The sequence below is a fragment of the Porphyrobacter sp. HT-58-2 genome, assembly GCF_002952215.1.
Classification (GTDB): domain Bacteria; phylum Pseudomonadota; class Alphaproteobacteria; order Sphingomonadales; family Sphingomonadaceae; genus Erythrobacter.
On sequence record NZ_CP022600.1, the window covers coordinates 1,969,176 to 2,026,164 of the forward strand.

A 56,989-nucleotide genomic window follows, 5' to 3' on the forward strand; every position below is an offset into this window, starting at 1 on the left:
CATCGGCGGCCGCCCGAGATTCAGCAACAGGCGCAGGCTGAGAGGAGATGACACCCATAATCCAAATCTCGTCAATCGTTCCGGCGAGGATTACGGGATGAAGGTTAATTTCAGGTCTATCCGCCTATCGATGAACCCCGGCCGTGGATTTCGAACAGCACAGGCGCAACACGATAGCCTCGTTTCCGACCCTGCGGCGCAAAGAATGAAATCCTGAACCCTGATCCCGCTTCTGCGCGCACAAGCCGTGACATGATTGACCATAGGGGAGGGCCGCTGGCCGCTTCCTTGTGGCCGGCTTCTGGCGAGAATCCCGTCGAAGCGGCCGGCCAGTCTTCGGGACCGCATCGCCACGCCGCCAGTGACCAGACGTGAGCGGAAACGGCACGGCGATTTATCTGGCATGGCCGACAATATCAGAAGTCCCTTGCGGCCTTGTGCCAAGAAATTACAAGGCTTTCGGTATCTTGCCTGCTGTCGGCATCCCCGACGGCTTCATGGCGGCGACCGACCAGAGAAAGCCGAACCCTCCATCATGTCAGTCCTTGAAATCCACCATCTGGCCAAGCGCTTCGACACCGTGCTTGCGGTTGATGATCTGTCCTTTGCTGTTTCCGCCGGCGAGATCTTCGGCTTTCTCGGAGGCAACGGCGCCGGCAAGACCACGACCTTGCGCATGGTGCTCGACATCATCCGTCCGACGTCGGGCACAATCAAAGTCTTCGGGGCAGCGCCGGATCGCCGTGCGACGTCGGCGATTGGGTTTTTGCCCGAGGAACGCGGGCTTTATTCCGCGATGTCGGCAATTGATACGATCGTCTATTTCGGGCGGCTGAAGGGACTGCGCGAACCGCTTGCCCGCAGCCGCGGGATGGAACTGCTCGAACGCTTCGATTTGGCCGAACGGGCGAAAAGCCGGATCGGCGACATGTCGAAAGGAATGGCGCAGAAGGTGCAGTTGGCCACTGCGCTGATTAACGAGCCGGAACTGCTGATGCTCGACGAGCCGTTCTCCGGTCTCGATCCGGTCAATCAGGGGCTTCTCGAAACCGAGATCTTGCGGGCCGCCCGGCGCGGTGCGGCGGTGATCTTCTCGACCCACGTGATGCAGCACGCCGAGCGACTGTGCGACCGGCTGCTGCTGCTCAGGAGGGGGTGCAAGCGGTTTGAAGGTACGATCGCAGAAGCGCGCGCGCAGCTGCCGGCCACTCTCATCGCTATCACCAAGACTGATCTATCCGTCTTGCCCGGCGTCATGTCAGCAGTCGCCGTGTCCGGTGAAGGTGCAGGCGGCGAGGAATGGCGCGAATGGACGCTGACCCTAGCGCCCGGCATCGATCCAGGCACGGTGCTGGAGCACTGTTCTTCGCAGGGTATCGCCTTGCGGCGCTGGGACCACCGGCAGGCGAGCCTGCATGATGTCTTTGTCCAGCTTGTCGGCCCCGAGGAGGTCAAGCCATGAACACCGCCAATATCGGGCTCATTGCCCGGCGCGAAATGGCTCAGATCCTCAAGATGCGCAGCTTTTGGCTGACATTGCTGATCTTGCCCGTAGCGTTGGCAATGGGGCCACTGCTGGGAGAAACCCTTGCGGACACGGATTCCACGCGGGTTGCCGTCATCGACCGTTCGGGCACGGGCGCAGCCAAGGCGCTCGAGGCGCGTTTCACGGCTGACGAAACCCAATACCTGCTGCGTGAATTGTCGCGCTACGTCCAGCGCTATGATCTTGAGGCTGCCGACCGCAACGCTGTGTGGGCCAGGCAGAACCGCTGGTACACGACAAACGACCTCGTCGCGTTCGAGGCAAGCGGTGGGATCGATGCCGCGCTGGCCAAGATCGAGACGGTTCGGCCCGACGGTGTGCCCCGGTTCGAGATTCCGACCCACGATTACCAGTTTGTCCCACCGCCGCCCGCATTGTTGTCCTCCCAGGGCGATGCCTTCTCTGCCGCTGCACGCGGCCTGTTCGCTGATGACCCGGATGACACCAACCCTGAAATCATCGTGATGATTCCCGAAGCTTATCCGGCGGATCGCGCAATCGGAATCTATGCGGGAGATGATGTTCGCGGGAGCTTCATCTCTACGCTGCAGGAAGTGCTGACAGGCGACCTGCGCACCCGCCTCTTGGCTGAAGACGGGGTGACGGGGGAGCGCGCGACACTGGTCCAGACCATAGCGCCGACCATCACCATCGACTCCCCTCCGCCCGGAGGCGGTGCACGCGACGTTCTTCTGGTGCGCTCCACCGTGCCGATTGCCCTTTCCTATATTCTCATGATGAGCCTGATCCTGTCGGGCAGCTGGATGCTGCAGGGTTCCGTGGAGGAACGTTCGAACAAGCTGATAGAAAGCCTGCTGGCCTGCATCAGCCCCGAAGAACTGATGTATGGCAAGCTGTTAGGCGGTCTCGTCGTCGGGCTGATGATGCTGTCGGTGTGGGTGGGCTGCGCCGGTGTGGCCGCCTATGCAACCCAGGGCGTCATTGCCGACATGATCCGGCCTGCGCTGGAGCCGATCTCGTCGCCCGGCATCATTGCGGCGATCATCTTCTTTTTTCTGGCAGGCTACATCATGGTCTCGGCAATCTTCGTGGCCATCGGTTCGATGGCAGATTCGATGAGCGAGGCGCAGGGCTACATGATGCCAGTGCTCTTTGCGATCCTGCTGCCCATTACCTTCCTTTTGCAGGCGGTGGTTGCCGGGAATGACGGGATCATGGTCCAGATCTTCACATGGGTGCCGCTGTGGACGCCATTTGCAGTGCTGGCTCGGTTGGGATCGGGAATCGAGGCATGGGAACTGATCGGTTCAGCCGTGGTGCTTGCCTTGGCAATCATGGTTGAACTTGTGCTTGTGGGTCGATTGTTTCGCGCCAGCTTGCTGGCGACCGGGCAGAAACCGACGCTAGCCAAAGTGATGCACCGGTTAAGGCGCACCCCGGATGCTGGCTAGCCAACCATGCAGATGCGCGATGCCTAGAACTGAACCGCTTGACGCGGTTCCGTCATAGGACGGCTAATTTCTTGAGGCGGTGCAGCGCCTCACGCGCACACGCGTTGGCGCGGATCGGGTCCGGGCCGGTTTTGCCCTTAAGGCGGTTTTCAGTGCCGACGCGGGCGGCTGTCAAAGAGCGTTTTCAGATACCTGCGCGTATGGGCGCGGCGCTGCAAGCGGCTGAGAGAGGGGATTGCCTTCTAGGCGTCATTGACGTACAGACGGCGCGTGCAGTACCGCCCGATCACCGTTGCCGAGACGCAGGCCTTCGCCCGCGCGGCAGCGAAGATATGGAGCGAGGAGGAACTGGCCGCGCTGGTCGATCATGTCGCCCATAACCCGGAAGCGGGCGATGTCATCCCCGGCACGGGCAGGGTGCGCAAGATGCGCTGGGGCCGGCCTGGCAGCGGCAAGCGTGGCGGGGCGCGGGTGTTATCGCCCCGATTGTCCGCTCTACCTGCTGCTGGCCTATGACAAGGCGCAGGCAACGGACCTGACGCAGGACGAGAAGAAGACGGTGGCCGCCTTCGCAGCGACCAGCAAGGCCACAGTGGATTGAAGGAACACAGGCGATGACGGAGTTTGGCAAGGAGCTGATCGCGGCGATGGAAGAAGCCGCGGCCCATGCCCAGGGCAAGGGCACCGTCGCGCGCGTCCACACGATCGAGGTGCCCAACGTGAAGGCGATCCGTGAAGGGCTCGGCCTGTCGCAGCAGGCCTTCGCCAGCGCCTACCATATCCCGCTCGCTACCCTGAAGGGCTGGGAGCAGGGCCGCCGTCAGCCGGATGCCACCGCCAGCGCCTATCTGTCGGTCATCGCAAAGCTGCCCGATCAGGCCCGCGACGTGCTGCAGGCGGCCTGATCGCCCAGCCACATTCAGGCGCATTTTCCCAGACCGGCTGAAGGCTGCGATGCTACGCATCGAGCCGGTATTTGGAGGCCACACCTAATCAGCCGTTAGGCTCATGAGCGATTGTGGCAGCCAGAAGATGACGGTTGCAGCGATGCAGATGGCGGACAAGACCCGAAGGGCGGCGAAGCCGACGTGTTGGCGCAGCGGTGATATTGGGTGTGGATCCGTCGCCAGTCCTTGAGCTTGCCGAACATGTTCTCGACCTTGTGACGCTTGCGATAGAGGGCTGCATCGTGCGGGATGGGCACTTTGTGGTTTGTCTCTGATGGGATTCAGGTAGTGATGCCGCGCTCGGCCAGTGCATGCCGGAACCAGTCGGCACCATAACCCCTATCGGCGAGCAAGGCCTTGGCCCTGGGGAAGGCATCGATCATCAGCTGATCGGGCTTGCTGTCCTTGGCCGCCAGCTCGGCGAAGATCCGGTTGAACACGCCGAGGCGGCTCCAGCGAATGAACCGGTTGTGAATCGTCTTGTGCGGCCCGTAGCCGGCAGGTGCATCACGCCAGCGCAGCCCGTTCCTGATAACGAAGATGATGCCGCTCACGATCCGCCGATCATCGACCCGCGGGATGCCGGCGACAACGGGAAACAGGGCTCAATCCGGCGCGTCTGCGCCTCGCTCAACATCCAGACTTCAGACAACAGCAGCGCCTCCTCAGCGCCGCCATTGGAGCCGAAGGCGTGCAAGGCACATTCAACCGATTGTCTCCAGCACAAGCGATCTAATGGGGCCTGAGCCTAGGGTTTGGGCGCTTCGGGCTCCGCCCTTGCAATCCTCTCGGATTCGACAGCAGCGCGGGCAATGTCGTTGTAAATGCGGCGAGGCGCGGAATTGCGTGAGGCGTTGTAAAGTTCTGCCACCAATGCCCGGTCAAACGAGGTCATCTCTGCTGGCGGGTCCGGCTCGTCAAACAGGGTGAGGATAGTGCGGGCTGGAACGCCTGCTTCATTTGATGGCGCCCCGGTTCCGATCAGCGTTCGCATTGTGATGTAGTCGGCCAATTGGGCAAACGTGAAGCCCTCAGCCGCCTGGCGGGCAATCAGCACCGCTGCTCCCGTGATCTCGGTCGTGACGATCGGATCATTCCGGCCATAGGGCTCGATCCTGATCATCTGGCCGACCTCGATGCGCTGGCCATTGAAATCGCGGACGGCGACACGGTTCCATGCGCGAACAGGCCCGCTCTCGGCGAGCACTCGCTGGCGCTCATAAATCGCCAGATGCGCGAGCTGTTTGGATTCGGCAGACAGCCAGCTCTGTGATGGGCCTGCCGTTGGTGCCATGAAGGCAACCTTGAGAGTGGGTAAGCACGCCGGATCCGTGTTCGCACCGACACCCAATGCGCGGGCGTTCTCCCGGATACGTTCAGCGATGGCCTTAGCCTCATCGGCGGCGAGGCCGAGCACCTGCGGACAAATCGGATAGAAGAACTTTGCGACCGGGTGGCGCATGCGCGGCGGTTGAACGATCTCCTTCGTAAACTCCCGCAGCTCCTCTTTGCGCTCTTTTTCCGTAAGGGGCGGACTGACTATGATCGTCGTCCCCTCAGGCGCGGCGTCCTGTGCCGCTGCTGGGGCCATGCATAATCCCGCGAGGGCAATTGCTAGTCTGATGCCATGCGAACGCATTATCGGCAGGATAACCATCTGACGAACAATCGTAAACTGGGTTCAACGCAAAACATGACCACACTCGGTCCTATTCAGAGGGTCGGCCGCTGGCGAAATCCCCGGTGAACTGCGGGAAAGCTCTCGGGACCTCGCACCGGCCCGACCCATGGCAGTTCGTGCAGGGTCGGACGATGGTCTGCTTTGGTGAGGACCGGATGAGCGGCAGGCGCCGCAGTGCCAGCCTGATTTTCATCGCACGGGAACCCCTCAAAGTCCGCATCATTATGATTGTCGGAGATTTTCTGGAGGAGTTGTGATGGGTCGCGCCACTATCCGTTTTCATCGTGCCGTTTCCGGCCTTGCAGTGACAGCAGCTCTGGTTCTTGCTGCCCCCTCTGGTGTTCTTGCGCAGGAGGCAGCACCGCAGCCGGTGCCTGTCACCAATGGACAGGCGAGCGGTCTTCCGGCGTGGGGCATTGCGGAATCGGAGTTTCCGGCGGATCCCGACATCACCTTCGGCCGCCTGCCCAACGGTATGCGTTATGCGATCAAGCGCAACAGCAATCCCAAGGGCGAAGCCGCCATCCGTTTCACCGTGGCAGTGGGGGCGCGTGAGGAGGTCGATGCCGAAAACGGCGCTGCGCATTTTGTCGAGCACATGGCGTTCAACGGCTCGAAAGGCATTCCCGAGGGCCAATTGCTGCCCATGCTGGAAAAGCTCGGCCTTGCTTTCGGGGCCGATACCAACGCCGAAACCGGGCTGGATTACACCACCTACAAGCTGCAATTGCCGCGCACGGATGACGAAACGGTGAGCACCGCGCTCAAGGTCATCCGCGAGATGGCGGGAGAGCTGACCATCGATCCGGCAGCGGTCGATCGCGAGCGCGGCATCATCCTCAACGAAGCCCAGGTGCGCAACGATCCGAACCGTCGCCGCATTGCGCATTTCTTTCAGGCTGCGCTGCCCGGCTCCCGGATTGGTGAGAGGGTGCGCGCGGACGAAGAGCGGATCCGCAACATCACCCCGGCGCAGCTGCGCGCCTTCTACGACGCCTATTACCGCCCCGAACGCGCCACGCTGGCCATCGTGGGCGATTTCGATGTCGCGGCGATGGAAGCGCGCATCAAGGCGAGCTTTGCCGATTGGCAGGGCGAAGGCCCCGCGCGTGAGGCCTATCGCAGCCCGCTTCCCGGCGGCACCGGCGCGCCCGCCATTGCGGCTTTCGTTGACCCGGCGATCCCCGAGTTCGTCGAACTGCAACGCATCTCGGCGTGGGAGCCCTATGCCAACACCTATGCCGGAGCGCGCGAGGATTATCTGCGTGCCATGGCCGCATTCGCGCTGACCAATCGCCTGAATGCCCTGTCGCTTGCGCCGGATTCGCCGCTGCTTGGCGGCGGGGCCAGCGACGAGGACCTGTTCCGCAGCGCCGAAAGCTTTGGCGTGTCCGCGGTCGCCAAGGACGGTCAGTGGGCCGAGACGCTGGCCCTGCTGGAACGCGAGGTGCGCCGCGCTTCCCAGTTCGGCTTTACGGCGGCCGAGATCGCCGAGGCGAAGGCGAACCTCATCACCAGTGCGAACAACGCGGTTGCACAGGCTGCCGGACGATTCAGCGCCGACCTTGCCGAAGAACTGGTGGAGGCCAGCCTCGACAACGAGGTGCCCACGTCACCTGCATTCAATCTGACCCTGCTTGAGACGCTCAAGGATTCCTTCACCCCCGAAGCCGTCAGCGAAGCTTTCCGCGCGGCGTGGCAGGACGGGCCGACCGTGGTGCATGTCTCGACCAAGCAGCCCATCTCGGGTGAGAGCGAAACCATCGCCGCCGTGCTTGCACAGAGCGCCGCTGTGGCCGTGACCGCGCCGGTCGAGAAGGCAGAGGTGCAGTGGGCCTATGGCGAATGGGGCGCGCCGGGCACGGTGGTGGCAGACGAGACAATCGCCGATCTCGGGATTCGCACCGTGCGCTTTGCCAACGGGCTTCAGCTCAATCTCAAGGTAACGGATTTCGAGCCGGGCAAGGTCATGTACTCGATGCGCGTCGGCGGCGGGTTGGCGCGCTTTCCCAAGGACCGCGAGGGCCTGCGCGAATTGCTGCCGGTGGTCGCCAGCATCGACGGGCTGGAAAAGCACGATGTCGACGAGCTGCGCCGGGTGCTTGCCGGCAGGGTGGTCAGCAACCCGTTTGACGGGGAGATCAACGCGCTGGTTGCCGATGGCCAGACCACGCCTGCCGATCTGAGATTGCAGCTCGAACTGCTCGCCGCACGACTGACGGCGACAGGCTGGCGGTCGGAAACCGCAGCACAGCTTGCCGGAATCGGGCCGGTTTGGGCGGAGCAAATCAAAGCCGACCCGCTTGCTGTCATGTCGCTTGGCCTCGGATCAATCATGGCCGGTGGAGACGGGCGGCTCGGGCTCGAAAATCCCGCTGCGCTGGCGCAGGTCAGCCTGGATGATCTGCGCGCGGTGATCGCTCCGCAGCTGGCGGAAGGCGCCTTGGCAATTGGACTGGTCGGCGATTTCGATCCCGACGCAGCCATCGGCGCCGTTGCCGCGACGCTGGGCGCGCTGCCCCCGCGCCCGGTGCGCAGCGAGACTCTGGCGGGGACGGAGCCGGTGCAGTTCACCGCCGATCGCACCCCGCGTGTCATGACCCACAAGGGCGCAGCCGATCAGGGCGTCATGGTGCTGGGCTGGCCAACAACAGACGCCAGCGATCAGCGCGACCAGTATGCCCGCAATCTGCTGGCCGCCATGATGAGCCTGCGCCTGACCGAGAAGCTGCGCGAGGAACTGGGCGCAACCTATTCCCCCGAAGCCTTCAGCTACACGCAAGCCGACCTGAAGGAGTTCGGCTACTTCGCCGCCTATGCCACCGTCCCGCCCGAAGCGATGGACGAAACGGCCGCCGCCATCCGGGACATTGCCGCGGAACTGGCCGCCCAGCCACCGGCTGCCGATCTGTTCGAGCGTGCCCGCAATCCCGTTCGCGCCAATTTCGAGCGGGCCGAAACGCAGAACGGGGGCTGGCTTGCCATGGCTGCCGAAGCGCAGAGCAATCCGTCGCTGATGGATCGGTGGCGCAAGCGGCTCGCCATTCTCGACGCCATCACCCCGGCAGACGTTCAGGCCGCCGCCCAGCGCTACCTTGCTGGCGAGGTGCCAGTCGAGCTGCGGGTCGTGCCCGAGGCGCCCTGACAAGCTTGGGGTGTGGATCATCAAGCTGCACGCTCAGCGTTGACTTTTCAGTCTGGGAAACGCCGAGATCGTCGTTGAAAACGCTTTCAGCGGGTGGAGCTGAGCGCTCAGCGTTAGGCCGTGAGGTCCTGCTTGTTGGTCGAGCAACGGGCATATCCGATGAGCGTGTTGGTCATTTGTCACGAATGAGCGATCCCTTTCGGGCCATGTGAAAAGTGGCGCCGCAGCGCCTCATCGGCAAAGAAGGGTCATAACTGAGATTTATTGGCACTCGCGGGGCAATGTGCTAATGGGCAATTCATGGCATTAGGCCTTTGGAGTGACATTTATGGGGGTCGAGGTCAGAGTGATGGAAAATGGCCGAATGGTTCTGCCAGCTGCCATCCGGAAGCGGCTCGGCCTTGAAAAGGGCGGGACCGTGATCGTTGAGGTAGGCGACGAGGAGGTAACGCTTCGTTCCGTTGAACAGGTACTCGACAAAGTGAAGGCGACCTTTGCCAAATATGCCGATCTGCCGGGCACGTCGGTCGATGACTTTCTGGCGAACAGGCGCGCGGATAGCGGCGAATGAGCGAGGCTGTGCTCGACGCGTCCGCGCTCCTCGCATTTCTCAAAGATGAGCCCGGCAGCAGCGCTGTCAGGCAGGTGCTGCCGACTTCCGTAATGTCTGCCATCAATCTGGCGGAGGTTGCGACGACGTTCGTTCACGGCGGCATGCCCGCTGACGAGGTTGAGCAGGCATTACGCGAGCTGCCAATTCGCATTGTGCCTCTCGATGAAGATCAGGCTTACCAAGCGAGTGCGCTTCGGTCGCTTACCGCGGACAAGGGTTTGTCGCTCGGCGACAGGTGCTGCCTTGCACTGGCCCGCTGCCTTGGGCTGCCAGCATTGACATGCGATCGGGCATGGGGAGGGCTGCCGCCTGACATTGGGGTTGAAGTGAATCTCGTCAGGTGAGCATCCTTCTCCGGTAGAGCAATTGCGATGCCAGCAGCGTGATGTTTGCGCCTTGTTCTTGCTTAGCGTTGTTTAGCGTACCTTCCGCGCTCTGCCCTTCACCGGCATTGCTGACTCGTGAGAACGCGCCTTATGTAGGTTTTCCGTTCCGTTGCTACTCAACCCCGGCATACGGCTAGCTCAGAAACTGCTTGCCAAACAGCTCGCGATTAGACGACCCCATCACCCAGTTGCGGTCATGAGAGGGATCGAAGCGCGGTCCCGAAAGCTGCCCTGCAGCTTTGGCAGATTGGGCGCCAAATTCCGTGATCAATTTGCCGCAAAAATGCACGCCCATCAACATAGGGGGGCTGACCTCTGGTGCCTGCAAAGTGTCCGGTGAGCGATCCGCTTTGATCACGAGCACCTTTCTCTTCTTCGATGTATATAGCCTTCGCTTGATACAGGAGCCTGGGAAGTGTATCTGACAGAAGATTGTACAGGAAGGTGGCCCATGAACGTGCAACGCGGAAAACTTGTTTCAGGGGGACGGCTGCAATTGCCGGTCGAGATCCGGCGTGCGCTCTCTCTTTCCGATGGCGACACGGTATTACTCGAAGTGGTCGATGGCGAAATCCACGTGCGACCCTATCGGGAGGCTGTGGCCCGGGTTCAGGCAAAGTTGCGCACGTATGTCGAGCCAGGTCGCAGCTTGTCCGACGAATTGATAGCTGAGCGACGGGCTGCCGCAGACAATGAGTGATGCACGCTACATGCTCGATGCCTCCGCAGCGCTTGCGATGATGCTCGGCGAGGCTGGCGGCGATCAGGTTCGAGAGCGGCTTGGTTCCAGCCAGATCAGCACTGTGAATTTGTCGGAGGTTGTTGCCAAACTACAAGAAGCTGGCGTGCCCGACGAGGTCATTAGGTCCAGTCTTGCCGAGCTGAATTTCGATGTACTCGCGTTCGATCAGGGTCAGGCTCTGTGTGCCGGACTACTGCGTGCCTCGACGCGAAGCAACCGATTGTCGTTGGGGGATCGAGCCTGCCTTAGCGCAGCCAAGTCGTGCAATGCAGTTGCAGTGACCACCGATCGGTCATGGGGTCAACTCGAGCTTGATATCGTCGTCGAAGTGCTTCGCTAAGTTCCGCTGTCGACCCAAAATTGGCCGTTCTGGTCCATCGCTCGGTATGTCGGCTTGCGCCGAAATCTGCCGGTCAGCCCGAGCAAAACGGCGGGTCGGCAATGCATCCCTGCCGCAGTCGCTTGGCGGGCTGAAAGATGACGAAAAAACCTGCCGCTCATTCATCCTGCGCTAGGAGCTTGTAAACAACACGAACGCGTGTATCGCCCGACGCTGAGCCTACCCGTTTCGCGGACCGGCTTGCCCTGAGATCAGAACTGCGCTTGGGGCTCCCGCCAGCTCGTTCGCTCGAAACTCGGCCTGCGTCCGCCAATTTGGCCTGTATGCGGGGTCGTGTCCCCGGCCGTGGTGTAGGTTCTGAGGGTTAGCGCTGCTGGCTGGCTGCGCGCTTTCGATATAGCGCTGTAGCAGCCAGCCAGCAGCGCGGGTGGTCACCGCAGTTTTCGGATAGGTTTGGGTTGCGAAGCTCGAACCTGGAGAACCACGATGACCGATTCCTTGATGCACTTGCGCGCGCTGGTCGAGAAGGCCCCCGACGCGGATATTTTGCGCGACATGATCTCGTTTGCCGCCGGGCGGTTGATGGAGATGGAGGTTGGCGGGCTGACAGGCGCTGGCCACGGTGAGAAGTCCGCTGATCGGCTTGTCCAGCGCAACGGCTATCGCGAACGCGACTGGCAGACGCGCGCTGGCACGGTAGAGCTGCGCATCCCCAAGCTTCGCAAAGGCAGTTACTTCCCCGGCTTCCTCGAGCCACGCCGGATGGCCGAACGGGCGCTGACGGCGGTGATCCAGGAAGCCTATGTGCACGGTATCTCGACCCGCTCGGTCGATGATCTGGTCAAGGCGCTGGGCATGGATGGCATTTCGAAGAGCCAGGTCAGCCGCCTGTGCGAAGAGCTCGACGAGAAGGTGAACGCCTTCCTTGATCGCCCGATCGAGGGCGACTGGCCCTACCTTTGGATCGACGCCACCTATGTCAAAGTCCGTCAGAATGGCCGGATCGTATCGGTTGCGGTTATCATCGCGGTCGGCGTCAACAGCGATGGACGCCGCGAGGTGCTGGGCATGGATATCGGGCCGTCGGAGGCCGAACCCTTCTGGACTGCGTTCCTGCGCAAACTGACGCGCCGAGGGCTGCGCGGGGTGAAGCTGGTAATCTCCGATGCGCACGAAGGCATCAAGGCGGCTGTCTCCAAGCTGCTGTGTGCTACATGGCAACGCTGCCGTGTCCACTTCATGCGCAATGCGCTGGCCCATGCCGGAAAGAGCGGTCGGCGCGTCGTGTCCGCGTTCATCGGCACCGCCTTCGCACAGGAAACGCCCGAGGCGGCCAGTCAGCAATGGCGCTCCGTTGCCGACCAGATGCGCCCAAAACTGCCAAAGCTCGCCGCTTTGATGGACGATGCCGAGCCTGACGTGCTGGCCTACATGACGTTCCCAAAGGAGCATCGGGCCAAGTTACACAGCACGAATCCCATCGAACGTTTAAACGGCGAAATCAAACGCCGCACCGAAGTCGTCGGGATCTTCCCCAACGAGGGCGCGATCAACCGCCTGATCGGCGCGATCCTCATGGAACAATCCGACGAATGGGCTGTCCAGCGGGCACGCTACATGACACTTGAAACCATGGCGCCAGTCAGCGACAATCCCATCGTCATGCTGTCAGCTGTGCCTGGCGCATGACCGGCTCAAACCGATGCCGAAATCGGCGGTAGCCCAGATAAGCTACACCACGCCGTGGGACACGATCGTATGCGGTGTGGCGAGCCAGCGGTACGTAGCGTTGCGGCGCAGATACGGTGACAAGTACCACAGTGCACGCACGCATTAACGACGTGGCAAGCGTGTGATTGTATTCTCCTAGGATGCGCGTATATAACGAGCAGCGCGACCCATATGTGTGGACTGGATAGGCCTCGCGCCTATCTGGAAAGCCGTTCGAAGCTCGAGTTGGTTGCTTGCGATCAATGAGAGCGTGTTCGTTGCGGTTAGATTCTGGACTACGTCCGGCCGGGCGCCTCCAGAATGGCCGTGTGCGATCCGTAGGTATGCAGGATTGATCAAGAGCGAATGAATCATTCGTGAGAGACGGTCCAAGGTTGCCAAAGCAAGCGGAAATTCGCCGCCGGAGAGCCATTATGCGCTCCCGGCGGCACCAGTCTCTCTTCCGCTTTTTCAGATTATATAGTCGTTCGGACAGATGTTGACGTGGGTCGGCTTGGGTGGCGTCGGCGTTCCATGACAATTGGGATAATTGGCGGCCAGCTGGGTTACGGGCTGGCAGTCATAGTGGAGATCATGCGCAAAGCTCCCGCCGAACCGACTGCGCGCGGACAGCACGCAATGCGCAGCATGTCCCGGAGCATCGTGTCGAAAATAACCGTGGCGATCGCGCCCCGGACTGCAGAAATAGAGACGCTTGTCCGAGTAACAGCTGTGATCGCTCTCCGGCGGCCTCACACGCGGATGATGGCGTTCGAAATTATTGGCCGCCTTTCTCATGAACTTGGTCACGTCATTAACCGTGCCGAGATTGCGAAACAGGGCATTCAGCATCAAGCGGTGATGGCGAGATGCGAAGTTGCCAGCGGGGAGAAGAAATGGCGAAAGATTGCGGATGTTGGTGAATTCGGCGACTTTGCTCGCGCGAGCACGCAGTTCTTGGGCCTCACCTGCAAGATAGTCCTGATAACCGCGGACCTCGGCCGTTGTCGGTATTCTTTCAAAGTCGTCGGTTATCGGCATTATTGGGCGCACGAGCGCGAAGGGTTGAAACGCATCCACGAACGCCGCGGTGGTCTCGTCGCCATAATCTACGAACGCCAGGGTCAGCGACACCCGCTCAGGCTCGGGCAGCTTAATAATCCGGTCACGCATTGCCTGATGATAACCGCCAGCGTGCTGCTTGGAATAACCGCGACGCTTGACAGGCAAGGCGAATAGTTCGCCCGACGGCGCAAATTTGCGCGGGCCAATCGCTTTCAGGGCATCGAAACCGGGGACGCTAAGGCCAGCGATGACAATATCCGTCTTCATCGAAGCGGTCGGTCAGGAGAGCGGGGTGCGCAGCAAGGTCGCGACGACATCGAGCGAGAGGCTGGTCGACTGAAGCTGCTTGCGATCGAGTGTGGCGATCATCGCATCGAGCAGCGACGTCCCTCCCCGAGCTAACGGCGTTGTCGTCCGTGGCAGCCGCCGCTGTGCAAGGAACCGGTCCTCCGGCAAATCATGTCTTTCCAGCCAAACGCTGATATTGGCCTTGATCGCGGTATCGCGGTTGGGCGCATCGACCGGTGCGATCGCATCCGGCGAGATTGTCAAGGCGCCGTCGGGCACTGCGGCCTGAGCGACGTCGTCGAAGGTGAAAGTATCGGGATCGAGGACCCGCACTTCAGCCGTGAGCGGCACCGAAAACGCGGCCCAGAACCGATAATGAAAGCGCTTCTTAGGCTGCGTTACGGTCTCGAGCGCGGGTACCTCGCCAGGCTCAACGGCTCCAGGCAGTATGGCAGTCACATTGCGGTGGGTGCCGAAACGAACCAGTGTCACGCGTCCAGCTAGTTGCGACTGGATGAATTCATTGAGCCCCTTCCCGGTCAGCCGCTTCAGCGTCCGGAGGTCCTCGCCGAGATCGATCCCGAGCGCGCTCACCAGATAGGGTTGACGTTCGCCCTTACGCGCATCGGTGAGCGCGACGATCATATCTGCAATCCGGGCAAGTTCCTGATCCGCCCCCGAGACTTGCTCCGTTTCAGTCAATTTCACCTCCCTGTCGCGGGCGATCAACGAATCTGACCGCACCGACTACGCTTATACGCACGTCTGGCAGCGCCGCATCCCTAATCGCCCTCTGGACTGTTAACTGCATCGATGGGTGACGTCTCCTTCTGACAAAAGCTGCCGCTCGGCATATCGCGTGCTATGACGGGTTTGTCCCAGATCAAGCCATTCCGTGCCTTCATCCAAGTGCGCGGGGGTGCTCTGTTATGCAGACTGACTCCCCAGCATCAGGAACGCGTGCTTGAACTCGGGAAAGTGTCCGGTGAGCGATCCCTTGCGTATAAGCAACGGCACGGCGCCATCGCGTTTGCGAGAGGTGCACGAAATGGCAACAATATGTCATTGAGGCGCTTTTCGACCGCTGCGACATCTAAGTCTCTATGAGACATATTTATCAACTTGTGCCTGAGTCTGCATTTTGTTGAATTCTCGGAGCATCCTGGCTAGAGTAGGGCTGTCGACCACTTCAGCAGCCTTCGGGGTCCACATGACAGTTCAAGTCAATATAACGCCAAACGGGCGAATGAGCCTCCCGGCTGACATCCGTAAGCGGCTCGGGCTCGTCGGTGGCGGCGCGGTGTATCTGGATGAGACGCCTGATGGCCTTGTGCTGCGAACGGCCGCTCAGGCTGTTGCGCGCGCGCAGGCCTTGGCGAAGCAATACACTGAAGGAAACCCGGATGCGTCGGTCGACGCTTTCCTCGCCAAGCGCCGCGAGGAAAGCGGAGAGTGAGCGAGATCGTATTGGATGCCTCCGCACTCATCGCCATGCTGAAGGGGGAGAAGGGTGCAGACAAGGTCGCCGCGGCGATCGCAGACGCCCGGATATGCACCATCAATTACGCCGAGGTGGTCACCCACTTCATCCATCTCGGCATGCCCGAGCGCGAGGTTGACGCCATGCTCGATCCTCTACCAATGACGATTGTGCCGACCGACAAGGCCCTGGCGCAATTGGCGGGGCGGTTGCGGGCTGTCACTGCTGATCACGGGCTTTCGCTTGGCGATCGCTTCTGTCTTGCGCTGGCGCAGCGTGACGGTCTGCCAGCGTGGACCAGCGATCAGAGGTGGAAGGCAGTCGGCGCTGCCGCCAAAGCCAAGGTCGTTGCTATTCGATGATGTCCAGCGGGAAGGGCAGGGCTGTTGTCACTTGACCGGTGATGAGCTGCCATACTCCTGTCTGGCTGCTTCGGCGGGGTTCGTCCCCAAAAGCGGAAATTCGCAAACCGACCCCAATTCGGTCATTCGCCACACCCCGTCCCGGGCTTGACCCGGGACCCAGCTTTTTCCGGCTCCGACGCGAGAAAGCAGCGGGGCTCCGGGTCAAGTCCGGGGCGGGGTGAAATGGCCAAAATCACCCACTTCCGGTCATTGCACAGCCCTACCTCCGATCCCGAAAGCGGTATTGCGGCTTTGCCCTGATCCTGAAAAATTCCTGCCATTCTGAAAGCGACCCCGAAACCGACGAAACTAGCCACGGTTGATGCGCGCTCGGCGGGCGGGCGAAACTGGTGTCGGCCTTATCCGAATATCTTGGGAGAAGATTGACACCGGTAGCATAAAAGTGAAAACTTAGACCTCAAAATGAGGCACTGCCGCTGGACGGGGCCGATTGAGTAGAGGTTTGAGGGGTATGGCGTTCCGGGATTGGACACGGTTAAGTCGATCGGGCCTGACCACCATCGGTGCCATTGCGATTCTCCTGGTCGCGTCTGCGCCCGGCGTTGCAACATCGTCCCGTTCGCCACGCCTGTTGGAGGCTGCCCGGAGCGGACAACCGGACTTTAGCTATGCCGGTTACGGCTTTGGACTGACACCCTTGCCAACCGCGACGGGCACGATCATCGACGCAACCCAGCACGGGGTGGTTCCCGATGACGGGAAGGACGACGCCAAGGCGCTGCTGCGCGCGATTGCAGCTGCGGATGCGGTTGAGGGCAAGGTCACGTTGCAATTGCCGTCCGGCCGTATCCAGATCGGCGAGGTCATTCCGCTGGAACGCAGCAATTTCACTTTGCGCGGAGCAGGTTCGGGAGCAGACGGCACGGAACTCTATTTTCCCCGGCCGCTGAATATCGTCGACGATCCGATGCGCCAGGATGAGCTGCGCGATTATCTCAGGCGCGAGAACAAGTATGAGGTGAACGCCGATCAGAACATCAACTTCTTGTTCAGCGAATATAGCTGGTCCGGTGCATTTCTGCTTGTCGGGCCGAAAAAGGACCGGTCGGTGTCCTATGATCCGGCAAAGGATCGCCGTATGCCGGTCCTGGCCGATCCGGTGTTGGGCAAGCAATTCGACCGGAAGATCAAAGTCAAAGACACCTCTAAGCTAAAGGTCGGGCAGGTGGTGCAGGTCCAATGGTATTCGGTCGATGGCCCGGACAGCGGGATCTTGCGTTCGATGTATGGCGATCTGTCTGACTGGAACGAGAGCGAAGCGGGGACCGCGGCCCCGCTCACGATCGGATCGCATCACTGGACTTTCGCCAACCGGCCAGTCGTGGCGCAGCCGACCCGGGTCACAGCGATCAAGGGCAATGATGTGACCATCGGCGACCCTCTGCTGCATGGCATCTCACCAACGCAGCCTGCGGTGATCGCTTCATGGCACCATCTTGAAGCGGTCGGAATCGAGGCGATGAGGCTGACCTTCCCCGACAATCCCTGGTTCGGCCATCATCTGGAGGCGGGCTATAACGGGATTTACCTCACCGGACTGTTCGACGGCTGGGTACGTGATGTCGAAATCCGCAACGCCGACAGCGGCATCCTGACGGACAATGCAGGGTCGATAACCATCGACAAAGTGCGCACTACTGGTGAGCATAAGGCGCATTACACAGTCCATGTCGGTGCTGTGCATAATGTGCTGGTGCGCGATCTCGTGGTCGAAAACCCGTCGGTTCACCCGGTCAGTGTCAATACGCGGTCGACCCGCTCCGTGTTCCTGCGCGCAAAGGTGCGCCGCGATGCAATCATCGATCAGCATTCGGGATCGAACCATCAGAACCTGTTCGATCAACTCACGATGCATGTGGTACCGCGCCGCACCGCCTCGGGATGGAGCTACCGCCTGTGGGAAGGCGGGGGTGCGCCATACTGGAAGCCGGGCCATGGGCTGTTTAACACCCATTGGAACCTGAAACTGGTGTTTCCCGACAGCGTGCCGGATGACGCGGTCGTTGGTATCACCAGTGGGCTGGAGGGCCCGGGCGCGCGTATTGTTGGCCTTCACGGCAATCGCTCGGTCATGCTGGATTATCGGCCTGCGCCTTATGCCGAAATGCTGAACGAGGCGGTTGTTTCTGCCCCATCGTTATACGAGCACCAACTCGCCATGAGGCGTGCGCGGATGCGATAAGCAGTGACGCCTTGCGCAGCAGATCGCGCAGTTATGCGCCCGATAGCGGCGGCGCGATAGACGAGCGTTCGATCAGTTCGGATGGCAAGTGGACGGAATCGCCCGAGAAGCGCCGCTGCGGGAGAAAATCGCCCAACAGCTTTTCCGCCGCCAGCATGCCCATATCGCGGATCGGCCATCGGACCGTGGTCAGTGATGGCCATACATGTGTGGCGGTGGGCGAATCGTCGAAACCCACCAGCGAAAGGTCGCGCGGGATCTGGAGATTGCGTTCAAATGCGGCGTGCATGACGCCGGCAGCCATTTCGTCATTACTGGCAAAGATTGCCGTCGGGCGCGGATCAAGTCCCAGCAGCAGTCGCCCGGCCGAGCGTCCGGATTCAAAGCGATAATCGCCCTGCGCGCAATATTCTGGGGACACGGGTATGCCCGCCGCCGCCAGCGCCGCGTGAAAACCAAGCTCGCGTTCTGCCGCAGAACGAAATCCCTGCGGCCCGCGCACAAAACCGATCCGCCGGTGCCCCATCGCGATCAACAGCTGACAGGCCTCAGTCACGGCAATCCTGTCGGTGGAGGTGACGCTGTGACGATCATCATCAAGCGCTGCTGACCCGACGCGAACGAACCGCACACCCATTGATCGGAAAACGACCGCGATCTCGTCGCGTTCAGAGATGGGTGGCAGGACAATCACCCCAATAGGCCGCTGTTTCCGCAGGAACGCTTCAATGTCATCGAGCAGGGAAGGGGAGTTGCGGTCCACCGGACGGACCATCAAGCCAAGTTCGCTGTCCCGGATAGCATCGAGGATGCCGCGCTCGAAAATCTGCACTGTCTGGGCGTTGGGGTTATCGTGCAGCAGGACCACCGTAAAATTGCGGCCAAGCGCAAGCGCGCGGGCTTGCGGATTGGGGACATAGCCAAGTTCAACGATCGCCTGTTCTACCCGGTCTCGCGTCGCCACTTTCAGTCCGGGCAAGCCATTGATGAACCGACTTACAGTTTTCTTGGAGACGCCAGCCAGTGACGCCACGTCGTTGATTGTCGGGTCGCGGTTACTGCGGTCTTGAGCGCTCATGGTAGCCTTCGCTTGTTCCGGATGAACCCCCAAGGTCAAGCGAAATAGTCGCAGCGGTGCGATCAGCAGGAGCCTTTGCCCCACAATTGACACCGGTAGCAAAAACCGTCATGTTGCCTGCCAGTGAGGGGAGTCAGGGCAGCCAATGCACGACCACGGGATTATTGCGCGGTCATTTGTCGACGCGCGGGCGCGCGATGCCGTGCTGCGCGCCTATCCGGGGCCGCTGCCTGCATCCCTGTCGGAGGCCTATCAGATCCAGAATGAGGCAATCGCCTATGCCGGTCGGCGGATCGGCGGCTGGAAACTGGGAAGAATCCGCTGGCCGGAAGCTGGCCGGTATGGAGCAGAGCGGCTCGCCGGCCCGATCTTTGGCGACGCAATCTGCATCCCATCCGGTGCCCAACCGGTTCCGATGCGAGTGTTGAGCGGCTTTGCAGCTGTCGAGGCGGAAGTCATCCTGCGCCTTTCGGCATCGCCGCCACCTGACCTTTCCCTCGAGGACGCCCCTCAATTCGTCGATGAAGTCCGGTTCGGCCTTGAGATTGCCAGCTCTCCCTTCGTAGGCATCAATCAGAACGGGCCAGCGGTGACCGTATCGGACTTCGGCAACAATTTCGGGCTGGTGGTAGGCCCGGCTATTCCCGATGCCAAAACACCGGGAGCACTTGATTGCCTTGCGGCTTTGGCGATTGACGGCGTCACGATTGGCACCGGGCTGGTTGCAGATATGCTGGATGGGCCGTTCGGATCACTTGCTTTCCTTGCGCGCCTTATGGGAGAGCGCGGGCTGCCGCTTGAGGCGGGCCAATGGATTTCGAGCGGCGCGATTACAGGTGTGCATCCCGTCAGGCATGGCCAGCATGTGCGCGCGACTTTCGGCGATGACATCGCCATCGAATGCGTCACCATGCCGGCTCTCCTGCCCGAAGGTGCGCAATGACTGTCGCGGACTTAAGCCAGCCGATCGGCGCCGTGCAGGGCTTGCGGGCTGCGGCGGGCCGCTATCGCTGGATGATCGTGGCGCTGCTGTTTCTGGCGACAACCGTCAATTACATCGACCGTACCATGCTAGGCCTGCTCAAGCCCGAGCTTTCGCGCGAACTGGGCTGGAGCGAAGATGATTACGGCAACATCGTAACCGCCTTCCAGTTTGCCTATGCCTTCGGCTTTCTGTTCATGGGTTGGCTGATCGACAAGGTCGGCCCGCGCGTCGGCTATGCGATAGCTATCGGGGTATGGACCGTGGGCCATGCCGCGCACGGATTTGCCAGTTCGGTCATCGCCTTCATGTCGGCGCGCGTGGTGCTGGGAGTTGGCGAGGCCGGCCATTTCCCCTCAGTCGTCAGAGCGAGCAGCGAATGGTTTCCGCAGAAGGAGCGGGCCTACGCGATTGGATGGGTCAATTCGGCGACAACGATCGGCGTGATCCTGACTGCACCGACCCTGTGGTTGTGCATGGAAGTGTTGGGGTGGGGCTGGCGCGAAACCTTCATCTACACCGGCCTTTTCGGCGTGGCTCTGGCTGTCATCTGGTGGTGGGTCTATACCGCACCAAGACAAAGCAGCCGGGTTAGTCAGGCCGAACTTGCATGGATCGAACATGATCCGCCCGAAGGTATCCAGCAGATTGGCTGGGGTGCGCTCATCAGCAAGCGCGAGGCCTGGGCCTTCGCGGTCGGAAAGTTCCTGACCGACCCGGTCTGGTTCCTGATGCTGTTCTGGCTGCCAAGCTACTTCAGCTCGACCTACAATGTCGATCTCAAGATCGTGCTGCTGCCGATGATCGCGATGTACCTGCTGTCAGATGTCGGCAGCATCGCTGGAGGATGGCTGTCCTCGCGACTGATCCAACGTGGCCATTCGGTCAATTTTTCCCGCAAGATCACGATGATTTGCGCCGGTGCCTGCGTCATTCCGCTGCTTTTCGTATCTGGGCTTCAGAACATGTGGCTCGCGGTTTTTCTGATTGGCCTGGCATTGGCCGGGCATCAGGCCTTCTCGACAAATCTGCTGGCACTGCCGCCTGACATGTTTCCCAAGCGTGCGGTCGGCTCGGTCATCGGGCTTGGCGGCTTCATGGGCGGGATCGGCGGGATGATCATGGCCAAGTCAACCGGTCTGGTGCTCGATGCCACCGGGGGCGATTACTCCATCATCTTCGCGATTTGCACCACGGTCTACTTCATCGCCGTCATGGCAATCCACATTCTGTCACCTCAACTATCTCGCGCCACGGTTTAACAAGAGCATAAGTCCGAATTCAGGAATTCGAAGAAGCATTATACGCGGTGATGACACCGGTATCAAAAAACAGGGAGAGTGAAATGCGCAACACAATCGGTTTGATGACCTCGGTCGCCTGTCTGGCTGTCTTGCTGGCTGCACCGGCACACGCTCAGCAGGTGGAGGAATCTGGCTCCGGGGAGCAACCCGCCGTTGCCGACGATCAGGAAGAAGGCAGAGACATCATCGTTTCGGGCATCCGGGATTCGCTGCGCAAGGCAGCTCAGGTCAAGCGCGATGCCGATCAGGTCATTGATGTCATTACCGCTGAGGATGTCGGCAAGCTCCCTGACGACAACGTGGCCGAAGCATTGCAACGTGTGACGGGTGTGCAGATCACCCGTGTGTTCGGCGAAGGGCAGGCGGTCAATATCCGCGGCCTGCAACAGGTGCGCGTCGAAGTCGATGGGCGCACGTTGCTTGGCTTTTCGGGCCGGGTTTCGCCGCCGGAAAACGACAATCTCGGGCGTTCATCCGGTCTTGATTCCGTGCCGTCATCGCTGTTCGGTCGGCTCGAAGTCGCCAAGTCCTCGATCGCCAGCCAAGTTGAAGGTGGTCTTGGCGGGACAGTAAACCTCAAGACCCCGAAACCGTTCGACTTCAAGAAGCCGACCATCCGGCTTAGCGCGCGCGGCACCTATTCGGACGAATCCGAGCAGTTCGAACCGGCCTTCCAGGGCCTGTGGACAACCACCTTTGGCGCGGACGACCAGTTCGGAATCCTGCTTTCGGGTGAATATCAGAAGCGCACCTCGCGCCTGCAATTGTTCGAACGCAACAATTTCCTGAACCGCCGCAATGGCGATGCAACCGCGACCAACCGCCTCGCGCCATTGCAATTGCAATATGAAAACGTGCTGATCGATCGCACCCGCATCGGCGTGAGCGGGGCGTTCCAGTGGAAAGCGACCGACAATCTGACGCTGACCGCCGATGCGCTCTACTCGCGCGTTGCGAATGAGCGCTTCAATCAGGCGGTGACCTTCATTCTGCCGACCAACAACAACCTCAATTTCCGCAATCCTGTGTTCCAGGAATTTGACGGTTTGCAGTACATCGTCGCGGCCGAGGCCACCGGGCGTGTCCGCGTGCAGAACCAGCGGCGCACCGACCCGACCGATAACCTGCTAGTCGGTTTCAACGCGGCCTATGGCAGCGATGACGGTATCACCATCGATGTCGATGCCTATTATTCGCGCGGCACTTTGCGGCAGGAAATCGAAGTCACTGTGCTCGATACGCCCAACAACATCATAGGCACCTTCGATTTTCGCAATGGCACCGTGCCTAGCCTAAGCCTTGCGCGCCCGGCCGGCACGCCGTTCAGCCTCACCGACCCCAGCGTCTACAATTTTCCCACCACGGGCAACCTGACACTGCGCGCCAACCAGCTTCCCGGAAATCTTGAAGAATATGCCGCCCGGGTCGATTTCGGTTTCGAGGTGAGTGACGGTTTCAAGATCACGGCCGGGGCGCGTTATGTCGATCTGCGGGCCGACCAGACCTCGTTCCGGAGCCGCGGCCTTGCAACCCGTGATGAACTGACGCCGTTTCTCGTGCCGGGTGACCCCAATTTCCTCGACGGCATTCCGGGCAATTTCCCGCGTGAATTTGCGACATTCTTCCCCGATCGCGATTTCCTGCTTGACCGCGTGCTCTCGAGCGAACCGGGCGATGGTCCGATGGGCTTTGCGCGTAACGCCCCGCGCGATTTCGATCTGAGGGAGCAGACCTACACCGGCTATATCATGGGTAATGCCGAATTTGATCTGCTCGGCATGCCGGCCAAGTTCAATGCCGGGGTGCGGGTGAGCCTCACCGATTTCGAGGCCAACACCTTGACGATGCTTCCGGGCAATATGCTGGTGCCGACGCGCGACACCAACAGCTTCACCAATGTGCTGCCCAGCGCAAACCTGGTCGTGAACGTGACCGACGACTTTCTGGTTCGTATCGCGGCTTCGCAGACGATGCAGCGTGCAGGCTTGGCTGATCTTGCGCCCAGCACCTTTATCAACCCCACCAACCTCACCTCGGGCGGGGGCAATGCCCAGCTGACCCCGCCGATTTCGACCAACTTCGACATCTCTTTCGAATACTACACCGGCGGGTCGAACCTGATCTCGGCGGCGGTGTTCTACAAGGATGTCGAGGATGCTATCTCGGTTGGCACGATTCAGGAAGATATCATCTTCGAGGGCGCGCCGCTTACGGTGCAGACTTCGCGCCCGTTCAACATCGCCAGCGCCAAGGTGAAGGGCTTCGAGGCCGGGATCACGCAATTCCTCGACTTCCTGCCCTCTCCGCTGGACGGGCTGGGGGTGATTGCCAACTACACCTTTGCCGACAGCGAAGACAGCAACGGCTTCCCGCTCGTGGCGACATCACGTCACAGCTACAACCTCGTCGCGCTCTACGAGAAGGGCCCGGTTTCGGCCCGCGTCGCCTATAACTGGCGTGATGATGCTGTGTTCGAATTCACGCAGGGGCGGCCCGACGTGATTGCGGCCAACGCGCAGCTCGACGCCCAGATCGGTATTGACCTGACAAAGAACGTGACGCTGCAATTGCTCGGACAGAACCTTCTGCCGCGCGAATCAGCGACGGTCGAGATCAGCAACTTCAACCCGATCGCGCTCAACAGCTACGCTCTGTCCGAAAGGCGCCTGTCGATCGGGGTTCGCGCGAAGTTCTAGCACTGCAGGAACCAGCGGGCCGATGGGATGATACCTGCCGGCCCGCCAACCTTGGGCTGGCGCACTGGCTCCAAAGACAGCAACATCCCCCACCTCGCTCCAGAAGAAAAGACCTCCCATGAAAATCGCTCTGATTATCGAGAACAGCCAGGCAGCCAAAAACGCCGCCATTCACCAGGCACTCGCTTCCGTGGCCGAGCCGATGGGGCATCAGGTGTTCAACTACGGAATGTACACGCCTGAGGATAAGGCATCCCTGACCTACCCCATGAATGGCTTGCTTGCAGGCATTCTGCTCAACTCGGGCGCGACGGATTTCGTGGTCACGGGTTGCGGCACGGGAATGGGTTCGATGCTGGCCTGCAACGCCATGCCAGGGGTGTTTTGTGGCCTGTTGATCGACCCGACCGATGCCTTCCTGTTCAACCAGATCAATGCCGGTAACTGCATCTCCATGCCCTATGCCAAGGGCTTTGGCTGGGCGGCTGAGCTCAACCTTGCCGACTGCTATCGCAAGCTGTTCGAGAACGAGCCCGGGCTGGGTTACCCCCGCGAACGCGCCACCTTCATGGCGGCCAATCGCGGCGTATTGGCTAACCTCAAGGATGTGACGTGCCACGATATGCTCACGGTGCTGCACAAGGTCGATCAGGATCTGCTGCGCGCCGCGATTGCGGGGGAGAGGTTCGCCGAGATCTTCTATCCCAACTGTCAGGACGATGCGATCGCCGCCTATCTGAAGGCGCTGTAAGTGATGGCGATTTCCTTTGATCTGACGGGCAAGCGCGCGCTGGTGACCGGGGCCAATACCGGTATCGGGCAGGCGATTGCGGTTGCCCTGGCCGATGCGGGCGCGGATGTGGGGTTGGCCGGGAGAAGCGAACCTGCGCAAACGCTGGCGCTGATCGCGAAGACCGGACGCAAGGCGGTTGATCTGCGCGCTGACTTGTCGACCATCGCCCCGGTGCAAGGTTTGGTCGATGATGCCGTCGCGGCGCTGGGCGGGTTGGATATTCTGGTGAATAATGCCGGGATCATCCGCCGCAACGATCTGGCTGATTTCACCGAAGAAGATTGGGACGCGGTGGTCGACACCAACCTGAAGACCCTGTTCTTCCTCAGTCAGGCCGCCGCCCGCGTGATGATGGCGCAAGGCGCGGGCAAGATCATCAACATCGCCTCGCTGCTAAGCTTTCAGGGCGGCATTCGGGTGCCGAGCTACGCTGCGGCCAAATCGGGTGTGGCCGGGGTGACAAAGGCGCTGGCGAACGAACTCGCGCCTGCGGGCGTGCAGGTCAACGCCATCGCGCCGGGCTATATCGCCACCAACAATACCGCCGCGCTGCAAGCGGATGAGGTGCGCAACCGCCAGATCATGGAACGTATCCCGACCGGGCGCTGGGGCAAGCCGGAAGATATCGCCGGGGCGGCAGTATTCCTCGCCTCGGGCGCGGCCGATTACGTTACCGGCCACGTGCTGGCGGTCGACGGCGGCTGGCTGGCGCGGTAGCTTCAGCCCGTGACTGTCACCTGCTTTGGCGAAGTGCTGCTGCGCCTCTCGCCATCTGCCCGGCGCTTGCTTGTGCAGGCGGATGGGGTTGATCTGGCGATCGGCGGGGCAGAGGCCAATGTCGCCTCGGCGCTGGCATCGCTGGGGCACCCTGTGCGCTTCGCGGGCGTGGTGAGCGACAATCCGCTGGGTGACCGCGCGCTGGCGGCTTTGCGCGGCTGCGGGATCGACACTGGCCATGTTGCGCGCGCGCCGGGGCGGATGGGACTCTACTTCCTCGAAGCAGGCTCCGGCCCGCGCCCCTCGGCGATCACCTATGACCGGGCAGGCAGCGCCTTTGCCGAGGCCGCTCCCGAGAGCATCGACTTTGGAGGCGCGCTGGCGGGGGCACGGCTCTTCCATTGCGGCGGGATCACCCCGGCGCTTGGCCCCAAGGGTGTGGCTTTGGCGCGTGCGGCACAGGCGGCGGCGCGATCATTGGGTGTGCCGATCTGCTTTGATGGCAATTACCGCGCGCGATTGTGGGCAGCATGGGACAACGACCCCGCGGCGATCCTACGCGAACTGGTCGATGACGCGGCGATCCTCATCGGCAACCACCGCGATATCTCGCTGCTGCTAGGAAGCGACTTTTCCGGCGATGGCGAGGGCCGGCGGCGCGAGGCGGCTGAGGCAGCGTTCGCCGCTTTTCCTAACCTCCAGCTGATCGCTTCGACCGCGCGGCACCTTGTCACCAGCAACCATCACCGGATCAGCGCGCGGGTCGATGCCCGCACGGCCGACTACCAGACCGAGGAGATCGACGTTACCGGCATTGTCGACCGGATCGGCACCGGCGATGCCTTTGCTGCGGGCGTGCTCGATGGCTGGCTGAACGGAGGCGATCTTGCGACGATGGCCCAGCTTGGGCTGGCACTCGCGGCGCTGAAGCACACCATCCCCGGCGACATGTGCCCGGTCACCCGCGCGATGCTCGATGGGTTCGGCGCAGGCGCTAGCGATGTCAGACGATAAGGCCACGAGCTGCGAAGCCTGAGTCCCGCAGGCTGCTAACGCTCTGCTCGGCGCGTTCCTTGGATTGCTCGGCGGTGGCTGTCCGGGGAGCTAATCAGGCGTTGAATGCCGGTTGCTGGCAGCTTTTGTCAGAACCGGACGTTCGCCCTATCGTTCGTGAACGACCTGATCTGGGTCGGGAGCCGTCACGGCGCCGATCGAGCCACTAAGGGCGGCTTTGCCCTGATTCTGAAAAATTCCTGCCATGCAGCAATCGACCCCGTTCCTGCCGTAACTCCGGCTTGCCGGTAGGCGCTAGGCAAGCGGCGTCATGCGCTGGATCTGTGCAAGCAGCAGTTAACCGATTTTTTGCGGTATGGCGGTTATTGCATCTCTGAAAATTCAGGGGAAACCGCCGTGCAAGAGCCGATCTCAAGTACCACGAACAGCTTCTCAGAAGACACGCGCCTTTATGATCGTTCGGTCGAGTCGACCAATTTCCTGCTCGACTTCTGGTGGCTCTGGCTGATTGCGGTAGTGGCCGCCGTCGCTGTGGCATCGCTGTTGCGCATCCGGCGCAATTTGGTCGCGCTTGAAGCGCGCTGTGCCTCGGCCTTCGGCGATGTCGATGCTCTGCTGGCCGAACGTCATGCGCTCATCCCCAATCTCGTCGCGGTGACCAAGGAACATATTGGGCATGAGATCAAAGTGCTCGACCGGCTGCTGGAAGCGCAACAGAACGCGCTCGAAACGTTCGGGCGCAATCGCATGAACGCTGAAACCGAGGTCGGCAATGCCATCAACCAGCTTATCAATGTCGCCGGATCGATGCCGCAGCTGGCGAGTTCGAACCAGTTTCCGGAACTGCGGATCGAGCTGACCCGGATCGAGGAGCGGGTCACGGCATCGCGCCGTTACTACAATTCGACCGTCGCCGAATATGACGCGGCGCGCGGCGGATTTGTCTCGTCCAGGCTTGCCGCGTTGTCCGGAATGCCGCAGCACGCCCGCTTCGATCTTGGTGAACAGCGGGCCGAGATCGCCGCCCCGCAACGCGTCGCCTTCGGCTGAGGCGGGCCATGGCTGCGCGCGGCTTTGCCGCTCACGTTGCCCACAACTGGCAGCGCGGACTGATGTTTGTCGGGCTATACGCCCTCACCTTTGTCCCGATCTCGCTGCTCGTTCTGGGCCTTGTACCGCTGGTTCTGGGCAATGCGATGGGATCGGCCCTGATCGACCCGCTCGGCTTTGCGGCGACCTACCTGCCGCTGGCAATCGTGCTCACGCTGACCATCCTCGCCACCCGTTATTTCGGTTTCCGGCGCGAAGTGGCCGAGGCGCTGTCCATCCGCGAAGTCACAGCTGGGCAGGAACCGCGGCTTGTCCGGATCGGCGAAGAACAGGCGATCATGCAAGGCCTCGCCCGCCCGCAATTCGGCGTGATCGAAACAACCGCCCGAAATGCCCTTTCGGTGGGCGCGACCCCGTCCCAACGGATGATCGCGGTCACACGCGGGCTGATGGATGCCCTCGACGACGACGAGATAGCCGCGGTGATCGCGCACGAACTGGCGCATTTCCGCGCTGGCGATGCGGCCTTCCTGTCGCTCAATTACGCGCTATTCCAGACTGCGGCGTGGCTGCAGACCTACAATCCGCTCAAGATCGACAAGCAGGTGCATCACAAGGTGCAATGGCATCTGGTGGTGATGATTGCCTTGCCGATCTTCCTTGTGGCGCTCGGTCTGGGCGGCATCATGACATCGCTCGCGTGGCGGCTGACCCGGATGGCCGACGCCAGCGTTCGCGCGACCCGCGATTTCGTTGCCGATGCCGAGGCGCTGCGCATCACCCATTTTCCCGAGGCGCTGCAATCGGCGATCACCAAGTGCGAGGGTTTGGGTTACTTCAAGGGTGCAGAACGTTTCGAGGCGCTGCTGTTTTCGGGAAATCCGGCCGCACAGGGCGGCACGCACCCTACCGCGCGCGAGCGCATCGATGCGATGGCGGGTGTTGCAGCCGAGCTGTTCATGCCCGGCCGCACACGTCGGGACACGCGCACCGCGATGGCGCGGGCCTCGACCGCACCTCTGGCAGCTCAAGGCGGTTTCGGGCGTCGCGGGCTGCAACCGGGCATTGCCAGTGCCTCTGCGGCAGCAACCGTTCCCATTGGCGCTGGTGTCGTGACGAACGGCTTCACGCTTGCTGATCGACGCCCGCAGGACGTGCCGCGCGAGCCGGGGCTGTGGCTGCTTGTTGCGCAGGTGTTCGATCGCAAAGGCGCCCGGGCATGGGAGCGCGAGATGTATGAACAGTTGCGTTGGCGCGCCGATGACAACCGCAACTTCCTTGGCGCCACACCGGAGATGACGATGTGGTTCGTCGGTGCCCTGGCGATATCGGCTGCCTTATATGGCTCGATAAGCACCTCGCCTGCGGATTTCCTGCAGCGGATTTCGGGGCGCGCCTATTTCGAGATGTCAGACCGTGCTGTGTCAGGCGAGGCCTCCTGCGCCGGTAAGGTCAAGGGGTGCCGCCCCGATGGGACAATCGACATGACTTTTTCAAACTGACCAGCTGACGGCCTATCAAGGGCACCCGCACGGTTCATCGCAGCGGCAAAGCTGCCATTCAACTTCCCACCCATTCCCGGCCATGAGCCGGGCCGCGGCTCGATCCAGAAAGCTGTATGGCGGCTTCGCCCCGCTTCCGAAAACTGCTGCCATTCGGCTAGCGACCCGGAGTGGACGTCTGAGCTGCGGGCTTGATGTGGGGGCTTAGCCAGCTCAGAACCAGCGATTGCCCGAGCGCCAGTGCCAGCGGATAGCGCTCCAGAGCCAGCTGTTGAAAAAATCAAAGATGCTGTCGCCGGGATCGAAATTCGTGCCTTGATAGGAAATCACCGTGCCCGTGAGACCATCGCTATACCCGGATGGCCGAGAAGAAAGAACAGGAATCAAACATGTTTTTACCTTTAAGCGCGCCGAAGGATCGGGAGCATGTTCTTAGATAGCACGCCTGATGCAAGCTGAGAGGGTTCGCGCACACGCTCAATGCTGATGGTCTCTGTTCCGCTTTTGGCTCGCGCAAGATCATAGGTAGACTGCATCCGCAGAATAGTGGCCGCAGAAATACCGAACGCCTTCTCGAAGCGGATAGCCATCTCCGGCGTCAGCGCAGCCCTGCCATTGAGCAGACGGCTTAAGGCTGGCCGGGTTACCTTGAGATGGTCTGCCGTGCTCGACACGTTCATGTTGTAAGGCTTCACGATCTCTTCGAGCAGCCAAGGGCCCGGGTGGATCGCGAAGCTGTCATGGAGCTTGATCGCCATCAGTGATAGTCCTTCAGGTCGAGATCAGCGACGGTCAGTTCGTCGATCAGTGTGAATGTCAGCCGCCAGCTTCGGGTTACCGTCATTGTAAAATATCTCTCTCTGTCTCCGGTGAGGGGATGAAATCCGAAATTCGGTGGCACGGCCAATTCGTCCACACTCCCCGCCGACACAATGAACGCCAGCATGCGGCGAAGCCGGTCTGCCTCCATCAGCCCTGCTGGCTTCCCGGTTTCGGCAAACCTGCGAAGCGCCTTATGGCGAATGGTTCCGATTTCCATTGAGGTGTAATCCCATACTCAAAAGAAGTGTAACCCTTGGCGTTACGCTTGCAGGTGCGGATGTTGTAGCGCCTGATCCTGCGCCGTTCGCCACTGCCGAAGATGGCGGCGATCGGGCTCCCGAAAGCCGCAAGATATGCGCCATGGACGGGGCCGAAATCCGCGACATTCACATAGGACGGTGTGGTAGAACCGAGGTGAAAGCTATTCATCCCGTGGGCGAGCGCATTGCATTCGGTGATGTCGGCAAAGGCCTGATCGAAGCTGGTGTCTTCGCGGTGGAAGAAGAAATATTTTTCGAAATCCGCTTCGATCTCGGGATCGCGGTTTAGAGCGGTTTTCGACCGTTTTGAATCGACGAGGGATTCCGCTTTGTCGTGAATTCTGATTCACGATCTGTGCTGGTGAAGGAGGCCAGCATGGATGGGTCAGCCTCTCTCTTTGGATTTGCGTGTCCGTCTGCTGGCAGCGGTTGATGGTGGGATGAGTTGCCGAGCTGCGGCAGCCCGTTTTGGCGTTGCACCTTCGACGGCGATCCGTTGGCACGCCCTGCGGCGTGATGCGGGTGACTTTGCTGCCAAGCCCCAGGGTGGCGATATGCGGTCGCATCGGGTTGAGGAGCGGGCGTCGGACATCCTGGCCGTTTGGGAAGCGCAAAAGGACATCACGCTTGCAGAGCTGCGGTCGGCGCTGGCTGAAATAGGCCTGGCCGTCTCCGTCGCCGGGCTTCACCGCTTCTTTGCGCGCCGGGGCATGACGCGCAAAAAAAGACTGGCCATGCTATCGAGCAGGACCGGCCCGACATCCTGAGGCAGCGCCAGCGCTGGTTCGAGGGCCAGCTCGATCTCGATCCCGAGCGCCTCGTGTTCATCGACGAGACGTGGACCGCTACCAACATGACCCGCAGCCACGGCCGCTGCCCGAAGGGCGAGCGGCTGCGCATGGGCTTCCCGCACGGGCACCGCAAAACCACGACGCTGGTCGCCGGTCTGCGCATGACCGGCATGGTTGCGCCGATGGTGCTCGACGGCCCGATCAACGGTGACTGGTTCGAAGCCTATGTTGCGCAGGTCCTGGTGCCCGAGCTGCGTCCCGGCGACGTGGTCATCATGGACAACCTGTCGAGCCACAAACGGGCCGCGGTGAAGGAGAGGATCGAAGCGGTCGGCGCAACCCTGCGCTTCCTTCCGCCCTACAGCCCGGACTTCAACCCGATCGAGAAGGCCTTCTCCCGGCTCAAGGCCATGCTGCGGAAGGCGGGAGAGCGCACCGTTCGCGGCCTCTGGGACCTGATCGGAAGGCTTGTCGACATCTTCCAGCCCGACGAGTGCGCCAATTACTTCAGCTCTTGCGGATATGATCCAGACTGATCGAAAAACGCTCTAGCCCCGCTCATGGCTGATGACGGGCTGAATTGCGAAGAGCGGTTTCTGGAACTGATGATTGCAAGTCGCAGGATGAGGGCGAGGCAGTGAACGGCCTACCGGCCCTTCAATAGCCTGTCCAGCATCGCCGTGCAGCGTCCCGGTGCGGTGAAAACGTGTCTAAAAATGAGACTATAGAATTGAAATTTAGTCGATTTATCTGAGGTTCAGAAACGCCATCCTAATCGGCGTGGCAGCCGTAACATGGTTCAAGAGTGTCGAAACTTTCAGGGAAGCAGGTCGCTGCCGGATAGAATGACGCGTCATGAGCAGATATCACATACAGCATGGCGCACTGAGCTTGCGCCCGGGTTCCCGCAAGAACTCGACCAACTCGCGGGCAAAAATTCCTCGGGAGACACGTTTCTACGCGCTGCCTGGTATCGAGCTACCGCGGGTGCGCAAGCATGCACATCTCTGCTTCGCCATAATGGTGTAGCCGTGGCTGCCATCCCAACCTGTCAGGTCGGGCCTGCACTGGCTGGCGCGCGCAAGGTTCCCGGGAGCTACTGGCCCCACCGTGGCGTCGCGCTTTCGGCGGGTCTGGACCCGCGGCAGCTGGTGCCGCTGTTCAAGGGGCGCGGAGCCCGTGCTTTGGGCAGCGCCTGGCGACTTGGGCCTGTGCGTGGCGATGATCCGTCTGCTGCGCTGTTGGGCCAGGCTGCCAAGTTAGCCGGCTGGACCGTACTTGTGCGTCCTGCGGGATCGGTTTGGGTGATTGATCTCGCAGCCGCCGCGCAGGCGGGGTGGCCGCGCGCCTCAACGGCCAAGCGCCTGCGTCGCTATAGCCGAAATCTTGCAGCTTTGGGGAAGGTTTCCTGGCGTCATGTACGCGGGGCGGACTGGAATGAGCGAGTGCTGGAGCAGCTCGGTCAAATCGAGGCAGAAAGCTGGATCGCCCGTGAAACCGACGGCGGTGATGCCAAGTTTCTTCACCCGCAGCAGCGTCGCCAGTGGTTGCAGGCGCTGGCCGATCCCATTCTTGCCGAGATGCTGTGCGCCACAATTCTCATTCTCGATGATCGTCCGATTGCCTTCTGCTTCGATCTCGACAATGGGCCGCGGCGATATGGCATTGCTGGCAGCTATGTCGAAAGCTACTCGGACTATCACGTCGGCACGATGGTGAACTATCGCGTAATGGCCGACGCCATTGCAGCCGGACAAGCCTTTTTGGACTTGGGCGCAGGCGATAGCGGCTATAAGCGCGAAATGGGCGCGGCGAATGCCTATGAGCTACATGACCTGCTGTTTGTGCGAAACCCACTGATTGCCAAGGCTTTTAGCAGGGTTTGGGGAACGGAGCTTTCCGAACAGGGGCCTCGCGCACGGTCGGGAAGCGCTCATCATGCGAACCGCGCTTCGGTGTGGAGCCCACTTGTGAGGGTGGCGGGCGCCTTTGGGATCTCCGCAGCCCTCACAAACACGGTGATCGCCGTCCTCAATGGATGATGGGCACGAATGCCGACAACCCATCAGCCGAACGGAATCCTGGAAACACATGAAAACAAGGACAAGTTCCGATCCAGAGTATCGGGCCCTGTCAAAGAAAGTAGCTGAGGTTGCCGATCCGCTTTGGAGAGCAGCCCCATATGGTAAATGACGGGGGCAGGGCAGGCGGGCGCGTTAGAGCAGATCAAAAGATTATCTCAGAGGCATGTGCACCTGGGGACCCGCGATACATGTGATTTTGGTTGAGTTAAAACTCATTACCAAGTGTCCCCCGTCAGCACCAATGGCACAGATTTGAGGTTGTGATTTAAGGAGGGTTGGGGCTTCGTCGTAGTGACGAAGGAACGAAGATGAAGACCCAACCCTCCTTGAAAAAATCCCCTCCCACAAAGGCCCCTGCTGAGAAGGTCGTGAAGGACATCCGGCGTGCAACCCGTCGCCATTTCTCGGCCGAAGACAAGATCCGCATCGTGCTCGACGGGCTACGTGGCGAGGACAGCATTGCCGAGCTGTGCCGCAAGGAAGGCATCGCTCAGAGCCTGTATTACACCTGGTCGAAGGAGTTCATGGAAGCGGGCAAGCGCCGCCTGGCCGGTGACACTGCCCGTGCCGCGACCACTGGCGAAGTGCAGGATCTGCGACGCGAAGCCCGCGCTTTGAAGGAATGCGTCGCCGATCTGACGCTCGAGAACCGGCTGCTGAAAAAAAGCATGATTGCGGATGGGGAGGGCGACGAATGAGGTATCCCGCATCCGAGAAGCTCGAGATCATCAGGATCGTCGAGCAATCGCATCTGCCTGCCAAGCGCACGCTGGACCAGCTCGGCATCGCCCGCCGGACGTTCTACCGCTGGTATGACCGCTACCTTGAGGGCGGGCCGGAGGCGCTGGAAGACCGGCCATCGGCGCCGGGCCGGGTGTGGAACCGCATTGCACCCGAGGTGCAGGACCAGATCGTCGAGATGGCGCTGGAACAGTCCGAGCTGTCACCGCGCGAGCTGGCGGTGCGGTTTACCGACGAGAAGCGCTACTTTGTGTCGGAATCCACGGTTTACCGTCTGCTGAAGGCCCACGACCTGATCACCAGCCCGGCCTATGTGGTGATCAAGGCCGCCGATCAGTTCCACACCAAGACCACCCGGCCGAACGAGATGTGGCAGACCGATTTTACCTACTTCAAGATCATAGGGTGGGGCTGGATGTATCTCTCCACCGTGCTCGACGACTTCTCGCGCTACATCATCGCCTGGAAGCTTTGCACCAACATGCGGGCCGAAGACGTGACCGAGACGCTGGACCTCGCCCTGGCAGCTTCCGGCTGCGACAGCGCCACGGTGCTGCACAAACCCAGGCTGCTCAGCGACAATGGTCCCAGCTACATCGCGGGTGAACTGGCGGAATACATCGAGGCCAACGAGATGAGCCACGTGCGCGGAGCACCGTGCCACCCTCAGACCCAGGGCAAGATCGAGCGCTGGCACCAGACCCTGAAAAACCGCATCCTCTTGGAAAACTACTTCTTGCCCGGCGACCTCGAGGCCCAGATCGAGGCCTTCGTCGAGCACTACAACCACCAGCGTTACCACGAAAGCCTGGCCAACGTGACGCCCGCCGACGCCTACTTCGGTAGGGCTCCGGCGATCATCAAACAGCGTGAAAGGATCAAGCGACAGACCATCGAACATCGGCGCTTGCAGCACCGCAAGCTCGCCGCCTAACATCAACCCCCAGACGAGGCCCGCTCTCCGCTAATCTACGCCGCGAGTTGCGCCAAATGTTCTGACGACGGACAGGCTGGTCGAAGTATTCGGGGGGCGTGAGGGGATCCGCCGCATTGCTGAGCGCACGGTCGAGCTCAGCGAGGCCGATCCGCGCATCGCGGCGATCTTTGCCAGCCATGACATGGCGCGCCTTAAGCGCACGCTCGGCGAACAGTTCTGCTATTTGCTCGGCGCGGAATGCGATTACAGCGGGCGGGACATGCGCAGTTCCCACGCCGAAATGGGCGTGACCAAAGCCGATATGAACGCACTGGTCGAGAACCTGCAGGCCGCGATGCGCGAGGCCAACGTTCCCTTCGCCGCGCAGAACCGTCTGCTCGCGAAGCTCGCGCCGATGTCGCGCGAGGTGGTGACACGCTAAGGCCGATTTTGCCCGCTCCGGGTCGCTTCCCGACCGGCAGGATTTCTTTGGCCGGTGCAAGCCGGCCCTACCGCTCTCGTAATCGCGCATCAGCCCTGCATATGGCCGCAGTTGGGTGGATCGCGGATATCAAGCCGCCCCGCTTAAATGACGTTGAAGACTACCAAACAGCCTAGAAAGACAGCTACAAGCGCTGCGGCCAATCCGATGTTTTTCTTATCCACGCCGCATCCCCCCAGCATGTCATTACTACGTCCGAGGGCACCACTTTAGACCACGTTCGCATGACCGCAATGGGTCGTTTGGAGAATTTCAGCTTTCGGCGGCCAGACCGCTGAATGTGCCGGGCAGCTTTCAGGATCGCGCTGCGACCCGGCTCATGGCCGGTGGTGGGTGGGGAGTGGACTGGCGGCTTTCCAGCGTCACGAAAGCGGACGCGAAGCTCATTTGCTCCCACTAGGACGCAAGCGTCTCGAGATAGGCAAATCGATCCTTCAGCCGGGCCGTACGAGCCCTTTCCTGCAGGCGTCTGATCGTCGGTATTCCTACACCGTCAGGAATAGCTCTGAGCGTTCGCATGACAGCATCGGCGAGCTTGTCCTGGCCAAAGCCCTTTGGAGCGTAAGCGTAGTCATTGCGCTCGGGATCTAGCTCTGCCCCGAACACCTTGAGCGCGACTTTCTCCAGTCCCGGTCCCGCCCGTCCCGCCGACAGTCTGGCGAGCGAATGGATACAAGCACGCCAGGCTTCGAACTCATACTCGGTGAATGCAGGTTCCGTATCCTCGATGTAGGGGCCGCCCAGCAATTCGTAGTCGAACCCGTCCAGCCTTTCGAGCAGCGCCGAAGGAATTCCCCCCTGCGTGGCTTGATCGATGTTCCATTCAAAAATGCTTTGGTTTTCGTCCTTGATGTACCGCATCCTGGTTCGATCACAGACCAGTTGCTCGAATGTCGCGAGGTCGGAATGCCTTTTGCAGAGGTCGATGCGGGCGATAAGCTTGCTTAGCGCCGCGAGCGTTGCGTCCTCGCAAGCCAGGAGCGTCTTGGCATCCGGCTCACCGCGTATTCCAAAGAGTGACGGGCAGTCACCCTCACCGGCGGGACCTGGGGCACGTCCTTCTGGACGATCCGCATTCGGGCTTCTGACGTCGGCCGCAACCGCGTCAGCGAGGGCATCCCGGTTGGACTCGATTAGCGAGCACAACGCGCGCAAGTCGTCGAACCACCCGTCGATGCGGGCGCCAGAGGACTGTGCCAGCGCTATCCTCTTGGCATAGCCGACCACGTCCAGATCATAGGCTTGTCCTCGCATGATTTGCCAGTCGCCATAGTTCTTCTCCATGGTGCCTGAAACACCCAGGCTCGGACGCGTTTCCAGCTCATGAAGCAGCTCACGACGTTTATCCGCGATCCAATCTTCCCACATTTCCGGCAGGTCATGGGTTTTGAACAACCGTGGAAAGGCCCGGCGAAGCACACGTGCTGCGACGCTTCGCCGTTTGCCCCGAAGAGCATCGATCAGGACATCCTTGGTGGATTGATCGGTTTCATAATCCGTCAACTTCACCAGGCGTTCGAGGTCTGCGCGGCCCACAGGCAGAGCCTGTGCAAGAGCATTGGCAAGACGATATTCAAACGTCGCGCGGTTTGAAGCGTAACGGCTGCAATACTGTGCCATGTACTGCAGGATGGTGACGGCCTGTTCTGCCGTAAGTTCCATGGGCATGCGCAGCGGCGCGATCAGATCGTCAAGCCGGAGCTGAAAATCACGCATTTGGACGGATTCGACAGCGTACAGCCATGGATCGCCGTTGTCCGATGCCAATATAACCCGGCATGCATCGGCAACAAGTTCTCCACGTTCACCGGGCGATGCCGCGGCGACCCGGCTCTGAAATTCGGATCGCGCTGATTGCGGCAAGCTCAGCATGCGCGGAACGGCTTGGGCGGCGATTTGCCGGTAACTGGCACCAAGTCGAGAGTGGAGGCGGCGCGTGCGTTTCTCGATCAGATCGAGCATCTGTTGGCGCATCCGATAGAAATGCAATTGCATCAGGTCGTTGCCTAAGTGCGTCCACAGCCGCGCATGGCGCGCAATGAGCTCGGGCAGTTCGGATGAAGTCATCACGACATTTTCGAAGAAGCCTTCAAGAAACGTCTCCAGCGTATCCCGAAGCTCGGAGGGAACGTCGTTTGGGAAGGAATTGAAAAAGACGGTTTCAAATGTCCGCATGTCATCCCGATGCAGTGCCTCCGGAATCTCGTTCAGTAGCGCACAACAATTTCGTGCATCGATCCGTGCATGGGGAAGAGCAATCGCAAAATGGTGAAAATATGCGTCGAGCCCATGCATACTGCTGCCTGACTGCCAGTCGCTCCAACCGAGCGTATTATTTGGCATGACATAGGCGTTGATACACAAGGCAAGGCCGATGCTCTCACCGTCCTCGTGTTCGAATTGCGCGATCAAAGGAACGTGCGCAGCAATGGCAGCAGGATTGGACCCTGCCACTTCTTCAAGCGCGCGAACGCTCCCCTCCCATCGCAACGCGGCCGCAATGAAAGCGTCATAGGGCGCATGGCCCGTTTCATACGCGTCAGAAGAAAACCCACGCTCCACGAGATGCTTGAAAGCTATCGTTTGTCTGTCGTTCATGGGTAGCGCCCGTTACCAAAATCAGCGGCGCCACATAGCATGCAAGCATTAAGGCATTGCGTATGTTGCACTTTGATGGCCCGTTTCCCGCAAAAGCTACGTCCGCTTTTCGCCACTCGGGGGCACCCTTGAACGACCGCTATGGGGTCGGTTGCTGAAGGGCGGCAATTTCTCAGAACCGGGACAAAGCCGCCATGCCGCTGTTGGGATCGAGCCGGGTCACTGCTAATGACCGGGATTGGGTGGATAGGCGAAGGCTGCGTTCATGCATCTCGGAGCACCCTTGCAAAGGGCAGTTCGTGGGACCGACAGGAGCTCCATCACTGCCGCCGCAGGTCGTCTGAGCTTGAGGACCCTGGCATGCGTATTCTTCAATTCAGATAGGCCAGCGTGACACGTACCTTTCCCGGAGCACCGGCCAGTGGGCCGACAGTAACTTGAAATCCAGTGTCCTTGTTGGTGCGCCCTTCCATTCCAAGGATCTGGCTGGAGCCTTGCTGCTGTTCGACATGAACGATCAGATCGTGCTCCGCCCCGCGCTCACGGTAGAACGCGAGCACCTCGTCAATCGTCGCTGCGGCGGTGAAGATGACAATCCCGTCATTGGGATCAACACCCATCTTCTTTGTACTTGTCACCTCGGCTTGCGGGTAAAGCGGAGCAAATGGCGGCAAATTGCCGGAGGATGGGCCGAGCACGGCCTCGGCAGCGGTCCCGCTGGTCTCCGCATCAACGGCACTAGCATCGCAAGCAGTTACAGCCGAGGCGAAAGCGATAAGGCCGAGTAAGGATAGTGGCTTCATGGTCATGCGTCCTGCTTGGTGAATCTCTCGTGACGACGATGCTGGGCAATGGGATCAACGTGGCTCACCAACATAGCCAACGCTGATGTGCACCTTGGACGGATCGGTCATGGTCGGCATCACGTTGACCTGCAAGGTTACGGCGGGCCCGCTGGCCGGACGCCGCATCATTGCCAGCAACCGGCTTTCGCCCTGATCGATTTCCTGTTGCACCGTGAGACCTGCAGCCTCGCCCTTGGCCCGGTAAAAGGCAACCACTTCGGCCGATTTGGCGCTGGCGGTGTAGGTCACCACGCCCTGTTCCGGCTTGCTTGCGTTGAGTTGCTTGCCATCGACTGTGGCCCCGGGGAAGGGCGGTGCGAACTCGGGCAGGTTGGCGGGTAGGGACGTGCCCGAAGGTGCGCTCTGCCCTGAAGAAGCGTTCGCGCTGCCGGCGCCGTCTCCCGCAGCCTCGGCCCCGCCGCAAGCAGCGAGCAATAGCGCGAAGGCGGGCACGATTTGTCTTGTTGAATTGGACATGGCAGTTCTCCTTGCTAACTGGTTCAACGACGAATTCGCCTTATCAAGCCGTCGGCTACCGGGCGCTCGGACAACGTGACTTCCCTGTCTGCGGCCGCGTTCGCCCAGCTGTTGCCGTTGGGATTGAGCACGCGTTCCCGCGGCGCACGGTCGCGCAGTTTGCGGACCGCTTCGTAGTAGGCCTCGTTGTTGTGAAAACCGAACTGCACCGCATTGCCGCGCACATCCATGTCATCGTGCTGCACGAGCACCCCGTCGTCCTTTCCGATCACAAGCAGGCGTCCGGCGTGGCGGTACAGTCCGCCGATGTAAGGCACCGCCGGGACGGGATCGTGATTGACGACGATCCTCAAGTTATCGGGAACCGCGCGCTCGAGCGCATTGGCGAATGCAACATTGCCGACCCGTGGCGCGCCAGAGGTGATGAGGGTGATGCTGGCAAAGTCAGCCTTGCGATTGGTGGCCAAATCATAGGCCATCAACTGCGCGATCGCACCGCCAAGGCTATGGCCAGTCAGGAACAGGTGCACCCCCTTCTGACCGTTCAGGCCTGCCAGTACCTGTGTGCGCAGCGTCAGATAGCTGCGCTGGAAGCCTGCATGCACCTGAGCCTGGCCACGCAGCGCCGTGGGGATGAAGGACGGCTGGACTTGCTCAATGTCGCCATCCAGCATTATCGCTGCGGTGACAGTATCGCGAAAACTGTCCCCTTTGGTCCCTCGGAAGGCAACAACGATCGCATTGCCCTTCTTGGCCACGGCGGCGCGGAGGAGTGAGTCGCGCCGACCCCCGTCAGTGATGATGCCCTGCCCGAGCAGTTGCCAGCCCAGATCACGGTAGGCGTCTGCTGCGGCCGTCTCGCCGCTGATCCGGGCGGTGCCCCGCTGCGACACGGCGCGTACATGGCGCTGCATTTCAAATGCCGTGGCAAGCTTTGCCGGGGTCAGATCGGGGCGGAATTCGAGGCCATGACTGTTGTCAACCTTATTGGCGGGATTGCCAGAAGCACCGGACTGGGTTTGTGCGGGTCGGCTGAAGCCGGTGATCCACTGACGATACTTGGCCGGGGCTGCGTTGATGAAGCTGGAGCGATTGCCGGGGAGACGAAAATTGACGATTGGCGGGGGCGTCGGAGCCGTGCGCAAGCCTGTCCACCGGCGGTCGTCGGCTCCGGAATTATGGACCGGTAAAGCCGCAGCTTCCCACTGCCAGGCACCGGCGAACCGCCGTCGGTCGGAGTGCATCTGCAATTCGGCATAGCCCACACCGCCGTCAGGGTTGCGAAAGATCGCCCGGACCCGCCCCGTCGACTGGTCGACCAGACCTTCGATGGTACCATCGCGATAATCGCCGAAGATATGATCGCCGTCCTGGATCAGCCGCAGCTGGCCGTAGGTCGTATCCCATGCCCCCTGCCAGTCCTGCGCGCGGGCCGGTGCCGCGCCAAGGGCAAAGAGCAGCGTGAGGCCGATCAGGAAGAACGAACGGAAGCGAGACATGGTGTCAATCCTTGGAATGTTTTCCAGTCAGAGAGGGCACTGGGCGCTTCGGAAAACGTCGCAAAATCGAGCTCTTTGACGGTTGCTCTCATAATATCGGGTCGCAAGCTGAATGCATGGTCAGAACGAATTGGCCTGTAGAATTGCCGGCGAATATGTCTTTTGCAGTATTAATTTGTAAATATCATAGTGCCTTTGATATCGATCCATTCGCTTTTACTGGCTTGTGACCATGTGTAGGTATGCCCGAATCCTTGCGCGACGAATGCAGATTTGATGTAGTTGGATGATGATCCGTTTTCGAACGTTATCCGATAAGGCGTCCTTGGAGGCAATTGATCGAGATATATCTTCATGCTCTTAAAGCCGTAATCATTATCTCTGGATCGAATAGAATTGCGTTCCGTCAAGTTTGATTGCCACTGAACGGATATTTTTGAGTCATTGTCATTCAAGCAATTTTCATCGAGTATAAATTTTCGACGAGTTTTGTTTCGATCAATGGCGGTAGTGCTAGCAGCGACACTGGCAATTCTCTCCGCCCGATCACGAGGGAGATCAAGCACGCGGTTTGGTGCGTTGCCGAAAACTGCGAGCGCGCGGGTCCCCTGAGCGGTTTCGCAATAGGCGTAGAGACCGAGCGTCCCGTACAAAAACGCGGCGCGCGTGGGGACAGCGGAGCCTTCAAACAAGTTTCCAGAGAACATCCACCCTGTCAGATCGACTTCAAGGAATCGTGGTCGAAAACTGGCCGGGTAGTCTTTCAACGCCGGAAACCGCTCGGCGAGTGGCTTTGCGGCAGTCTGCGCTGCTGCCGTGCTCGACGCGGCGGCGGTGTTGGCGCCGATCCATTGGCGATATTTAGGCGGAGCGCTCGCGATGAAGGCGGCGCGGGTGCGGCCGCTGGCGACGCGGGTGCGCGCCGGGGCGGTGCTCGAGGTGCGGCGTCCAGCCCAGCGGCGGTCAGGCGCGCTGTCTTCATAGGTCGGCAGCGCTTCGTTTTCCCAGCGAAAGGCCCCCGCAAACATCACGTTGTCGGGCTGGATCAGCAGTTCGGCATAGCCGGTCGACCCATTGGGATTGACGAACCGCGCCCGCAGCCGACGGGTGCGCGGATCGATGATCCCCTCGATCGTGCCCTCGCCATAGTCGCCATAAACATAATCGCCGGCCTGGATCAGGCGGAACTCGCCGAACCGGGTGTTCCAGGTGCCGCTCCACTGCTGAGCGGAAACCGGCGCGGCGCTGACGGCGGCGGCGATAATGATCGCGGCCGGTGCGAACACATGAAGCGCGCTCATGGCAGGAACCTCACCCTTCCCGACAAAGTGATGCGCCGCATGACCCCGTCGTATTGGTATAGAAATACTCGCGTTTCACGCGGAGAATCGCGATAGGTTGTCAGAGTAGTGCTCTCGGTAGTGCTGTTCTGAACAAAAGCATTCGAATTTGAGTTCGGCATCTGGTCCAGATAAAACTTGAAGGCGCGATAACTGAACTTGTGATCGCGCGCCGGGATCAACTCTGCTTCGTTAAGATTGGTCTGCACCTGAATGGCAAAGCGGGCGCCGGGGGTGTTCATGCATTGCTGGTCTAGCGCAAAGCGTCGGATGCCTTGGTTGGCATCAACAACTGGCCCGTTACTCTGGCCTCCAACTCGTGCGGGGCTGGATCGAGGTCTGTCGAAGACCCGATTTTTTGCGCCTGCCATCGGCGGAAGGGGACGGCTGCTGCTAGCCGTTTCGCAGTAGGCATAGATGCCATAAGTGCCGTAGATCTCGGCAGCCGTGCCCTGTCCCTCTGTAAACATGTTCGGCACGTTGATCATGAAGTCTATCTGACGCAGATCGATCTCGACACTGCGCGGCACGAAATCGGCGGGGTAATCCCTGAGCTTCGGAAACTTGCGTACCAGCGGGTTCACGGCGGCGGATGCGCTTGGCGTTGGTGTCGGAGTTGGCGCCGGGGTGGGCGTTACCCTCACGGTGCCGGTCGCGGTGTTGGATGAGCCTTGCTGGTTCGATGTCCGCTGGCTGCCGGTCACCGTTGTCACGCTTGAGAAGCCATTGATCCACCCGCGATACTTGGCGCTTGCCCCGCTAACGAAGGCAGAGCGGTTGGCAGGCAGACGGAAATTGCGGATCGGAGGCGCTGCGGCGGCCGTGCGGTTCCCGGTCCATTTGCGCGCCGCCACACCTGCATCGAACCGCGGCAGCGCTTCGTTCTCCCAGCTGTAGGCCCCGGCGAAGGTGCCGTTGGCGCTCAGCTTCAACTCGGCATAGCCGCTGCGACCATCGGCGTTGCGGAACACTGCGCGCAGCCGACCCGTCGAACGATCAATGATGCCTTCGATGGTGCCGTCACCATAATCACCATAAACATGGTCATCATCCTCGATCAGCCGGACCTGACCGAACGTGGTGCTCCAGGCCCCCTGCCACTGCTGGGCCGCAACGGGCGCGGCGCTGACGGCAAAGGCCACGCAGACGATGCTTGCAGCTGACTGGAAATTGCTAGGCATGGGATTTCCTCTTGTGATGCTGGCGTGGCACTTCAGCCCCGAGGCGAGCGGGATTGCGGAGCGTCGGACTGCGGTGGCTGCGTGCTGCCCGGGGCTGGCGCAGGCGAGGTCAAGGGTTGGCCCCTGCGCGCATCCGGGTTGTCGATCCGGCCGACCTGACGACGAATAAAGCCCTGTCGCTCGCCCGGCTTGGCCGGTTGCGGAAGCGGCTTGGCATTATCCGGTGCCTTGTCGGGGTTGTCGATCCGGCCAACCTGACGGCGAATGAAGCCGCGCTTGGCCGCCGGGTCCTCAGGCTGACCCAGATCGGTCGTGCCGCTAGTGGCAGTTGCCTCGGCAGGATCGACCGGCGGCTGTGCGCGTTCCTGAGCAATCACGGGCACCGCAAGGGCGAGCGCCGTCACGCCGCCCACGCAGCGGATCAGGTGGATCACGCGGATCATCGGCGTGGCTCCTTCTTGCTGGGGGAAACCGTATCCTGTGGCACAGGTTGAACCGCGTCTGCTGCCTCGACTGCAGGCGGCTGACCCGGCATCATCGCGGCTTCTTCCGCTTGCCACGCCTCGGTCGTCTGCATGGCGCCAGTATCGCCTGGCATGTCGGCCTGATCGTCGCCATCGCCGTCAGCGCTAAACAGGGCGCCAGCCGTTTCCACCGTGCGGTCAATTCCGTCAGCAGCCTGCTTGACCTGCGTTACCGAGCGTTCGAGGGTAGCGGCGTTGTTCTCGATCTCTGTTGTCTTCTGCTCGATGCGCTCCAGCGCGCGACCGATCCGGCCCAGCAGTCCTTGCGCATTTGCTGGCGCCGAAAGCGCAAGAATGAGCGCGGCTAGCGTTGCGCTTATCAAGATTGCCGTTCGCCCGGATTTGATGAAAATGGCGGACATGTGCTTCCCCCTTGGTGGCAGAGTATCGCTCCAGGCAGTTCCAGAGCGTTTGCGTCTGACTTCACGTAGGGATGCGGAAAATCCGGCCAAAAAGTTTGCAGTCTTGCAGATTCATTCCATGCCTGCCGGCAAAGCGCATTGGCACGGGCCTGTTGTGTGCGATTGCTGAAAGGCCATGCACGGCGGCAGCGACGCACTTTCCGAAGGTTAGAGCGCGCGGAATAACTTGCCGACGAATGAGCTTGTCAGCGCCTTTCATCCCGGACTGATCAACATCGCGCGGACACGGCGACGGCGGGCGATGGGGCGCATGCCTCGCCCGTGCGAGGCCATTCGCGATTTCGCCCTAGTTCATGGCGATCTTCTTCAACATGGCGCTATATGCCGCGATGGCCTCAGGGTGGTTCTCGGCAGACCGCTCACTCCTAATGATGTCTTCGAGCATTTGGGCTGCCCGGCGTTTCTCGCCCTGTCCCGCCACAGCCATAGCAAGTTGCGCGTTGATTTCGCGCAGCTGAAAGTGATCTGGACCCCACAGCCGCTCGCCCAGCCTTACCGCAGCGCCTGCTGCCGCTTCAGCCTCGGCGAACTGTTCAAGGGCAATCAGCGTTTGCGCACTCTCGAGGCCTATCGCTACCTCGAGATATTCGATACCGGGCTCATCGCCGAGAGCCGTGCGGGCCGCGCCCAAATGCTTCAGGGAGCCCTGCCAGTCCTCCTCCAGCTGGGCGATTTCGGAAAGCTGCAACCAGAATACCGCCTCCGATGCGCTCGCAGGTCGTTGCTCGGAATCGTAGAAATCGAGGGCTTGTCCGACCAGCATCTTGCTCTTCGTAAAGTCCCTGAGTTCAAGCGCACTGTCGGCCGCATAGGCAATAAGGGTCAGATTGCCCGCGATCTCCCCATAATTCTCGCGGTCGATGGTCTGCAGGTGATCGTCAGCAAGATCGAGGCACAGACGCGAGTCATCCTTTGATCGGGTGATCTTTGCCCGAACGCATCTGTTCAATGCGCGGTCAAAGGTGCGCAACTCCGGATCCGACGAGAAAAAGCCATCAAGCCGATCCGACAAGGCGATTACCTCCGACGGTTCGACATAGCCGCTCGAAAGGTGCAGCAGGCTCAGGAGCGTGAAGGCAGAGGCATAGCTCAGTTCCGAGTTGAGCGCAGCAAGCTTCCGACCAATACGGCTTGCAGCTTCGTCCTGCCCGGCATCCCCATAGACCTCGGCGAGAAAAACGTAGATCTCGAGGGCCTTTTGAGGATCGCTCGCCTCAACCTCCTCCGCCGACTGCTCGAGCGCATGCATGGAGCCAAAGATTTGCTGGCCTACTGACGAGTTCGGATCAACCGAGGCAATAAATCTATTGAAGCCAGCGTTGAAGGTCTCATAGAGTTCAATGCTGTCTGCACCCTTCAGTTTGGCAATCCGGTTCGCCTCCGCCTCCTCGCTGGCCCGCAGCGCAAACACGCTCACCCCGACAAGACCCGCGACAAGCGCCGCCGCGGCAAGTGCGCCCATCGCCGAGGCAAGCCTGTTCCGCGCGATCAGCTTCCCAAGCCGCGCCAAAGGTGCAACGGGGCGGGCGGAAACGACGAAGCCGTCCAGAAAACGCGTAAAATCCTCCCCCAGTGCATCGACCGAGGCATAGCGGTTGGCTGGGTCAAAGGCTGTGGCCCGGGCGATGATTGCCGCAAGATCGGGATTGCCCAGCGCCTGTGCAGCAATCACCACCGATCCATCGGCCTGACGTTCAGGCAGTCGCCCGACCAGCAGCAGGTGCGCCAGCATACCAACCTGAAAAATGTCGGTCGCAACGCTCACAGCTTCGCCTTCGAGCTGTTCGGGCGCGGCTGTCACCAGGGTCAGCGCCCGCCCTTGCCGGTGCGTGTCTGCCATGGCCGCTTCCGGGATCAGTGCCGCTATCCCGAAGTCGATCAGCCGCAACTGGCCATCGCTGTTGACCAGCACATTGGCGCTCTTGATATCGAGGTGCAGCACCAGCCGGGCATGGGCATGGGCGAGCGCATCGCAAAGGTCGACGAGCAGCCTTACCCGCGTCCTGGGATCACACCCACGACCAGCGCACCAGTCTGCGATCGGAGCGCCTTCGACGAATTCGACGACCATGAAAGGCCGGCCCGCCGTGTCTTCGCCGCCATCGATGATGCGGGCAATGTTGGGGTGATCGAGCCGGGCCAGCCGCTGCCGCTCGTCCCTGAAGCGGTCCATCACCATCGCAGCCGGGCTGGCGACCAGCTTCATGGCCGCAATCTGGTCATAGACCCCGTCATCGCGCCGGACGAGCCAGACCTGCCCCATCCCGCCAGACCCGATGCGCTCAGCCAGCTTCCACGCCCCGACCCGCTCAGGCGGTGGCCCGCCCGGGCCTTCGCCGGGATCGGGATCGGCCTCGGGCGCACGGGTCGACATGAAGCCGGTCAGATCGCCGGTCACCGCAAGGTGCGCCGACAGCGCCATCGCTCCGGCAGGATCGGTATCGGCGAGAGAGGCCAGATCAGGCGAGGGATCACCCCGGCCGCTGCTGTCTTCCGCCGCGATTGCCCTGACAACAGCACCCCAGTCGACCTTCATGGCTCATACCCCCAAATGGCCATGTAAACCTGCACCACGCGCATGCCCAACGCAACGCCCAGAATCAGCAACTGATTGTTTTGACGAAATTGAGCGCCAGCCGGTTTGAAGGGCATCCTGGGTTCCCAGGCATACCTGATAAAGAAGCGAGCAGTTTCGTCACGGTGGACGGAGTTGGAACATCTTCCGCTATCGTCACCAATCGGATCGGCCACTGCTGAGGGCACGTGAACGTCCACGTCTGGGTCGGTTGCTGATGGGCAGAAATTTTTCAGGACCGGGGCAAAGCCGCCACGCCGCTTTTGGTATCGCGCGCGGGCCCGGCTTATGGCCGGTCGTGGGTGGAATCCAGAATGTCCGCGATGGTCAGGTTTCGCTCCAGTCATGCTCATCTTGCGCGGGGACGGACGCTCGTGTGTGGGCGAGGTTGCCTGTCACGCTTCAGGACTTGGGCGACGGCGCAGCTTGGCGCGGTGATGCCTTGGGGACAGCAGGCTTGCGGTCACGAGGCCCGGGCGCTGGCGCGTCGTCAAGGGCTAGCTTGCCTCCGCCGCCCACCCGGAACTGTGCGACCAACTCACCGAGGCACTGGGCTTCTTTGGACAGGCTGTGGGTTGCAGCGGTGGCCTGTTCGACCATTGCGGCGTTCTGTTGAGGCATGTGGTCGATTGTACCGACCGCGATATTGACCTGTTCAAGATTGCTCGCCTGCGCCGCGGCGGTTTCTGCTATGTCACTGACCTGGGTGGTGACCGCGCCGATCTGCATAACGATTTCAGCGAGCAGCGTGCCGGTCTCGCCAACCAAGCTCACGCCCTCGCCGACATGCGCGGTGGACTTGTCGATCAACACCTTGATGTCACGTGCGGCCTCGGCGCTGCGCTGGGCGAGCGCGCGCACCTCGCTGGCGACCACCGCAAAGCCCTTGCCGGCATCTTCCGCGCGTGCAGCTTCGACGCCTGCGTTGAGGGCGAGAAGGTTGGTCTGGAAAGCGATCCCGTCGATCACGTCGATGATCTGGGTGATTTCGCGCGCGGATTGCTCGATCGCGCCCATCGTTGCGACCGCCTTGCCGACCACTTCACCGCCATCGGTGGCGCGCTGGTGGGTATGAGCAATGGCGTGCTTGGCCCCGGGGGCGTTCTCGGCGGCCTAGCGGGTGAGACCGACCGTGGTGCCTACCGAAGCGGCGGTTTCTTCAAGGCTGGCCGCCTGCTGTTCGTTGCGCAGGGCGGGGTCTTCGCTGGCAGCGCGGATTTCTTCAGATGACGTCCGCACGCCGCTTGCCGTGGCGCGCACGGCGCCGATCATCCCTTCGAGCCGCGCCACCGAGGTGTTAAAGGCCTCGGCCAGCCGCTCACGCTCGCGGGCGGCCAAATGAGCGAGCTGCGACGCATCCGCGGACGGCCATTTCTCCGGCGGCCCCTGAGCAGGGGGATATGAACGCGACCAAGATCGTCGGCGTGCACTTCGGATCGTCATTTGCACCAATACCCAGTGCACGTGCGTTCGGCCGCATGCGTTCGGCTATCGCTTCAGCGTCGGTGGGTGCGAGACCGCGGACCTGCGAGCAAACCGGGAAAAGAATTTCGCTATCGGCTGGTGCATGCGCGGTGGCCGTACAATTTGCTTGGTGAATTCGCGCAACTCTCGCCGACGTTCGCTCTCACTCAAAGCTGGGCAACTTGAATGGCCCTCATGCGATCCTGGTTATGGCTCTCTGGGGCGCGGGAACCACGTCGAGCTCCAACAATCAGTTCTTTCGGGGCGTCAAGCGCGGCGCATTCGGCGGCGCCATCAACGCCCGCTACGGTGTCGACTTCGGGTTCAGCTTTTACATCCAAAACTCCGATCAGCGCGCATCATGTCAATGTGATCTCGACCGCGACGCACGAGGCACCTTGCTGCGGGGCGATCAATCACGCTTTTGCGCTGTGCGCCAGTCTCGGACTTTGCTTTTGTCCCGGTCGTGCGAGTTTCCTGATCGCAGGCCGATGCCTATCGCAGCGGCTTACCGCTGATCGTCACCAAGTCAGCATCCTTGAGCGTGATCCCGACGCGCTGGGTTTCCGCGGCCGCCTTGGCGCCATCGGGCGTCAGGTCGAAATCGAACCGCGTGCCGGGCTTGAGCTGCGCCAGCGCCGCCTTGTCGAAGGTGAAGGTGGTGCTGATCGCGGGGGTTGCCGCGCCGGTCACCGGCTTCAGGCCGGTCGCGGGCGAGAGCGTCGCCTGCACCGGCTTCAACGGCGCGGCCAGCTTGCTGAAGATGCGCGGTGTGACGCGGTAGCCGGGGCAGGAGCCTGCGCCGCTATTACTCATCGAGAGCCTTAACCCGCCCGGAACCGCTGTCACAGCGAACACCGGATCGCACGCGGGAGCGGCCGTTGCCGGAGCGGCGGCGATAGTGACCGGCACCGTCTGCGTGCGACCGGCAAAGCTGACGGTGACCGTGCCATTCGACGCTTGCGGCTGCACAGCGGCGACCAGTGCGGCCTCGGCCCGGAGCGGCGTGAACCTTGTGTCCCACCCGCCTGAAACTTCCGTTGGCCGGGCAGGGTTGGGAGACAGCCAGCGCCCGAGCGATTGCGACGACATGGCGAACGTTACCGGCATAGCCGCGGTGCCGGGCAAAAGCGCGACCGGATGATCCGCCCGGAAATTCGCTGTCGTCCCGGCGGCAACCGGCGCGGTTGGCGCGATGACGCTGAAGGCCGGAAGCGGCGCGACATTGACCGTCAGCGGCAAGCCGCCCGCATAATCCAGTGCCAGCACCAGTTTGAGCCCGTGGCTGGCGACCCTGCCCGATGAGGTTGCGCGGATTGGAATGCGGAAACTGGCCGTATCGGTTCCGCTGCCCGAAAACCTGATGGCGCCCGCAAGGTGCGGCATGGTCTGCGGGCGACCGGCGATTAGCTCGAACCCGTCGAGGATGTCGGCAAGCCGGTTGGATACCGCCAGATCGCCTGCACTTCCGCGGTCGGAGGCGACTGTCAGCAGCAGCGGCAGCGCGCAGTCGCGGGGAAGTGCGCTGTCGAACTGGACATCGATCCTCAGCCACCCGCGGGTTGCATCGCCGCCCGTCACCTCGGCCGCGCGGGTCTCGCGCAGGCCGCCCACCGGCGTCGGATCGGTGCCCGGCGCAACCGCATAGCGCAGGATGCGCGGCACCGGCCTCGTGTCGGATGTGTTGGCCGCCGTGAGCGTTCCCGTCACGCAGGAAAAGCGTGGTCCGGTTTGCGCCTGCACCGCAGCGGGATCGACCGCCCCCACGGCCAGGCCCGCCAGCAGCGTGGCAGCGAAAGCTTCGGGAAGGCGGTTTGCGGAAATGGTCATGGCAGGCTCCTGTGCGGCGTCACGCCGGCCCTGTGATTGTAACGCCACGGTCGCCGGCATAGCTATCGCCCAGACAGACTAGCCCGCCGTCTAGCCCGTCCGGGCGATGGCGTTCGGCGCCGGGACCGGCACACTGGCGGGGACACACCAGACGTGAGGAACCGACCATGACCAAGCTTCCCGCATCCCTGCGCGCCGGCAGTGCTCTGGCCATCGCGACCGCCGCGCTCGCCATGCCCGCCCCCGCGCTGGCGGGCTGGGACCGGATCGAAAAGGTCGGTTCGGGCAATGTCGTCGACCAGTGCGGCGCGCTGGCGCTGCGGGCCTCCGACAACCGGGCGCTTGTCGTGCCGACCGGATCGACCATCGAGATCGAGGTCCTGGGCCACGGCATTGACCTCGTGAAGAACGAGGAAATCGAGTTCAATGGCGGCGGCCACACCATTATCAGGCGCCACGGCGGGGCACAGAACGTAACGCGCAAATGCGGGCCGATCGGCTCGGTCAAGCTGCGGCTCACGGTCAACCGCGCCAATCCCGAGGTCGGCGCTCCGGCCGAGCGCAACTACACCTTGCGGATCGGCGGCGACCGCATCCGCGTCACTGCGGTCCTGCCCGGCACGTTCCAGAATTTCGGCTGGGACCGCCAGAGCTTCTCCGGCGGGAGTGGTGGCGGGGCTGGCGGCGGCGGCGCGGTGGGGGCGACCGGACCGGTGGTGGTGGGGAGCGGCCAGAGCTGTGCGGGTTCGCAGAGCTGTGGCGGGGGCGGCACCACCGGGGTCGTCGTCCCGCCGCAGGGGCCGGCCGGCAGCAGCTCGAGGAGCGAGTTCAGCACCAATCTCAGGGGCTGCATCGCCGGGCGGGGCGGGGACGTCCGGATGGTCGGCAACCGGCTGGTGATCACACTGCCCGATGATCGCAATGCGGTGCGCGACTGCATCACCAACGCGACCTTTGCCCGGGTCGCGCAAGTCTATGACCGGCTTGATATTACCTCAACCACGGCCCCGCAGATCCCGGCGATCCGCTACTCTGTGCGCGGCGGCGAGGGGGCACGCGCAAGGCCCGCCAGCGATCCGGCCGCGGCGCGGTTCTCGCTCGACAGCGACTTTGCGATGCGGATGGTGGGCGTGCAGGATTACCAGCTGGTGGCGACCAACTTTGCCTCGCGACAGCTGACGCTCGATGTGCGGGTGCAGTCGACGGTGCCCTATGGCGTGACCCGGATCGCGCCCGCCGCCTTGCGGCTGGCACCGCCGACATCGATCCGGCCCGCCGGCGGCCTCAGCCGTAATTCGTCCGCCATGCCGCCCCGCCCAACGGTCGCGTTCGACATTGATCTGGCCCCCTCCGATGTCACCTCCCGCCCGCTCGAATGGAGCGTCGCCGGGGCCGGCGGGGCGTGTTTCACCGCAGCATCGGGCATCCTCAATCCGCCCGCGGGCGCGCAGCGTGTCTCGCTGATTCTCGAACGGGTCTCTGCAACCGCCTGCGCCGGACAGAACGTGGCGGTTTCGGTTGCGCCTCAAGGCCGGGGCAACATCGGACTCTATGCGGAATCGACCGCGATAACGCTCAACTGATCCGCCCATCCTTGCCCTGATAGACCTAGAGGCATTGTCGTGATCCCAGCCCGTCATCTGCCGCGCCATGCCGCCCTGCTGACCGCACTCTGCGCCCTGTGGCTCGTGCTTGGCGAGAGCGGGCCGCAGGCCACGGCAGCAGCCCAGACCGATGCCGCCAGCGAGGCCCGGGCGCTACAGGCCCGGGTCGATCAGCTGACGACAAGACTCGCCGCGCTCGAAACGCTGGTGTCCCGGCAGGGGCGGACCATGACCTTCGGGGGAACCACTGCCGAAACCGAGCTGGTCCTGCGCGCACGGCCCGACACGCAAAATCTGGCGCGGATCGGCAAGGCTGACGCGGTGCTCCAGTTCGATCGTATCACGCTGATGGGCAAGGAAATCACCATCGATGCCCGACGCGCGATCCGGCTGGACGCCCCGGCGATCACCCTCAGGGGCCACGTCGAAGCCAAGGACATCGTCGACGTGCCGCTCAAGGGCATCAAGGCGAGGGACAACTGACCATGCCCCGCCATGCTGCCTGCGTGATGCTGGCCAGTGTCCTGATGGCCGCGCCGCCGCCGCTGGCCGCTGCGCCGGAGAAGGCCGCGCCCGGTCATGCCCCGGTTTGCCGGGTGGCCAGCCATGACCGGCTGGTGGTGCGGAGCGGGCGGGATATCTGCGCGCCGACCCTCAATCGCAGCGGCAAGCCCGCAGCGGCAGGCTTCATGCCGACCGAATGCCCGCGATCCAGCGAAACCTACACCATCGACGCAGCCGGCCCGGCAGACCGTTGCCACATTCCGGCCCGTAAGGAGAAATGACCATGTCCTTGCCGCTCCGCCCCGCCCTCGCGGCGGCCTTGATGCTATCGCTCGCCATGCCGCAAGCCGCCGAGGCTGGCCGCCAGCGCAAGTCCGAGGCGCCGGGCGATCTGTCGCTGGTCGCCGCCGATACCCTGCTGGAACGCGGCGTTGCGGCCCTGCGCGCCAATGATCCGGCGGCGGCGGCGCAATCGCTGTCGGAACTCGCCTCGCGCCAGCCGCGCAACGGCACAGTGCAGGCGCTGCTCGGCCTGTCCTACCAGCTCGCCGCCGACCGCGACCCGCAGGCGCTTGATCTGGCGCTGGCAGGATATGACATAGCCATGCGGAGCGAGCCGGGGCTGTACTGGCCTGCGGCGATGGCTGGCCGCGCGGCCTTCGATCAGGGCAAGTATGACGAGGCGCTGTCTTTCTTCTCGCGCGCGGCGTTGCTGCGCCCGCGTGACGGTCCAACCCTGTCGGCGGTCGCGGCGGCGGCCTACATGAGCGGCGACACTGCCCTCGCAAGCCTCGCCGCAGGCCGCGCGGCGGCGCTCGATCCCGGAGCGAATGGCGAGAACCTGCGGCTGGCGGCGCTGGCGGCGGCGGCCAATGGCGAAGGCGATACCGCCCGCGCCCACCTCGCCGCGCTGACCGATGCCTTCCCCGCCGTGGCCAGCGACACCGCCCCGCGCGTCGAGGAACTGCTCCAGACCGCCCCTCTCGATACCTATACCGCCACCGGAGACGAGCTGCCGGCAACCGAGCTGGCGCCTGACCAGATCTCGCTCGATGTCGCCATCATCCTGTCGCAGAACACCCGGCGCGAACGCAGCGGGTTCAACCTGCTTGACGGGCTGAGCCTGCAATATGGCGCGGGCCGCAACACCACCCGCACGATCTCGACCGACAACGGCATCCGCACCGGCAATAATTACCAGCGGGTGCTGACCGGCTCGATCACGGTTCCGCAGATCAACTACAACCTCAACCTGTTCAACCGTGGCGGGCAATTCTACTCGGTCGTCGCCCGCCCGCAGCTGACCGCCTATCGCGGCGAGCAGAGCGAGTTCTTCATCGGGCGCACGCTGAAGGTCGCGATTGGCGGGGTCAATGCGGCCATTCTCGAACAGATCGATGTCGGGGTAGATCTCAAGGTCACGCCGGTCGAGATCACCCCGACCGGCACGCGGGTGCGGATCGAGGCCGGGCGCAGCTTCCTCACCTCCGATCCGGCGGGCACTTTTGCCGAGGCGCTCACCACCTTCCGCCAGCGCGTGGTCGCCACCGCCGAAATCGGCTTCGGCGAGACGTTGCTGCTGTCGGGTCTCAACGAAGCGGTTGAGGACCGGACCTATTCCAAGACGCCGGGGCTGGGCGATATTCCGCTGATCGGCAACGCCTTCAACGAGCGCAACACCTTGCAGCGGCGCGATTCGGTGATGGTGCTGGTCACCCCGGCGCGGCCGATGGTCGCCCCGGGTCGTGCCTGGGCGCGCGGCGATGCGGCGGCCAGTCTTGCGCGGCTGTGGACCGAGGTTATCGATCCCGTCAGCAACGCCGATGCCACAACAGCGGCGCTCGGGCGGGTGCGGTTCTTCACCCGGATGCAGCGCGGGGATGTGTCCACCACCTTCCCGGCGGCCAAGCCCGCGGCGCAGCAGATGATCGACGATCTGGTCGTCCCGGGCAGAATCTAGTCTTTCGCCGCCGTGCGGGCCTGCGCCAGCGCTGCCAGCGCCGCCAGCACGGCCTGCTCCGGCAGCGGCTTGAGTAGCAGCGGACATCCGCTGGCGGCGACCTGCTTTTCGGTCGCCAGCGTTGCATCGCCGCTCATCACCAGCACTTGGGCTGCGGGGGCATGGCGGCGCACCAGCGCGACGACCTCGGCCCCGCTATCCTCGTGGTCAAGGTGCCAGTCGGTAATCACCGCCGCCGGACGCAGGCCCGTTTCCAGCGCGGCGGCGACCTCGCGCGAATTGGCGAAGCTGGCAACCTCGGCGCCGTGCTGGCGCAACAGCTGCGTCATCGCCTGCCGGGTATCGGCGCGGTCCTCGACCAGCAGCACGGCGAGCCCCGCCAGCGAGAGGCCTGTGGCGGTCTGCGATCCACGCGCCACCTCGGCTCCTCCAAGTTCCGCCGCCGGCAGATCGAGCACGAAGGCACTGCCCCCCGTCCAACGCGGTTCGAACGTCAGCCCGCCGTCCATCAGGTGCGCCATCTCGCGCGCAATCGCCAGCCCCAGCCCCGACCCATGCCCAAGCCGCCGCGAGCCCGCGCCCTGGGTATAGGGTAGAAACAGCGCCTCGGCCTCGTCCGCCGCGATGCCCACGCCGTCATCGGCGACCATTATTGCGAGACGCTCCCCCCGCCGCCGCACCAGCACCCGCACCCGGGTGCCGCGCGAATGGAGCAGGGCATTGGTGACGAGATTGCGTAGGATGCGGGTCAGCAGCGCGGGATCGGCGCGCACCGCCGCCGTGCTGCGCGCGGCGCGCAGATCGATTCCTGCCCGCCGCGCCGCAGGAGCCAGTTCGAGCGCCAGCGCGTCAAGCAGACCGGCCAGCGCGACCGGCTGGCAATCGGCGAGCAGCGTGCCGCTTTCCAGCCTCAGATGTTCGGCCATGCCTTCGAGCATCACCATCGCCTCGGCCAGCCCGCGCTCCACCCCGTCGGCGGCGCGCGCACGGCGCTGTTCGTCGCTGGTGCGCTGCAACTGGCTGAAGAACAGCACAGCCGCCTGCAGGGGCTGCCGCAGATCATGCGAGGCCGCCGCGATAAAGCGCGTGCGGACATCGCGCTCGGCCTCGGTCTCGGCCAGCGCTCGGGCGAGATCCTGCGAAATCGCCTCGGCGCGCAGGCCCTGCGTCACCGCCGAGCGGATCGCCTGCTTCAGCACGAACGCCGTCCCGATCATCAACCCGCCGAACGCCAGCAGGAAGATCGCCAGCGAAGTCGCATAGACTGTCTCGGAGTTGAAGAAGAACAGCGCCGCCGATCCGAACACCGCGATGACGCCGAAGATGATCGTGCCGATCGATTCTGCCGTGGCAATCACCTGTCCGCTGATCGCAGCCGAATAGAAGATCACCATCAGCAATTGCAGCGGCTCGGAGGCATAGGGCAGCAGCACCCACACGCTCGAAGCAACCGCCAGATCGAACAGCACCGCCACCACCTTGCCCAGCGGCGACCAGAACCGCGCAATCTCGGCGGCATCGGGTTTGCGGCGATAGAAGGCCAGCGGCACCACGATCATGATCGCGGTTACCAGTGCGGTCGATCCGGTCCAGAGCCACAGGTCGCGTGGCGGCATGAGCGGCGCGAACAGCGAATGGACATAGGCCAGCGTCCCGCCCACCAGCAGCGCAAGCAAGCCGGCAATGCCGAATTCGATGCGGGATTCGGTCGCCCGCACTTCCTCGTGGATCAGGTCGCGCTGGCCGCTCAAATCACGCCCTGACGCCGTGCGATATCGACAGCCTGGGTGCGATTGCTGGCGCCGAGGAGTTGAAGGACCTGCGCCACATGCGCCTTCACCGTGTAGGGCGAGATGCCGAGGGCGCGCGCGATCTGCTTGTTCTCCGCTCCGCCTGCGAGCATCCGCAGGACCTCGATCTGCCGTTCGGTCAAGTCGCGCGCGGGCCCCGGGTAGAGGCTTTCGCGCGGACGGAGTTCGCCCGCAGGCCCCGCCAGCGCCATCATGCGGACCGGGTCGGGCAGGTAGCGCCCGCCCGCCAGCACCAGTCGCAGCGCAGCTTCGATCACTTCCGGGTTGGAAGATTTTGGAATGAAGCCGCGCACATCCAGCTCCAGCGCAAGCCGCAGATGCGCCGCATCCTCGCTGCCGGAGAACACCACGATAAGCGTGTCCGGCAAGGCCGCGCGCGCGGCGCGCAGGTTGGCGAAGGGATCCTCGTCAGGAATGTGCAGATCGAGCAGCATCAAGTCGAACGGCCCCGCCTCGCGCGCCAGTTCGAGCGCCCGGGCGCAACAATCCGTAATCTCGACCGTCGCCCGGAACATCGTCTCGATCGTCATCCCCATCGCTGCCGCGACGATCGGATGATCATCACAAATAATTACCCGCATACAGCAGCAGACCGCCCCCAAACCCCTGTCTCACAGGGTATTTGCTGCACGCAGGAAAGGCAACTCGCGGATTTACGAAGACCTGTGCGATCATTGCTTCTGCAAACATCCGGCCTCGGGCGTGCGCCCAGCCCAGGTCGCGCGTCTGCATGCATGTGCGGGCGGGTTTCAATAAACCCCGGACCGCACGATCAATTGGTATCAGCATCCTTACAATTCGTACTTCGCTGTCACCGTGCTGATGACCGCTTGGGGGTCGATTCCGGAGCGGCAGCAGTTTTTCGGAAGAGGGGCGAAGCCGCCATACAGCTTTCGGGATCGAGCCGCGGCCCGGCTCATAGCCGGGAATGGGTGGAAAGGTGAACGGCGGGTTTGCTGTCGAGCTTCGTCATCCTCGGCGCGCTGACCGGTGCGGCCTTGCTGTGGCATGGCAGAGGGCATCTGCGCGTTTATCCAATTGAAACTGCTGATTGGTACTGCTCAATCCTCAGCTTGCGAGGGTTGCCATGTTTCTTGACGTGAACGACGAGTTTTGCGGGATCGCCTCCGACTTTGCGCGG

The 56,989-nt window shown here is 62.1% G+C and carries 53 protein-coding genes and 2 pseudogenes (2 of these 55 only partly in view); 32 read left to right on the forward strand and 23 right to left on the reverse strand.

Annotated elements, in window-relative coordinates:
- Positions 1-58, reverse strand: the 5' portion of a protein-coding gene (locus tag CHX26_RS09325) for a GGDEF domain-containing protein (protein WP_104942129.1). 1,193 nt of this gene lie to the left of the window's left edge; the window shows 58 of its 1,251 coding nt (coding positions 1-58); its start codon is at positions 56-58; the stop codon falls past the left edge of the window.
- Between the two features lie 345 nt (positions 59-403).
- Here CHX26_RS09325 and CHX26_RS09330 point away from each other — a divergent pair, with 345 nt between their 5' ends.
- The 4 genes from CHX26_RS09330 (at position 404) to CHX26_RS09345 (ending at position 3,863) form a co-directional block, all read left to right on the forward strand.
- Positions 404-1,462: an ABC transporter ATP-binding protein gene (locus CHX26_RS09330; RefSeq protein ID WP_199797824.1), complete on the forward strand. Its 1,059-nt coding sequence runs from the start codon at positions 404-406 to the stop codon at positions 1,460-1,462.
- Positions 1,459-2,958: an ABC transporter permease gene (locus CHX26_RS09335; RefSeq protein WP_104942131.1), complete on the forward strand. Its 1,500-nt coding sequence runs from the start codon at positions 1,459-1,461 to the stop codon at positions 2,956-2,958. The genes CHX26_RS09330 and CHX26_RS09335 overlap by 4 nt, the downstream gene beginning before the upstream one ends.
- A gap of 270 nt (positions 2,959-3,228) precedes the next feature.
- Positions 3,229-3,474, forward strand: a complete 246-nt coding sequence (locus tag CHX26_RS09340) for a hypothetical protein (RefSeq protein WP_199797825.1) — start codon at positions 3,229-3,231, stop codon at positions 3,472-3,474.
- 98 nt (positions 3,475-3,572) lie between these two features.
- Positions 3,573-3,863, forward strand: a complete 291-nt coding sequence (locus CHX26_RS09345; RefSeq protein WP_104942132.1) for a helix-turn-helix domain-containing protein — start codon at positions 3,573-3,575, stop codon at positions 3,861-3,863.
- An 84-nt stretch (positions 3,864-3,947) separates the two neighbouring features.
- On the opposite strand, the pseudogene CHX26_RS09350 reads toward CHX26_RS09345, so the two are convergent.
- Together CHX26_RS09350 and CHX26_RS09355 are read right to left on the reverse strand one after the other, a co-directional pair.
- Positions 3,948-4,557: pseudogene (locus CHX26_RS09350) on the reverse strand (transposase).
- 96 nt (positions 4,558-4,653) lie between these two features.
- Positions 4,654-5,496, reverse strand: coding sequence for a hypothetical protein (locus tag CHX26_RS09355; protein WP_104942133.1), 843 nt, complete (start codon positions 5,494-5,496; stop codon positions 4,654-4,656).
- A gap of 346 nt (positions 5,497-5,842) precedes the next feature.
- Here CHX26_RS09355 and CHX26_RS09365 point away from each other — a divergent pair, with 346 nt between their 5' ends.
- The 3 genes from CHX26_RS09365 to CHX26_RS09375 all read left to right on the forward strand — a co-directional run bounded on the left by CHX26_RS09365 (position 5,843) and on the right by CHX26_RS09375 (position 9,688).
- The gene (locus CHX26_RS09365) at positions 5,843-8,731 is read left to right on the forward strand and encodes a M16 family metallopeptidase (protein WP_104942135.1); all 2,889 of its coding nucleotides are present in this window, start codon (positions 5,843-5,845) and stop codon (positions 8,729-8,731) included.
- 328 nt (positions 8,732-9,059) lie between these two features.
- Positions 9,060-9,302: an AbrB/MazE/SpoVT family DNA-binding domain-containing protein gene (locus CHX26_RS09370; RefSeq protein ID WP_104942136.1), complete on the forward strand. Its 243-nt coding sequence runs from the start codon at positions 9,060-9,062 to the stop codon at positions 9,300-9,302.
- Entirely contained in the window at positions 9,299-9,688 is a 390-nt protein-coding gene (locus CHX26_RS09375; protein ID WP_104942137.1) for a PIN domain-containing protein, read from the forward strand. The genes CHX26_RS09370 and CHX26_RS09375 overlap by 4 nt, the downstream gene beginning before the upstream one ends.
- A gap of 175 nt (positions 9,689-9,863) precedes the next feature.
- Here the strand turns inward: CHX26_RS09375 and CHX26_RS15685 are convergent, their stop codons facing one another.
- Complete coding sequence (locus CHX26_RS15685; protein WP_146107701.1) at positions 9,864-10,094, reverse strand: hypothetical protein; 231 nt, start codon at positions 10,092-10,094, stop codon at positions 9,864-9,866.
- Between the two features lie 87 nt (positions 10,095-10,181).
- Between CHX26_RS15685 and CHX26_RS09380 the strand changes: the two genes are divergently transcribed.
- From CHX26_RS09380 to CHX26_RS09390, 3 genes are all read left to right on the forward strand, one after another.
- Positions 10,182-10,430 (forward strand): AbrB/MazE/SpoVT family DNA-binding domain-containing protein, encoded by a 249-nt coding sequence (locus CHX26_RS09380; protein WP_104942138.1) that lies wholly within the window; start codon positions 10,182-10,184, stop codon positions 10,428-10,430.
- Entirely contained in the window at positions 10,423-10,812 is a 390-nt protein-coding gene (locus CHX26_RS09385) for a type II toxin-antitoxin system VapC family toxin (protein ID WP_104942139.1), read from the forward strand. The genes CHX26_RS09380 and CHX26_RS09385 overlap by 8 nt, the downstream gene beginning before the upstream one ends.
- A 486-nt stretch (positions 10,813-11,298) precedes the next feature.
- Positions 11,299-12,501, forward strand: a complete 1,203-nt coding sequence (locus tag CHX26_RS09390) for an IS256 family transposase (RefSeq protein ID WP_104941947.1) — start codon at positions 11,299-11,301, stop codon at positions 12,499-12,501.
- Positions 12,502-12,993: 492 nt separating this feature from the next.
- On the opposite strand, the gene CHX26_RS09395 is transcribed toward CHX26_RS09390, so the two are convergent.
- On the reverse strand, positions 12,994-13,854 hold the full coding sequence (locus CHX26_RS09395) for a hypothetical protein (protein ID WP_104942140.1): 861 nt from the start codon (positions 13,852-13,854) through the stop codon (positions 12,994-12,996).
- A 12-nt stretch (positions 13,855-13,866) separates the two neighbouring features.
- Positions 13,867-14,577 carry a hypothetical protein gene (locus CHX26_RS09400; protein ID WP_146107702.1) on the reverse strand — a complete coding sequence of 237 codons (711 nt, stop codon included), beginning with the start codon at positions 14,575-14,577 and terminating at the stop codon, positions 13,867-13,869.
- A gap of 508 nt (positions 14,578-15,085) precedes the next feature.
- Between CHX26_RS09400 and CHX26_RS09405 the strand changes: the two genes are divergently transcribed.
- The 3 genes from CHX26_RS09405 to CHX26_RS09415 all read left to right on the forward strand — a co-directional run bounded on the left by CHX26_RS09405 (position 15,086) and on the right by CHX26_RS09415 (position 17,962).
- Entirely contained in the window at positions 15,086-15,331 is a 246-nt protein-coding gene (locus tag CHX26_RS09405) for an AbrB/MazE/SpoVT family DNA-binding domain-containing protein (protein ID WP_066525588.1), read from the forward strand.
- Entirely contained in the window at positions 15,328-15,717 is a 390-nt protein-coding gene (locus tag CHX26_RS09410; protein ID WP_104942142.1) for a type II toxin-antitoxin system VapC family toxin, read from the forward strand. Before CHX26_RS09405 ends, CHX26_RS09410 begins: the two co-directional genes overlap by 4 nt.
- 514 nt (positions 15,718-16,231) lie before the next feature.
- The gene (locus tag CHX26_RS09415; RefSeq protein WP_146107703.1) at positions 16,232-17,962 is read left to right on the forward strand and encodes a hypothetical protein; all 1,731 of its coding nucleotides are present in this window, start codon (positions 16,232-16,234) and stop codon (positions 17,960-17,962) included.
- Between the two features lie 31 nt (positions 17,963-17,993).
- Here CHX26_RS09415 and CHX26_RS09420 read toward each other — a convergent pair whose 3' ends face one another.
- Positions 17,994-19,040 (reverse strand): LacI family DNA-binding transcriptional regulator, encoded by a 1,047-nt coding sequence (locus CHX26_RS09420; protein WP_104942144.1) that lies wholly within the window; start codon positions 19,038-19,040, stop codon positions 17,994-17,996.
- Positions 19,041-19,185: 145 nt separating this feature from the next.
- Between CHX26_RS09420 and CHX26_RS09425 the strand changes: the two genes are divergently transcribed.
- From CHX26_RS09425 to CHX26_RS09460, 8 genes are all read left to right on the forward strand, one after another.
- Positions 19,186-19,983: a 2-keto-4-pentenoate hydratase gene (locus CHX26_RS09425; protein ID WP_104942145.1), complete on the forward strand. Its 798-nt coding sequence runs from the start codon at positions 19,186-19,188 to the stop codon at positions 19,981-19,983.
- Entirely contained in the window at positions 19,980-21,284 is a 1,305-nt protein-coding gene (locus CHX26_RS09430; RefSeq protein WP_104942146.1) for an MFS transporter, read from the forward strand. The genes CHX26_RS09425 and CHX26_RS09430 overlap by 4 nt, the downstream gene beginning before the upstream one ends.
- 83 nt (positions 21,285-21,367) lie before the next feature.
- Entirely contained in the window at positions 21,368-24,022 is a 2,655-nt protein-coding gene (locus tag CHX26_RS09435; protein ID WP_172449771.1) for a TonB-dependent receptor, read from the forward strand.
- A 118-nt stretch (positions 24,023-24,140) separates the two neighbouring features.
- Positions 24,141-24,773, forward strand: coding sequence for an RpiB/LacA/LacB family sugar-phosphate isomerase (locus tag CHX26_RS09440; protein ID WP_104942148.1), 633 nt, complete (start codon positions 24,141-24,143; stop codon positions 24,771-24,773).
- Positions 24,774-24,776: 3 nt separating this feature from the next.
- On the forward strand, positions 24,777-25,532 hold the full coding sequence (kduD, locus tag CHX26_RS09445; protein WP_104942149.1) for a 2-dehydro-3-deoxy-D-gluconate 5-dehydrogenase KduD: 756 nt from the start codon (positions 24,777-24,779) through the stop codon (positions 25,530-25,532).
- Between the two features lie 9 nt (positions 25,533-25,541).
- The gene (locus CHX26_RS09450; protein WP_104942150.1) at positions 25,542-26,546 is read left to right on the forward strand and encodes a sugar kinase; all 1,005 of its coding nucleotides are present in this window, start codon (positions 25,542-25,544) and stop codon (positions 26,544-26,546) included.
- A 396-nt stretch (positions 26,547-26,942) separates the two neighbouring features.
- A complete protein-coding gene (locus tag CHX26_RS09455; protein ID WP_172449772.1) occupies positions 26,943-27,596 on the forward strand; it encodes a LemA family protein in 654 nt (217 codons plus the stop codon).
- Between the two features lie 8 nt (positions 27,597-27,604).
- On the forward strand, positions 27,605-29,098 hold the full coding sequence (locus CHX26_RS09460; protein ID WP_104942152.1) for a M48 family metalloprotease: 1,494 nt from the start codon (positions 27,605-27,607) through the stop codon (positions 29,096-29,098).
- 401 nt (positions 29,099-29,499) lie between these two features.
- On the opposite strand, the gene CHX26_RS09465 is transcribed toward CHX26_RS09460, so the two are convergent.
- Both CHX26_RS09465 and CHX26_RS09470 read right to left on the reverse strand, forming a co-directional pair.
- On the reverse strand, positions 29,500-29,856 hold the full coding sequence (locus CHX26_RS09465; RefSeq protein ID WP_104942153.1) for a HigA family addiction module antitoxin: 357 nt from the start codon (positions 29,854-29,856) through the stop codon (positions 29,500-29,502).
- Positions 29,856-30,137 (reverse strand): type II toxin-antitoxin system RelE/ParE family toxin, encoded by a 282-nt coding sequence (locus CHX26_RS09470; RefSeq protein WP_104942154.1) that lies wholly within the window; start codon positions 30,135-30,137, stop codon positions 29,856-29,858. The genes CHX26_RS09465 and CHX26_RS09470 overlap by 1 nt, the downstream gene beginning before the upstream one ends.
- A 143-nt stretch (positions 30,138-30,280) precedes the next feature.
- On the opposite strand from CHX26_RS09470, the gene CHX26_RS15690 reads away from it, so the two are divergent.
- The 5 genes from CHX26_RS15690 to CHX26_RS09490 all read left to right on the forward strand — a co-directional run bounded on the left by CHX26_RS15690 (position 30,281) and on the right by CHX26_RS09490 (position 35,154).
- Entirely contained in the window at positions 30,281-30,469 is a 189-nt protein-coding gene (locus tag CHX26_RS15690; protein ID WP_146107704.1) for a hypothetical protein, read from the forward strand.
- A 91-nt stretch (positions 30,470-30,560) separates the two neighbouring features.
- Positions 30,561-31,507, forward strand: a protein-coding gene (locus tag CHX26_RS09475) for an IS630 family transposase (RefSeq protein WP_104942075.1) whose coding sequence is annotated in 2 segments (ribosomal slippage) — positions 30,561-30,897 and positions 30,897-31,507 — 948 coding nt in all. Because the reading frame shifts where the segments join, the coding sequence is not laid out codon by codon here.
- 768 nt (positions 31,508-32,275) lie between these two features.
- Complete coding sequence (locus CHX26_RS15895; protein ID WP_172449773.1) at positions 32,276-33,013, forward strand: GNAT family N-acetyltransferase; 738 nt, start codon at positions 32,276-32,278, stop codon at positions 33,011-33,013.
- A 350-nt stretch (positions 33,014-33,363) separates the two neighbouring features.
- Positions 33,364-34,730, forward strand: a protein-coding gene (locus CHX26_RS09485; RefSeq protein WP_104941652.1) for an IS3 family transposase whose coding sequence is annotated in 2 segments (ribosomal slippage) — positions 33,364-33,715 and positions 33,715-34,730 — 1,368 coding nt in all. Because the reading frame shifts where the segments join, the coding sequence is not laid out codon by codon here.
- Positions 34,731-34,806: 76 nt separating this feature from the next.
- Positions 34,807-35,154 carry a group I truncated hemoglobin gene (locus CHX26_RS09490; RefSeq protein ID WP_257790854.1) on the forward strand — a complete coding sequence of 116 codons (348 nt, stop codon included), beginning with the start codon at positions 34,807-34,809 and terminating at the stop codon, positions 35,152-35,154.
- Positions 35,155-35,610: 456 nt separating this feature from the next.
- Here the strand turns inward: CHX26_RS09490 and CHX26_RS09495 are convergent, their stop codons facing one another.
- From CHX26_RS09495 to CHX26_RS09545, 11 genes are all read right to left on the reverse strand, one after another.
- Positions 35,611-37,812, reverse strand: coding sequence for a hypothetical protein (locus CHX26_RS09495; protein WP_104942157.1), 2,202 nt, complete (start codon positions 37,810-37,812; stop codon positions 35,611-35,613).
- Positions 37,813-38,183: 371 nt separating this feature from the next.
- Positions 38,184-38,621 (reverse strand): hypothetical protein, encoded by a 438-nt coding sequence (locus tag CHX26_RS15700; RefSeq protein ID WP_146107706.1) that lies wholly within the window; start codon positions 38,619-38,621, stop codon positions 38,184-38,186.
- A gap of 48 nt (positions 38,622-38,669) precedes the next feature.
- Positions 38,670-39,134: a hypothetical protein gene (locus tag CHX26_RS09505; RefSeq protein WP_146107707.1), complete on the reverse strand. Its 465-nt coding sequence runs from the start codon at positions 39,132-39,134 to the stop codon at positions 38,670-38,672.
- A 23-nt stretch (positions 39,135-39,157) separates the two neighbouring features.
- Complete coding sequence (locus tag CHX26_RS09510) at positions 39,158-40,633, reverse strand: lipase family protein (protein WP_104942160.1); 1,476 nt, start codon at positions 40,631-40,633, stop codon at positions 39,158-39,160.
- Positions 40,634-40,803: 170 nt separating this feature from the next.
- Entirely contained in the window at positions 40,804-41,934 is a 1,131-nt protein-coding gene (locus CHX26_RS09515) for a hypothetical protein (protein WP_104942161.1), read from the reverse strand.
- Entirely contained in the window at positions 41,931-43,154 is a 1,224-nt protein-coding gene (locus CHX26_RS09520) for a hypothetical protein (RefSeq protein ID WP_146107708.1), read from the reverse strand. Before CHX26_RS09520 ends, CHX26_RS09515 begins: the two co-directional genes overlap by 4 nt.
- Before the next feature lie 32 nt (positions 43,155-43,186).
- Entirely contained in the window at positions 43,187-43,597 is a 411-nt protein-coding gene (locus CHX26_RS09525; RefSeq protein WP_104942163.1) for a hypothetical protein, read from the reverse strand.
- Positions 43,594-44,040, reverse strand: a complete 447-nt coding sequence (locus tag CHX26_RS09530; RefSeq protein WP_104942164.1) for a hypothetical protein — start codon at positions 44,038-44,040, stop codon at positions 43,594-43,596. The genes CHX26_RS09525 and CHX26_RS09530 overlap by 4 nt, the downstream gene beginning before the upstream one ends.
- A gap of 346 nt (positions 44,041-44,386) precedes the next feature.
- Entirely contained in the window at positions 44,387-46,636 is a 2,250-nt protein-coding gene (locus CHX26_RS09535) for a serine/threonine-protein kinase (RefSeq protein WP_104942165.1), read from the reverse strand.
- 441 nt (positions 46,637-47,077) lie between these two features.
- Positions 47,078-47,755, reverse strand: coding sequence for a methyl-accepting chemotaxis protein (locus CHX26_RS09540; RefSeq protein ID WP_104942166.1), 678 nt, complete (start codon positions 47,753-47,755; stop codon positions 47,078-47,080).
- Between the two features lie 33 nt (positions 47,756-47,788).
- Positions 47,789-48,013, reverse strand: a complete 225-nt coding sequence (locus tag CHX26_RS09545; RefSeq protein WP_104942167.1) for a hypothetical protein — start codon at positions 48,011-48,013, stop codon at positions 47,789-47,791.
- Between the two features lie 338 nt (positions 48,014-48,351).
- Between CHX26_RS09545 and CHX26_RS16305 the strand changes: the two are divergent.
- Positions 48,352-48,538: pseudogene (locus CHX26_RS16305) on the forward strand (Tn3 family transposase); the annotation flags it as partial.
- A 96-nt stretch (positions 48,539-48,634) separates the two neighbouring features.
- Here CHX26_RS16305 and CHX26_RS15705 read toward each other — a convergent pair.
- Entirely contained in the window at positions 48,635-49,969 is a 1,335-nt protein-coding gene (locus CHX26_RS15705) for a hypothetical protein (RefSeq protein WP_146107709.1), read from the reverse strand.
- A gap of 167 nt (positions 49,970-50,136) precedes the next feature.
- On the opposite strand from CHX26_RS15705, the gene CHX26_RS09555 reads away from it, so the two are divergent.
- Genes CHX26_RS09555 through CHX26_RS09570 form a run of 4 tightly spaced genes read left to right on the forward strand, consistent with a single transcriptional unit; the run spans position 50,137 to position 54,037 of the window.
- Entirely contained in the window at positions 50,137-51,552 is a 1,416-nt protein-coding gene (locus CHX26_RS09555; protein ID WP_104942168.1) for a hypothetical protein, read from the forward strand.
- 39 nt (positions 51,553-51,591) lie between these two features.
- Positions 51,592-52,056, forward strand: coding sequence for a hypothetical protein (locus tag CHX26_RS09560; RefSeq protein ID WP_104942169.1), 465 nt, complete (start codon positions 51,592-51,594; stop codon positions 52,054-52,056).
- Between the two features lie 2 nt (positions 52,057-52,058).
- Positions 52,059-52,358: a hypothetical protein gene (locus CHX26_RS09565; protein ID WP_104942170.1), complete on the forward strand. Its 300-nt coding sequence runs from the start codon at positions 52,059-52,061 to the stop codon at positions 52,356-52,358.
- Between the two features lie 2 nt (positions 52,359-52,360).
- Positions 52,361-54,037: a secretion protein gene (locus CHX26_RS09570; RefSeq protein ID WP_104942171.1), complete on the forward strand. Its 1,677-nt coding sequence runs from the start codon at positions 52,361-52,363 to the stop codon at positions 54,035-54,037.
- Here the strand turns inward: CHX26_RS09570 and CHX26_RS09575 are convergent.
- On the reverse strand, positions 54,034-55,788 hold the full coding sequence (locus tag CHX26_RS09575) for a hybrid sensor histidine kinase/response regulator (RefSeq protein ID WP_104942172.1): 1,755 nt from the start codon (positions 55,786-55,788) through the stop codon (positions 54,034-54,036). The two genes, CHX26_RS09570 and CHX26_RS09575, sit on opposite strands and share 4 nt — an antisense overlap.
- Entirely contained in the window at positions 55,785-56,429 is a 645-nt protein-coding gene (locus tag CHX26_RS09580) for a response regulator transcription factor (RefSeq protein ID WP_104942173.1), read from the reverse strand. The genes CHX26_RS09575 and CHX26_RS09580 overlap by 4 nt, the downstream gene beginning before the upstream one ends.
- A 518-nt stretch (positions 56,430-56,947) precedes the next feature.
- Here CHX26_RS09580 and CHX26_RS09585 point away from each other — a divergent pair.
- Positions 56,948-56,989, forward strand: partial view of a hypothetical protein gene (locus CHX26_RS09585; RefSeq protein ID WP_146107710.1) — the beginning only. 369 nt of this gene lie beyond the right edge of the window; only the first 42 of its 411 coding nucleotides appear in the window; it begins with the start codon at positions 56,948-56,950; its stop codon lies off the right edge, out of view.

What these genes read in the sequence shown, in the direction of transcription:
- CHX26_RS09330 (WP_199797824.1), top strand. Translation starts at nt 404, where the DNA reads ATGGCCGACAATATCAGAAGTCCCTTGCGGCCTTGTGCCAAGAAATTA.
- CHX26_RS09335 (WP_104942131.1), top strand. Translation starts at nt 1,459, where the DNA reads ATGAACACCGCCAATATCGGGCTCATTGCCCGGCGCGAAATGGCTCAG.
- CHX26_RS09345 (WP_104942132.1), top strand. Translation starts at nt 3,573, where the DNA reads ATGACGGAGTTTGGCAAGGAGCTGATCGCGGCGATGGAAGAAGCCGCG.
- CHX26_RS09355 (WP_104942133.1), bottom strand. Translation starts at nt 5,496, where the DNA reads ATGGCCCCAGCAGCGGCACAGGACGCCGCGCCTGAGGGGACGACGATC.
- CHX26_RS09365 (WP_104942135.1), top strand. Translation starts at nt 5,843, where the DNA reads ATGGGTCGCGCCACTATCCGTTTTCATCGTGCCGTTTCCGGCCTTGCA.
- CHX26_RS09370 (WP_104942136.1), top strand. Translation starts at nt 9,060, where the DNA reads ATGGGGGTCGAGGTCAGAGTGATGGAAAATGGCCGAATGGTTCTGCCA.
- CHX26_RS09375 (WP_104942137.1), top strand. Translation starts at nt 9,299, where the DNA reads ATGAGCGAGGCTGTGCTCGACGCGTCCGCGCTCCTCGCATTTCTCAAA.
- CHX26_RS09380 (WP_104942138.1), top strand. Translation starts at nt 10,182, where the DNA reads ATGAACGTGCAACGCGGAAAACTTGTTTCAGGGGGACGGCTGCAATTG.
- CHX26_RS09385 (WP_104942139.1), top strand. Translation starts at nt 10,423, where the DNA reads ATGAGTGATGCACGCTACATGCTCGATGCCTCCGCAGCGCTTGCGATG.
- CHX26_RS09390 (WP_104941947.1), top strand. Translation starts at nt 11,299, where the DNA reads ATGACCGATTCCTTGATGCACTTGCGCGCGCTGGTCGAGAAGGCCCCC.
- CHX26_RS09395 (WP_104942140.1), bottom strand. Translation starts at nt 13,854, where the DNA reads ATGAAGACGGATATTGTCATCGCTGGCCTTAGCGTCCCCGGTTTCGAT.
- CHX26_RS09405 (WP_066525588.1), top strand. Translation starts at nt 15,086, where the DNA reads ATGACAGTTCAAGTCAATATAACGCCAAACGGGCGAATGAGCCTCCCG.
- CHX26_RS09415 (WP_146107703.1), top strand. Translation starts at nt 16,232, where the DNA reads ATGGCGTTCCGGGATTGGACACGGTTAAGTCGATCGGGCCTGACCACC.
- CHX26_RS09420 (WP_104942144.1), bottom strand. Translation starts at nt 19,040, where the DNA reads ATGAGCGCTCAAGACCGCAGTAACCGCGACCCGACAATCAACGACGTG.
- CHX26_RS09425 (WP_104942145.1), top strand. Translation starts at nt 19,186, where the DNA reads ATGCACGACCACGGGATTATTGCGCGGTCATTTGTCGACGCGCGGGCG.
- CHX26_RS09430 (WP_104942146.1), top strand. Translation starts at nt 19,980, where the DNA reads ATGACTGTCGCGGACTTAAGCCAGCCGATCGGCGCCGTGCAGGGCTTG.
- CHX26_RS09435 (WP_172449771.1), top strand. Translation starts at nt 21,368, where the DNA reads ATGCGCAACACAATCGGTTTGATGACCTCGGTCGCCTGTCTGGCTGTC.
- CHX26_RS09440 (WP_104942148.1), top strand. Translation starts at nt 24,141, where the DNA reads ATGAAAATCGCTCTGATTATCGAGAACAGCCAGGCAGCCAAAAACGCC.
- kduD (WP_104942149.1), top strand. Translation starts at nt 24,777, where the DNA reads ATGGCGATTTCCTTTGATCTGACGGGCAAGCGCGCGCTGGTGACCGGG.
- CHX26_RS09460 (WP_104942152.1), top strand. Translation starts at nt 27,605, where the DNA reads ATGGCTGCGCGCGGCTTTGCCGCTCACGTTGCCCACAACTGGCAGCGC.
- CHX26_RS09465 (WP_104942153.1), bottom strand. Translation starts at nt 29,856, where the DNA reads ATGGCGATCAAGCTCCATGACAGCTTCGCGATCCACCCGGGCCCTTGG.
- CHX26_RS09470 (WP_104942154.1), bottom strand. Translation starts at nt 30,137, where the DNA reads ATGGAAATCGGAACCATTCGCCATAAGGCGCTTCGCAGGTTTGCCGAA.
- CHX26_RS15690 (WP_146107704.1), top strand. Translation starts at nt 30,281, where the DNA reads ATGGACGGGGCCGAAATCCGCGACATTCACATAGGACGGTGTGGTAGA.
- CHX26_RS09495 (WP_104942157.1), bottom strand. Translation starts at nt 37,812, where the DNA reads ATGAACGACAGACAAACGATAGCTTTCAAGCATCTCGTGGAGCGTGGG.
- CHX26_RS15700 (WP_146107706.1), bottom strand. Translation starts at nt 38,621, where the DNA reads ATGACCATGAAGCCACTATCCTTACTCGGCCTTATCGCTTTCGCCTCG.
- CHX26_RS09505 (WP_146107707.1), bottom strand. Translation starts at nt 39,134, where the DNA reads ATGTCCAATTCAACAAGACAAATCGTGCCCGCCTTCGCGCTATTGCTC.
- CHX26_RS09510 (WP_104942160.1), bottom strand. Translation starts at nt 40,633, where the DNA reads ATGTCTCGCTTCCGTTCGTTCTTCCTGATCGGCCTCACGCTGCTCTTT.
- CHX26_RS09515 (WP_104942161.1), bottom strand. Translation starts at nt 41,934, where the DNA reads ATGAGCGCGCTTCATGTGTTCGCACCGGCCGCGATCATTATCGCCGCC.
- CHX26_RS09520 (WP_146107708.1), bottom strand. Translation starts at nt 43,154, where the DNA reads ATGCCTAGCAATTTCCAGTCAGCTGCAAGCATCGTCTGCGTGGCCTTT.
- CHX26_RS09525 (WP_104942163.1), bottom strand. Translation starts at nt 43,597, where the DNA reads ATGATCCGCGTGATCCACCTGATCCGCTGCGTGGGCGGCGTGACGGCG.
- CHX26_RS09530 (WP_104942164.1), bottom strand. Translation starts at nt 44,040, where the DNA reads ATGTCCGCCATTTTCATCAAATCCGGGCGAACGGCAATCTTGATAAGC.
- CHX26_RS09535 (WP_104942165.1), bottom strand. Translation starts at nt 46,636, where the DNA reads ATGAAGGTCGACTGGGGTGCTGTTGTCAGGGCAATCGCGGCGGAAGAC.
- CHX26_RS15705 (WP_146107709.1), bottom strand. Translation starts at nt 49,969, where the DNA reads ATGACCATTTCCGCAAACCGCCTTCCCGAAGCTTTCGCTGCCACGCTG.
- CHX26_RS09555 (WP_104942168.1), top strand. Translation starts at nt 50,137, where the DNA reads ATGACCAAGCTTCCCGCATCCCTGCGCGCCGGCAGTGCTCTGGCCATC.
- CHX26_RS09565 (WP_104942170.1), top strand. Translation starts at nt 52,059, where the DNA reads ATGCCCCGCCATGCTGCCTGCGTGATGCTGGCCAGTGTCCTGATGGCC.
- CHX26_RS09570 (WP_104942171.1), top strand. Translation starts at nt 52,361, where the DNA reads ATGTCCTTGCCGCTCCGCCCCGCCCTCGCGGCGGCCTTGATGCTATCG.
- CHX26_RS09580 (WP_104942173.1), bottom strand. Translation starts at nt 56,429, where the DNA reads ATGCGGGTAATTATTTGTGATGATCATCCGATCGTCGCGGCAGCGATG.